The sequence below is a fragment of the Kitasatospora sp. NPDC058243 genome, from assembly GCF_042882025.1.
Classification (GTDB): Bacteria; Actinomycetota; Actinomycetes; order Streptomycetales; family Streptomycetaceae; genus Kitasatospora.
On sequence record NZ_JBHVWW010000032.1, the window covers coordinates 3,219 to 50,849 of the forward strand.

At 74.6% G+C, this 47,631-nt stretch carries 34 protein-coding genes; 14 read left to right on the forward strand and 20 right to left on the reverse strand.

All coding sequences use genetic code 11. From position 1 onward, the window contains the following. Positions 1–390: 390 nt before the first annotated feature. The 8 genes from ACFVX9_RS21425 to ACFVX9_RS21460 all read right to left on the reverse strand — a co-directional run bounded on the left by ACFVX9_RS21425 (position 391) and on the right by ACFVX9_RS21460 (position 10,262). The gene (locus tag ACFVX9_RS21425) at positions 391–549 is read right to left on the reverse strand and encodes a DUF6760 family protein (RefSeq protein ID WP_347878560.1); all 159 of its coding nucleotides are present in this window, start codon (positions 547–549) and stop codon (positions 391–393) included. Next, on the reverse strand, positions 546–1,040 hold the full coding sequence (locus tag ACFVX9_RS21430; RefSeq protein ID WP_063346011.1) for a hypothetical protein: 495 nt from the start codon (positions 1,038–1,040) through the stop codon (positions 546–548). Before ACFVX9_RS21430 ends, ACFVX9_RS21425 begins: the two co-directional genes overlap by 4 nt. After that, positions 1,037–1,477 carry a phage tail protein gene (locus tag ACFVX9_RS21435; RefSeq protein ID WP_063346012.1) on the reverse strand — a complete coding sequence of 147 codons (441 nt, stop codon included), beginning with the start codon at positions 1,475–1,477 and terminating at the stop codon, positions 1,037–1,039. Before ACFVX9_RS21435 ends, ACFVX9_RS21430 begins: the two co-directional genes overlap by 4 nt. Before the next feature lie 38 nt (positions 1,478–1,515). Then, positions 1,516–3,063 carry a phage tail sheath family protein gene (locus tag ACFVX9_RS21440; protein WP_380483805.1) on the reverse strand — a complete coding sequence of 516 codons (1,548 nt, stop codon included), beginning with the start codon at positions 3,061–3,063 and terminating at the stop codon, positions 1,516–1,518. A 185-nt stretch (positions 3,064–3,248) separates the two neighbouring features. Beyond that, positions 3,249–5,384 (reverse strand): AAA family ATPase, encoded by a 2,136-nt coding sequence (locus tag ACFVX9_RS21445; protein ID WP_380483809.1) that lies wholly within the window; start codon positions 5,382–5,384, stop codon positions 3,249–3,251. Then, positions 5,381–6,133, reverse strand: a complete 753-nt coding sequence (locus tag ACFVX9_RS21450) for a DUF4255 domain-containing protein (RefSeq protein WP_380483811.1) — start codon at positions 6,131–6,133, stop codon at positions 5,381–5,383. The genes ACFVX9_RS21445 and ACFVX9_RS21450 overlap by 4 nt, the downstream gene beginning before the upstream one ends. Further along, entirely contained in the window at positions 6,130–9,333 is a 3,204-nt protein-coding gene (locus ACFVX9_RS21455) for a hypothetical protein (protein ID WP_380483834.1), read from the reverse strand. Before ACFVX9_RS21455 ends, ACFVX9_RS21450 begins: the two co-directional genes overlap by 4 nt. Positions 9,334–9,536: 203 nt before the next feature. After that, entirely contained in the window at positions 9,537–10,262 is a 726-nt protein-coding gene (locus tag ACFVX9_RS21460; RefSeq protein WP_380371178.1) for a LuxR C-terminal-related transcriptional regulator, read from the reverse strand. Between the two features lie 239 nt (positions 10,263–10,501). Here ACFVX9_RS21460 and ACFVX9_RS21465 point away from each other — a divergent pair, with 239 nt between their 5' ends. Continuing rightward, positions 10,502–11,818: a hydrolytic protein gene (locus ACFVX9_RS21465; RefSeq protein ID WP_380483813.1), complete on the forward strand. Its 1,317-nt coding sequence runs from the start codon at positions 10,502–10,504 to the stop codon at positions 11,816–11,818. A 531-nt stretch (positions 11,819–12,349) separates the two neighbouring features. Here the strand turns inward: ACFVX9_RS21465 and ACFVX9_RS21470 are convergent. The 4 genes from ACFVX9_RS21470 to ACFVX9_RS21485 all read right to left on the reverse strand — a co-directional run bounded on the left by ACFVX9_RS21470 (position 12,350) and on the right by ACFVX9_RS21485 (position 16,569). Continuing rightward, complete coding sequence (locus tag ACFVX9_RS21470; RefSeq protein ID WP_380483814.1) at positions 12,350–13,777, reverse strand: RtcB family protein; 1,428 nt, start codon at positions 13,775–13,777, stop codon at positions 12,350–12,352. 121 nt (positions 13,778–13,898) lie between these two features. Next, a complete protein-coding gene (locus tag ACFVX9_RS21475; RefSeq protein ID WP_380371048.1) occupies positions 13,899–14,354 on the reverse strand; it encodes an archease in 456 nt (151 codons plus the stop codon). A gap of 81 nt (positions 14,355–14,435) precedes the next feature. Next, positions 14,436–15,740, reverse strand: coding sequence for a styrene monooxygenase/indole monooxygenase family protein (locus ACFVX9_RS21480; RefSeq protein WP_380494094.1), 1,305 nt, complete (start codon positions 15,738–15,740; stop codon positions 14,436–14,438). A 76-nt stretch (positions 15,741–15,816) separates the two neighbouring features. Next, positions 15,817–16,569: a thioesterase II family protein gene (locus ACFVX9_RS21485; RefSeq protein ID WP_063346019.1), complete on the reverse strand. Its 753-nt coding sequence runs from the start codon at positions 16,567–16,569 to the stop codon at positions 15,817–15,819. 229 nt (positions 16,570–16,798) lie between these two features. Here ACFVX9_RS21485 and ACFVX9_RS21490 point away from each other — a divergent pair, with 229 nt between their 5' ends. Next, positions 16,799–17,749, forward strand: coding sequence for an SDR family NAD(P)-dependent oxidoreductase (locus ACFVX9_RS21490; protein ID WP_387983028.1), 951 nt, complete (start codon positions 16,799–16,801; stop codon positions 17,747–17,749). A gap of 94 nt (positions 17,750–17,843) precedes the next feature. Here the strand turns inward: ACFVX9_RS21490 and ACFVX9_RS21495 are convergent, their stop codons facing one another. Next, positions 17,844–18,536, reverse strand: a complete 693-nt coding sequence (locus ACFVX9_RS21495; RefSeq protein WP_380562755.1) for an AAA family ATPase — start codon at positions 18,534–18,536, stop codon at positions 17,844–17,846. A gap of 175 nt (positions 18,537–18,711) precedes the next feature. On the opposite strand from ACFVX9_RS21495, the gene ACFVX9_RS21500 reads away from it, so the two are divergent. Both ACFVX9_RS21500 and ACFVX9_RS21505 read left to right on the forward strand, forming a co-directional pair. Then, positions 18,712–20,253: an AMP-binding protein gene (locus tag ACFVX9_RS21500; protein WP_380371059.1), complete on the forward strand. Its 1,542-nt coding sequence runs from the start codon at positions 18,712–18,714 to the stop codon at positions 20,251–20,253. Between the two features lie 151 nt (positions 20,254–20,404). Beyond that, on the forward strand, positions 20,405–20,584 hold the full coding sequence (locus ACFVX9_RS21505) for a hypothetical protein (RefSeq protein WP_363373094.1): 180 nt from the start codon (positions 20,405–20,407) through the stop codon (positions 20,582–20,584). A 31-nt stretch (positions 20,585–20,615) separates the two neighbouring features. Here ACFVX9_RS21505 and ACFVX9_RS21510 read toward each other — a convergent pair whose 3' ends face one another. From ACFVX9_RS21510 to ACFVX9_RS21520, 3 genes are all read right to left on the reverse strand, one after another. Beyond that, complete coding sequence (locus ACFVX9_RS21510; protein ID WP_208869032.1) at positions 20,616–21,605, reverse strand: ABC transporter ATP-binding protein; 990 nt, start codon at positions 21,603–21,605, stop codon at positions 20,616–20,618. A gap of 151 nt (positions 21,606–21,756) precedes the next feature. Beyond that, entirely contained in the window at positions 21,757–24,567 is a 2,811-nt protein-coding gene (locus ACFVX9_RS21515) for a hypothetical protein (protein WP_387983030.1), read from the reverse strand. Beyond that, positions 24,564–27,929 carry an FtsX-like permease family protein gene (locus ACFVX9_RS21520; RefSeq protein WP_387983032.1) on the reverse strand — a complete coding sequence of 1,122 codons (3,366 nt, stop codon included), beginning with the start codon at positions 27,927–27,929 and terminating at the stop codon, positions 24,564–24,566. Before ACFVX9_RS21520 ends, ACFVX9_RS21515 begins: the two co-directional genes overlap by 4 nt. 394 nt (positions 27,930–28,323) lie before the next feature. Between ACFVX9_RS21520 and ACFVX9_RS21525 the strand changes: the two genes are divergently transcribed. Beyond that, the gene (locus ACFVX9_RS21525) at positions 28,324–29,049 is read left to right on the forward strand and encodes an ABC transporter ATP-binding protein (protein WP_363373087.1); all 726 of its coding nucleotides are present in this window, start codon (positions 28,324–28,326) and stop codon (positions 29,047–29,049) included. A gap of 101 nt (positions 29,050–29,150) precedes the next feature. Here the strand turns inward: ACFVX9_RS21525 and ACFVX9_RS21530 are convergent, their stop codons facing one another. The 3 genes from ACFVX9_RS21530 to ACFVX9_RS21540 all read right to left on the reverse strand — a co-directional run bounded on the left by ACFVX9_RS21530 (position 29,151) and on the right by ACFVX9_RS21540 (position 33,224). Next, positions 29,151–29,426 carry a hypothetical protein gene (locus ACFVX9_RS21530; RefSeq protein ID WP_380483823.1) on the reverse strand — a complete coding sequence of 92 codons (276 nt, stop codon included), beginning with the start codon at positions 29,424–29,426 and terminating at the stop codon, positions 29,151–29,153. Positions 29,427–29,483: 57 nt separating this feature from the next. Continuing rightward, positions 29,484–31,106: an FAD-binding protein gene (locus tag ACFVX9_RS21535; protein ID WP_079135336.1), complete on the reverse strand. Its 1,623-nt coding sequence runs from the start codon at positions 31,104–31,106 to the stop codon at positions 29,484–29,486. Positions 31,107–31,604: 498 nt separating this feature from the next. Further along, a complete protein-coding gene (locus tag ACFVX9_RS21540; RefSeq protein ID WP_387983034.1) occupies positions 31,605–33,224 on the reverse strand; it encodes an alpha/beta hydrolase in 1,620 nt (539 codons plus the stop codon). Between the two features lie 377 nt (positions 33,225–33,601). Between ACFVX9_RS21540 and ACFVX9_RS21545 the strand changes: the two genes are divergently transcribed. The 8 genes from ACFVX9_RS21545 to ACFVX9_RS21580 all read left to right on the forward strand — a co-directional run bounded on the left by ACFVX9_RS21545 (position 33,602) and on the right by ACFVX9_RS21580 (position 44,975). Next, positions 33,602–34,123 (forward strand): MarR family winged helix-turn-helix transcriptional regulator, encoded by a 522-nt coding sequence (locus ACFVX9_RS21545; protein ID WP_380371075.1) that lies wholly within the window; start codon positions 33,602–33,604, stop codon positions 34,121–34,123. Positions 34,124–34,248: 125 nt separating this feature from the next. Beyond that, entirely contained in the window at positions 34,249–34,731 is a 483-nt protein-coding gene (locus tag ACFVX9_RS21550) for a hypothetical protein (RefSeq protein ID WP_363373078.1), read from the forward strand. Next, positions 34,728–35,594, forward strand: coding sequence for an NmrA family NAD(P)-binding protein (locus ACFVX9_RS21555; RefSeq protein ID WP_387983036.1), 867 nt, complete (start codon positions 34,728–34,730; stop codon positions 35,592–35,594). The genes ACFVX9_RS21550 and ACFVX9_RS21555 overlap by 4 nt, the downstream gene beginning before the upstream one ends. Positions 35,595–36,042: 448 nt before the next feature. Beyond that, positions 36,043–39,993 carry a Pls/PosA family non-ribosomal peptide synthetase gene (locus ACFVX9_RS21560; protein ID WP_387983038.1) on the forward strand — a complete coding sequence of 1,317 codons (3,951 nt, stop codon included), beginning with the start codon at positions 36,043–36,045 and terminating at the stop codon, positions 39,991–39,993. Beyond that, positions 39,990–41,354, forward strand: coding sequence for a M1 family metallopeptidase (locus ACFVX9_RS21565; RefSeq protein WP_380371087.1), 1,365 nt, complete (start codon positions 39,990–39,992; stop codon positions 41,352–41,354). Before ACFVX9_RS21560 ends, ACFVX9_RS21565 begins: the two co-directional genes overlap by 4 nt. Positions 41,355–41,599: 245 nt before the next feature. After that, positions 41,600–42,979 (forward strand): serine hydrolase domain-containing protein, encoded by a 1,380-nt coding sequence (locus ACFVX9_RS21570; protein ID WP_380487450.1) that lies wholly within the window; start codon positions 41,600–41,602, stop codon positions 42,977–42,979. Positions 42,980–43,329: 350 nt separating this feature from the next. After that, a complete protein-coding gene (locus ACFVX9_RS21575; protein ID WP_380371091.1) occupies positions 43,330–44,166 on the forward strand; it encodes a GNAT family N-acetyltransferase in 837 nt (278 codons plus the stop codon). Beyond that, positions 44,163–44,975, forward strand: a complete 813-nt coding sequence (locus tag ACFVX9_RS21580; RefSeq protein WP_063346036.1) for a 1-acyl-sn-glycerol-3-phosphate acyltransferase — start codon at positions 44,163–44,165, stop codon at positions 44,973–44,975. Before ACFVX9_RS21575 ends, ACFVX9_RS21580 begins: the two co-directional genes overlap by 4 nt. 68 nt (positions 44,976–45,043) lie before the next feature. Here ACFVX9_RS21580 and ACFVX9_RS21585 read toward each other — a convergent pair whose 3' ends face one another. Continuing rightward, positions 45,044–46,693, reverse strand: coding sequence for an MFS transporter (locus tag ACFVX9_RS21585; RefSeq protein WP_380371094.1), 1,650 nt, complete (start codon positions 46,691–46,693; stop codon positions 45,044–45,046). Between the two features lie 181 nt (positions 46,694–46,874). Between ACFVX9_RS21585 and ACFVX9_RS21590 the strand changes: the two genes are divergently transcribed. Continuing rightward, a complete protein-coding gene (locus ACFVX9_RS21590; protein WP_063346037.1) occupies positions 46,875–47,552 on the forward strand; it encodes a TetR/AcrR family transcriptional regulator C-terminal domain-containing protein in 678 nt (225 codons plus the stop codon). Positions 47,553–47,631 lie beyond the last annotated feature (79 nt).

The window sequence follows — 47,631 nt, forward strand, 5'->3', positions numbered from 1 at the left end:
GGTGTGGTGTAGGGCAGCGTGTTCCTTTCCTCCCTGGGGGGTCCTGTTGGGTGGGGGGGCTGTCCCACCGCCCGGGGGGTGCCCGCGGGGGCGGACGGCAGGACCGCGTGTCCGAGTGCGCCGGTCAGCGAGGGGTTCTGCCAGGAGGCGAGCCGGGACCGGAACCGCAGGCCGTCGCTGACCCCGCCCGCCGCCCCCGCGAGGGTCGGGGTCAGGGGCGCGACCGCGCGCCAACCACCGTCCGGGGCGGGCGCGTCGGCCCGGGGCGCGGGAGCCGCGTCACCCGCGCCGCCCGCAGCACCCGAGGTACCCGGGGCACCCGAAACGCCCGCCTCGCCCGGACCGCCGGCCTTCCGGCGCCCGAGCCGGTCCCGAATCCCCATCCCGCGCTCACCCGCCTTCGTTGACGCGGGTGTTGATCCGCGCGATCTCCCGCACCCACGCGCGGCGTTCCTGGTGGGACAGGTCGAGGATGTCCTCCCGCTGCCAGTGGAAGTGGTAGGCGATGTACGCGACCTCCTCGTACAGCCGGGTGGTCGCGTACGTCACCATTCCCCCAGGCGCCCACCAGCGAGGTCGACTTCGAAGGCGCCGTCGCAGTGCGGGCAGGTCACCGCGGCGCGGGTGTGGCCCTCGCTGTTGATCCGCTGGTAGAAGTCCTGGAGGAACGCGACGTCGGTGGCGTACATCTGCTCGACAACGCCGGCGTGCACGTCGGTGACGGTGCCGAGCCGGGTGATCACGTGGCTGAGCAGCACGACGCTCAGGTACGCCGGGTTCTCCTTGACCCGCAGGTCGATCTGGGGCATGAGTTCGTCCCGCGCGGTGGCCAGGCGCATGGCGCCGTGCCGGTGCAGGGTGCCCTCGTCGTCCAGGTATCCGCGCGGGAGCTCGAACTCGAACTCCGTGTGCAGTCCGTGCCCCTGGGGGCCCCGCCCCCGCTGCGGCGCGGCGGCCTGCGGGGCCGGGGCCGCGGCGGGAGCGGGGGCGGCTGCCGGAGCCTGCTCCAGGAGTTCGTCGAGGCTGATCCGTCGTCTCATTCGACGGTGATCTCCTCGAACACGATGGTCACCGTCTCGGTCGCGGCGCTGGACTCACCGGCGGTGAGGGTGGGGCCCTCCCACCGGCTGGCCCAGGCGTTCATCAGCTGGATCCGCCGGAGCGTGGCGCCGGTGGTGTCCTTGACCTCGATGGTGAGGTTCTGGCGCGCGGTGTTGATCGCGCCGTTGTTGAGGGTCTCGTTGATCCACTTGGTGAACGCCCCGCTCTTGTCGAGCCCGCGGGTGATCGTCACCTCGCCCGGGAGCCGCGCGCCGGGCTGTTTGCGGACGATCAGCTTGCCCTGCTGGGTCACCTGCTTGTACTCGACGACGTCCTGGTCGACGGTCAGGTTGCTGATCTCCTTGACCGACTCGACGTTGTAGCCGCCGAGTTGGACGCCGAATATGTGTGTGGAGAGCGGATCGCCTTCAGCCATGACTTCCTGTCACCTTCCGGTCTGTGCTGGCCTGCTGGTCACTCGTTGACGAGGCTCGTGCTGTCCGAGAACTGGGACAGCCGGAACACCACGAACTCGGCGGGCTTCACCGGAGCGACCCCGATCTCGCACACCACCTGCCCGAGGTCGATGGACTCCTGCGGGTTGTTCTCACGGTCGCACTTGACGTAGAAGGCCTCCGCGGCCGTCGCACCGAACAGGGCGCCGCGCCGCCACTCCTCGGTCAGGAACGCCGTGATGTTGCGGCGGATGCTCGACCACAGCCGGTCGTCGTTGGGCTCGAACACCACCCACTGGGTCCCCAGGAGGATGGACTCCTCCAGGTAGTTGAAGAGCCGCCGCACGTTGAGGTAGCGCCACGCCGGGTCCGAGGAGAGGGTCCGGGCGCCCCAGATCCGGATGCCGCGCCCGGGGAAGGCCCGCACGCAGTTGACGCCGATCGGGTTCAGCAGGTCCTGCTCGCCCTTGCTGAGGCGGATCTCCAGGTCCACCGCGCCGCGGATGACCTCGTTGGCCGGCGCCTTGTGCACGCCGCGCTCGGCGTCGCTGCGCGCCCACACGCCGGCGGCGTGCCCGCTCGGGGGGACCATCGTGTTGCGGCCGGTCGCCGGGTCGAACACCTTGATCCACGGGTAGTACAGGGCCGCGTAGCGGGAGTCGAAGCCCGCCTCGTTGTTGCGCCAGTTGCGCACCTGCTGGGCGCTCAGCCCGGGCGGGGAGTCCAGGACGGCGATCCGGTCGCCCATCTGCTCGCAGTGCGACATCACCGCGAGCTGGACGGTCCGCACGCCCTCGGCGTCGATGTCGCCGCGCTGGTAGGCGCTCATCAGGTCGGGCACCGCGACCATGGTGATCTCGTCGATCGCCTCCAGGCCGGAGAACCCGGTGCGGGCCGAGGCGTCGCCGATGTACTCGGCGGGGCTGAGCCGGGTCGTGGCGGCGGGGGCGACCGGCCCGGGCGCGGGGGCGGCCGCGAGGGCGAGCGTCTGGCGCTCCGGGCGGCTCGGCGCGGTGCCCGGCTGCTCGCTGACCGCGACGAGCTTGGACTCGCGCAGCTGGGTGACGACGTAGCCCTTGGTGTTCTTGCGGGTCGAGACGTCGTACGTCTCGGCGACCTCGGTGCCCTTGCGGACCACCAGCCGGAACCGGTCGTCGGGGACGTTCTCGCCCTCGACGTCGGCGATCTCGACGGTCAGGTCGGCGCCCGCACCGGGCAGGGCCGTGAACAGGAAGCCGGCGTGGGCGGTGGGCGCGGGCGCCGATCGGGCGACCGGCGGCCAGCCGCCGGCCGTCTCGCCGGCGGGCTCGCCGATCCGCACGACGTAGACGGCGCCGCCGCCGTTGGCGAAGAAGCCGTAGACGGCGTGGGGCAGGTAGGTGCCTTCGGAGAAGCCGCCGAACTGCTGGACGTACTGGTCCCAGTTGGTCACCAGGGTGGGCTCGTGGAAGGGGCCGGTCTGGGCGAAGCCGACGAGGGCGGCGACGGCAGTGCCGACACCCTCGATCGGCCGGGCACCGGACTGGACCTCCTCCACGTACACGCCCGGGGTGAGGTACGACGGCATGCTCGCTCCTTCGGGGGTGGCCGATCAATCGCCACCGAGTCTGCTGCCGGACCGCCACCCGCGACATGTCCCCAGGTCCCGGACCAGGGGCAGAGCCGCTGCCCCGGCGGGCACCCCGGCAGGGCCTCACCGGTCGTCAGTCGGTCGCCGGCCGACCGCCGCCCGGTGCCCGCCCGGCCGCGCGCTCAGGCCCGCCCGGTGCCCCCGGAGGCACGCGACCACGGCCCGAACTCGCTCTCCAGGACCAGCCGGCCGAGCTTGCGGTACTCCCGCTCGACCGCGAACACCAGCTCCGCCATGCCCAGCGGGCGGCCCGTCTCGGCGGCCAGGTAGGCCGCGGTCACCGCGCAGGCCCGGATGGAGCCGCCGGCGAGCTCGAAGTGCCGTGCGCAGAACGCCAGGTCGAGGTCGTCGCCGCGGGGGATCCGCGGGCCCAGGCAGCGCTCCCACAGGGCGTGCCGCTGTTCCTCGTCCGGCACCGGGAACTCCGCGATGACGTCCAGCCGCCGGGTGAACGCCTCGTCGAGGTTGGCGCGCAGGTTGGTCGTCAGCACGGCGATCCCGTCGAAGGACTCCATCCGCTGCAACAGGTACGCCGACTCCACGTTGGCGTGGCGGTCGTGGGCGTCCTTGACCTGCGACCGCTTGCCGAAGATCGCGTCGGCCTCGTCGAACAACAGGACGGCGTTCACGTGCGAGGCCTCGGTGAAGATCCGCTCCAGGTTCTTCTCCGTCTCGCCGATGTACTTGTCCACGACGGTGGACAGGTCCACGACGTACAGCTCCATGCCGAGTTCGGCGGCGACCACCTCGGCCGACATGGTCTTGCCGGTGCCGGACTCCCCCGCGAACAGTGCGATCACCCCGCGTCCGCGCCCTCCGCCCGGCCGCATCCGCCACTGGCCGAGCACCTGGTCGCGGTGCCTGGCGCGCAGCGCGAGTTCGTGCAGCTGGCGCGCGGTGGGCTCGGGCAGCACCAGGTCGTCCCACCCGACGGCGGGCTCGATCCGGCGGGCGAGGCGGGCGAGCCCCGCCCCGTTCTGCGCCCGTACGGCGGCCCGCAGGTCGTCGGCGGTCACCGGGCGGTGTTCGGCGGCGGCCGTCCTGGTGGCGACCCCGGCGGCCCTGGCCACCTGGTCCTCGTCCAGCTGGTACGGGGCGACGGCCTCGGCCAGCTCGGGGCCGAGCACACCCTCGTACAGCCCTTCCGGTTCACCCGAAGGCTCACCCGCAGGCACACCCGAAGCCCCGCCCAGCGCGTGCGCCCAGCGTTCGGCGCGCTGCGCCGGGTCCAGCGGCGGGGCCACGAGCACCACCGGGCTCTCCTGCGCCCACGTCGGGTCCCACGGGCGCGACCCGTGCACGAGCAGTGGCACCTCGGCGAGTTCCGCGCACAGCTCGCGCAACAGCCCGGCCCGCTCCGGGCGTTCGGGTTCGAGCCGCTCCAGCGGGCCCAGCACCACACCGCTGCCGCTCAGCCGCGCCTCCCGGGCGAGCGCCCGGACCACGGCCTCAGGGGGGCGGGCGGCGAGCGCGGTGACGTCGACGACCAGGGCCCGGCGGCCGAGGCCCGCGAGGGCGTCGACCGCGAGCCGCCCGGCGTTGCCGCCCCGGTCCAGCAGGTGCACCAGTCCGCCGCCGTTGGCCACGGTGGCGCGCAGCCGGCGCGCGGCCTGCGGCGGGGTACCGGCGCCGGACCGGCCGACGTGGACCAGCCCGCGCAGCGCGCCGTCGGGTTCGTCCGAGCCGAGCAGATGGGCCGTCACCCGGTCGGGCAGGCGCAGGCCCCGGGAGAGCAGCGGGCGCTCCGGTTCGGTGATCTCCAGCAGGCCGCCGGCGATCAGCGGGGCCTGGGCGGTGAAGCGGAACCGGCCGGCGCCCGCCCCGGACCGCCCGCACAGTTCGAGCGCGAGCCCGATGGTCGGCCGGCGCAGGGTCAGGTCGTCGTTGAGGTACCCGTAGAGCCGTTCGAAGCGGGTGTCGAGGTCGGGGGCGAGTGCCACCAGCAGGAGTTCGAGGTCCAGCGGGAGCAGTCCGAAGCCGTCGACGAGCCGTTCGGTCCTCGATCCGGGCGGTGGCGGGGGCGGTTCCCCGAGGTCGGTGCCGGCCCGGCCCGTCGCGGCGGGCGCCGCGAGGATCCGTTCCGCCGCCTCCGGGGTGAGGTACTGGCCCCGGTACGGGTCGTCCGGGTCCGGGTCGTCGGCCCTGCGCTCGCGGACGGCGGCCCGGATCCGCTGTTCGAGGCGGCTCAGCCGCTCCCACAGGTCGTCCAGGTCGGCGGCGGGCCCGCTGGTGGCCGCCGGTTCCAGGTCGAGGGTCATCGCGGCGCACCGCCGCGCCGTCTGCGGCCCGGCGGCAGCCGGCGTTCCCGGGGCGCGGCGAAGCCGTCCGCGCCGGGGTCCGTGCCGCCCTCGTAGCGCAGCCGGCGGCCCGGGTCGGCCGGGTCGGCTGTGGCCTCCGGGGCGTCCTCGTCGCTCTCGCCGCCCTCGCCGTCCTTGCCGCTCTTGTCGACGGCGCGCAGCACGAGCCCGTCGGTGACCGGGGGCCCCGCCGGGGCACGCTGGCCGGACAGCGGGGCGAGCACCCTGAGGTCGATCGAGGGTTTCAGCTCGCCGCCGAGGGCCGACCACACGTCGGACACCGACGGCATGCCCTCGCCGCGCCCGGCGGTCTCCAGCCCGACGGTGAGCCCGAGTTCGGCGAGCGTGCCGGTGAGCAGGCGGGCGGGCAGCGCGTCGGTGGCCGTCAGGCAGCGGAGCACCTCCGACAGCAGCCGGTGCTCGTCCTGGGCCCGGTTGGTCCACGCCGTCACCAGGTAGGCCAGTTCGAACCAGCGCGGCGCGCTGCGCCAGGCCACGACCACGCCGTCGGCATCGTGCTGCTCGGCGGCGCCGGCCTGGCGGCGGGACACGTCCTCGCGGATGCCGTAGAGGAAGACGCTGACGGTGGGGGCGTTGCGCCGGGCGGCCCAGTCCCGGGTCGGCGAGTCGAAGACCAGCTCGATCCCGCGTTCCTGGAGGCCGCTCTCGACGAGCAGGAGGCGCAGCGCCTCGTCGACTTCGTGGATCACCGCCGCTGCACCTCCCCCGGCGGGCCGACGCTGCCGACCACCACGAGGAAGGGGGTGGTCACCGGGGAGAAGCCGGGGCCGCTCGCGGTGATGGTCCGGGGGCCGGTCTCGTCCTTGGCGAGGATGAGCAGCTGGCCCGCGAAGGTGCCGTCGGCCTTGGGGACGGTGGGCGCCGCGGCGGCGGTGATGCCGGGCGTCCAGGTGAGGGTCACCGGGCTGCCGGGCGGGAAGTCCACGCCGCGGACGGAGGTCACGAAGCCGGGCTTGCCGATCGGCGGCACCGCGACGATGCGGGGCTGCAGGATGCGCAGCGGGGTCCGCGCGACGTGGTCGCCCGGGGTGGCGTCCGTGCCGGTGGTGGTCAGGACGGAGGTGATGGTGGTGTCCAGGGTCGCCTCGGGGGCGAGCACCACCTGGACGACGGCGCTGCCGCCCGGGGGCAGGTCGGCCACGTCGCAGACGCCGCCGGTGCAGCCGGGGGGCATCGGCCCGGTGGGGACGCCGGCGGGCAGGCCGAGCGAGACGCGCAGTCCGGTGGCGAGGGCCTGGCCGTCGTTGCGCACGGTGTAGGTGACGGTGACCTTGCCTCCGACGTATCCGGGGTTCGGCTGGGCGCCGACCGTCACGGCCGGTCCGGCCTTCGGCGCGGGCGGCGCCGGCTGCGGTGCGGGGGCGGGGGCAGGGGCGGGCGGCGGTGGCGGGGCCGGCGGTGAGGAGACGGGCGGTGTCAGGGTCGGAGTCGGGGTCGAGGTCTGGGTCGGGGTCGGCGAGGGCGAGGCGGTCGGGGTCGGAGACGGGCTCGGGGACGGCGACGCGGCCTGGACGGGTACCACCGTCTGCGCGATGTTGTCCTCGGGCTTCGGGTCGACCACCGCCCCGGTGACCCACCAGCCGAACCGCTGGTCGCCGGCCACCGTCCCGACGACGGTGGCGGTCACCTGGACGACCGCGCCCGGGGCCAGGGTGCCGAGTTCGCACCGGAGGGCGTCGGCGGCGCAGGTGCCGGCCGTGGCCTTGAGCCCGGTGAGCCGGGCGCCCGTCGGCACCGACGCGGTGAGCGCGGTGCCGGGCGAGGGCGCCGGGCCGTGGTTGGTGACGGTGATGGCCACCGTGGTGGAGTCCCCGATCTGCATCGGGATGGTGGCGGCCGGCGCGCTCAGCGACAGGTCGACGGACTGCTGGACGCTCGGCTCCTTCTGCCGCCCCGGCAGCCTGGAGTTGACGGAGGTGAGCCGACCGGTCGCGAAGTCGTAGCTCTGCAGCGCCTCCGGCGAGTTCGCCGGCAGGGCCCGGCGGGAGGTCAGCACCAGTTGCCCGCCGTCCGCCGTCCAGGCGACGTCGCGGGGCTGGAACGGGCCGGTGGCGGAGGTGTCCGGCAGCGGGCGGCGGCAGGCGTTCCGGTCCTGGCTCAGTCCGGCGGGCAGGATCACCGTGCAGCCGTCGCCGGTCGCCGAGCTGACGAGGACTCCGTTCTGCTGGTTGAGCCCGCCGTCGCCGGTCTTGCGGTTGAAGGCGACGCGCCGGCCGTCGGGCGAGAACGCGGGGCTGTCGTCGATGACGTCGCAGGCGCCCGGGCAGGCCCTGCGGCTGAGGTCGGTGGGCCGGTCGAGGGCGTTGGCGGGCACGGTCCACACGTGCTTGTTGCCGCCGTTGCCGTTGATGACCTCGGTCCTGGTGTAGATGATCAGTTTGCCGTCCGGGGACCAGGAGGGTTGGGCCAGGGAGGCGGCCGGCTGGTTGTCGGTCGGTTCGACGGTGCCGACGATCGCTCCGGTCGACACGTCCGCGATCAGCACCCGTCCGGGGCCGGCGGCCGTCCCGACGCCGCCGGGCGAGGTCCTGGTGAAGGCCATCAGGCGGCCGTCGGGCGAGAGCTCCGGGTCGGTGTCCCAGTCCTTCGGCCCGCGCCCGGCGAGGTTCATCGGCTTCGGGTCGGAGCCGTCGGCGCCGGTCTGCCAGATCCGTTCGATCCGGCCGGCGGGCGAGTCCTCGAAGCGGGTCAGCACGATCCGCCGGCCGTCCGGTGTGTAGGTCTGCCGTTCGAACCACGGGTCGTAGCCGGGGCGGGGGTTGAACAGGGGGTCGGCCGCGGGGTCGGTGTTGGTGTCGGCGGCCGGGTCCTCCCGGAGCACGCTGACGCCCAGGTCGCGCGGGTCCGCTCCGTCGGGGCGGATGTCCGACAGGTCGGCCACGTCGGGGGTATCGGCGCTGTTGCGGTCCACGACGGGCCCGCCGCCCTTCTGGGGGCCGAGCCAGACCGGTGTGCGGACGGCGCGGTCCTCGCTCGCCACCAGTTCGGCTCCGCCGCAGAAGCAGGTCAGGGCGCGGTACACGTTCTCGTACGGCGTCGGGTCGGCGTTGAGCCGGTTGGGGCTGAGGAAGAGCACGCCGCTGCCGTCGGGCAGCCAACCGGCGGACCTGGTCCGCCAGTCGCCGCCGATGCCGGGGAAGAACGCCCGGTCGTTGGTGCCCTCGGGCGAGATCACCCGCAGCTGCGGCCCGGTCTGGCCGGCCTGGTCCCAGGTGTAGACGATCTGGTCGCGGAGGTCGGGCGCGTCCACCGGGTTCCACGCCGGTTCGACGGCGTTGCCGGCGGTCACCGCGGTGATCCGCCGCGCCGCGCCGCCGGCCAGCGGCATGACGTAGACCTGGGTGTGCGCCGGGTCCACGTCGCAGGTGTACGCGACCCACTTGCCGTCGGGCGAGACCGTCGGGTGCGCCTCGGAGTCCGCGGTGTCGGTCAGCCTGCGCAGGCCGGTGCCGTCGGTGTTGACCACCCAGAGGTCCCGCTGGGTCTGCCCGTTGCGTCCGCCGGGCTCCACCGCGTCGAACACGACGGTCCTGCCGTCCGGGGCGAGCGTCGGCTCCGCGGTGTCCATGCCGGTGGTGAGCCGGCGCACCGCGCCCGACGCCTCGCGCAGGTAGACCTGGGGCAGCGGGCCGTCCCGCAGGCTGGTGAACACCAACTGGTCTCCGCGCGCGGAGGGTTCGGTGTCGAAGTGGACGGGGCCGGGCCCGAACAGCGACGCGCTCGACGTCGGCCCGGTCAGCCGCGCCAGGCTGCGGTGGCCGGTGCCGGCGTAGACGATCCGTCCGCTCTCCTCCGCGGCCCCGGCGGCCACCGGGGCGGCGCCTCTCCCGTCGCCGTCGGAGTTCGCGGTGCCCAGCGTCACCACGGCCACGGCCAGGGACAGCAACATCGCGACGGCGGCTCGCGCCGAGCGCCGCAGGGGGCGGGGAGTGCCGGTGGCGCCGATCACGCTCAACCTCACAGACCGAGAAGGCGGTACGTCCGGCAGTCTCCCCGGCCCGGGCGCGCGGGCGACAGGCCCCTGGCACCCGAGCCGGGGGTAGCGACCGGTGCCCCTGAGGGCAATCCGGCGCCGACGCTCCGGCGGCGTCCTCAGATGAGGCCGTGGCGCATCGCGTACCCGACGGCGTGGGCGCGGTTGCGCAGTCCCAGCCGGGTGGTGATCTCGTGCAGCACGTTCTTGACCGTGCGTTCGGAGTACGAGGTCTCGGCCGCTATCTCACTGGTGTCGAGGCCGTCGGCGACCAGCCGGAGCATCTCCGCCTCGCGCGCGGTCAGGGTCGACAGGGTCAGGCCGCGCGGGTCGAGCATGGTGCGCTGGAGGCTGCCGACCCGGTCGAGCAGCTTGCCGAGGAGGTCCCCGGGCATGACGCCCTCGCCGTTGGCCAGGGCGGTGATGAGGTGGACGAGCCGGTCCTGGTCGGCGTCCGAGCGGCGCAGCACGGCGCCGACGCCGCATTCGATGATGGTCTGCAGGCCGCCGGCCTCGAAGTGGCCCACGACCAGCCCGGTCCGGCTCTGCGTGTTGAGGCGGAGCCGGCGCAGCCGGTCGGTCACGGCGTCGTTCAGCCCGTCGACCACCATCAGGGAGACCTGGGCGCGCGCGACGTCGCCTTCGGCGAGCAGTTCCACCTCCGGCCGCTGCCTCAGCTGCTGGACGACGCCCGTGTGCAGGATGATGTCCTCCGCGTACACCGCCACCTGGACCCGGCCCGGCTTCACGTTCACGCGCACCGTGGCGGGTTCGGCCGATCCACGCGGTCGGGCCTGGACGGACCTGGTCGCCCCGACGGCCTCATGGGTGGTGGTTTCGATCATCGTCATCCAACTGTTCCGTTCTGCTTCGTCTGCGTCACCGGACGCATGGTGAGGACGGCCGGGCGCCATGTCATGGGGCCGGCCGCGGGTGTTGCCGGGGGGGCGGGGTGGGGAGCGTTGGCTGGGGGCGGGGCATCGGCCCCGGGCAGGGCCCGGTTGTTCCCGCGGGCAAGGGGTGTGCCCGCGGCTTGCCCGCGGGGCTCTCTCCTGGGGGTGTCCTCCGGTCCTACCGTCACGGCATGACCGCATCCGCCGAACTCGGCCTTCCCGCGCTGACGGTGTCGCCCGGAGACGTGGCCACGACGACCCTGACGGTACGCAACGACACCGATATCGTTGAGGCGTACTCGCTGGAGGTGGTCGGGGCCTGCGCTTCGTGGACGACGGTCGAGCCGGCCCGTCTCTCGCTCTTCCCGGGGACGTCCGAGACGGTGACGATTCGGCTCGCCCCGGCCCGCTCGCACGAGGTGCGGGCGGGTGAGTTCCCGCTCGGCATCCGGGTGTTGCCCGCCGAGCGCCCCGAACTGGTGACCGTGCCGGAGACGACCGTCACCGTGACGCCGTTCCGGGAGCTGCGCGCCGCGCTCGCTCCCCGGCGCCGCCGGGGCTGGCTCCGCGCCCGCTACCGGACGTCGGTGCGCAACCTCGGGAACACGGCGGCCGTCGTGACGTTCGCCCCGGCGCAGCCCGGCGAGGACGTGCGCTTCGGGTTCGCCCCGGAGCGGCTGCGACTCGCACCGGGCGAGTCCGCCGAGACCCGGCTGCGGGTGCGCGCGCGCAAGTTGATCTGGTTCGGCAAGCCGGCCACCTGGCCCTTCGAGGTCACCGTCGGCCAGGAGGGCGAGGCCGCCAAGCCGGACGGCCCGCAGCCGGCCGAGCGGCAGCACGTGCTGGAGGGCGAGTTCGTCCAGCACGCGCTGCTGCCCAAGTGGCTGCTCGCGCTCATCGCGGCGCTGATCGCGCTGGTGCTGGCCTGGCTCACGCTGGTCCGGCCGGCGGTGCGCAGTTCCGCGAAGCAGGCCGCCGACAAGGCCGTCGAGCAGAAGGCCGCCTCGTTCACCCCGGCCCCCGTCGCGGCCCCGCCGGCCCCGGTCCCCGGGGCGACGCCGAGCGGTCAGGGGCAGCAGGGCGGCGCTGCGGGCGGCGGCTCCGGCGGTGGTTCGGGCGGCGGCTCCGGCCGCTCGGTCCCGGGGACGGAGCAGCAGTTCTCCACGACGGTCGACGTGGCCACCAACACCGGCGGCTCCGCGGTGGGCGCCTACCGGGTGGACCACGGCAAGGTCTTCCGCATCACCGACATCGTCGCCGCCAACTTCCAGGGCGACCAGGGGCTGTTGACCATCAAGTTCGGCGAGCAGACGATCACGACCATCGCCTTGGAGACCTTCCGTAACCAGGACTATCACTGGGTGACTCCCATCGAGGTCCCCGAGGACCAGACGGTGACGGCGAGCGTGGTCTGCCAGCAGCCGGGTACACCCGCCTCGGGGAAGCAGGCCACCCAGTGCCACGAACTGCTGAACGTCAGTGGGCAGTTGAGCGATATCAAGCGCTGAAACCGCACCTCTCCCTCACTTCTCTTTCACACCATGCACCTGTCAATGGAGTGCGACATTACCGGCGGGTTCAGTAGTCGTTTCTAACACCAACCCGGCCTTGATGGGACAGAGAGTGACGTGAGTGACACCCGCCCGGAAGCCCGGCGGACGCCTTAGGGCCCGCCAGGACCGGGCATCCGCCCGAACGGGCAAGCGGAGCGGCCCGTTCGTACAGTGGATCCTGCCCTTTCGCCCATGCCTGACACCTCGTCAATCATGCTGCCCGAAAGCCGGATCGCCAACCGGTCGGTCGGTCAGAAACGGGCGAACAGCCCGTCCGGGTGCCGGTCGACGGCCGTCGGCCCAGCCGGGGGCACCGACTGGCTGTAGCGCTCGGTGAGCGACCGCAGTTCGATCACCGGCCGGTCGCCGTCCCGGTTCCGGTCCCGGCCCCGTCCGCCGGCATCGCCCACGTCCGGTGGGCCCGGGTCCGGTGGGCCCGGGTCCGGTGGGCCCGGGTCCGGTGGGCCCGGGTCCGGTGGGCCCGGGTCAGCCCTTGACCACGCCCAGCGGCACCAGGCGGGCGACCGGCCGGGCCAGCCCGGCGGCCTCGGTGGCCGCGGCCACCGCGTCGACGTCCTTGTACGCCTGGGGAGTCTCCTCCGCCAGCGCCCGCCAGGAGGCCGGCCGCACCGCGATGCCGCGCGCCTCCAGTTCGCCGCGCAACTGCTCGCCGCGCACCGTCCGCAGCGCCTGGTGGCGGCTCCACACCCGCCCGGCCCCGTGGCAGGCGGAGCCGAAGGCCTCGTTGCCGGGCAGCCCGACCATGACGTACGAGGCGGTGCCCATCGTCCCCGGCACCAGCACCGGCTGTCCGGCCTGCAGGAGGTCGGCGGGCAGGCCGGGGTCGCCGGGCGGCAGCGCCCTGGTGGCGCCCTTGCGGTGGACGCACAGCCGCCGCGGCACGCCGTCCACGTCGTGGGTCTCCAGCTTGGCGAGGTTGTGCGACACGTCGTACACCAGCTCCAGGCCGACCCCGAGGGCGGTGGCGAAGGCGCGGCGGGCCGCCTCGGAGAGCAGCTGCCGGTTGGCCCGCCCGTAGTTCGCCGCGGCGACCATGGCGCCCAGGTAGGCGCGGCCGCGCGGCGAGTCGACCGGGGTGCAGGCGAGCTGGCGGTCGGGGAGCTCGATCCGCTGGCGCTGCAGGTCGCGGTCCATGGCGTGGACGTGGTCGGTGCAGATCTGGTGGCCGAGGCCGCGCGAGCCGCAGTGGATCATGACGCACACCTGGCCGGGCCGAAGTCCGAACGCCGCCGCCGTCTCCGGGTCGTCCACCCGGTCGACGGCCTGGACCTCCAGGAAGTGGTTGGCCGAGCCGAGGCTGCCGACCTGCTGCAGGCCGCGCTCGACGGCCCGGGTGCTGACCTCGCCCGGGGCCGCGCCGCCCAGGACGCCGCCGTCCTCGCAGCGCTCCAGGTCGCGCGGCACCCCGTGGCCGTGCTCGACGGCGTAGCGGGCGCCGCCGAGCAGCAGGTCGTCCAGTTCCTCCGGTCCGGACAGCCGCCACAGGCCGCCCCGGCCGAGGCCGCGCGGCACGGTGCGGTCGAGCAGGTCCATCAGGCGGGTGATCCGCTCGGGGTCGAGTTCGTCGCGGTCGACGCCCGCGCCCAGCAGCCGGACCCCGCAGGAGATGTCGAAGCCGACTCCGCCGGGCGAGATCACCCCGCCCTGGTCGACGTCGGTCGCGGCCACCCCGCCGATCGGGAAGCCGTAGCCCCAGTGCACGTCGGGCATCGCGAAGGAGGCGCGGACGATGCCGGGCAGGGCCGCCACGTTGGCCACCTGCTCCAGCGCCTTGTCCCCGGCGGCCTGCGGCAGCAGCGCGCGGCTGGCGAAGACCACGCCCGGCACGCGCATCGGCGGGCGCGGTTCGATCCGCCAGCGGCAGCGGCCCGCCTCGACCAGTGCGATCTCCACTTCGCTCACCCCGTTCCGTGCCCGCTCCGTGCCCGCTCCGTGCCCGTTCCGCGTTCCGTGCCCGGTCCGGGCCCGACCCGCTCGGTGTCGCCCCCGGCCCGCCCAGACGTACCCGGCCCGCTCAGACGTCCACCGTCACCCGGCAGGTCCAGCCGTCCGGGCCGGCGCGCAGGTCCAGGCCGTGCAGCGAGACGGCCTTCGGCACGGCGCCGACCAGGGCCGCGGTGGCGGCGTCCGCCATCCGGAAGCGGACCTCGACCGTCCGGGCGCCGTCCAGACCGCGGATCGGGCCGAGCGCCAGCCCGGCGGGGAGTTCGCCGTCGGCGTCCATCCGGTAGACGACCTCCTCCAGGACGCCCGCGAGCAGGTCCGCGTCGCTCGCCGCGAGGACGGTGCAGCCGCGCTCGCCGACGATCCGCGCGCCGGAGAGGTCCGCGAAACCGCCCACGACGGCGTGCACCAGCTCGCCGATGCAGCCCTCGACCGTCGGCGCCCAGGCCTCCACCCGCAGGTCCGCCGTGTGCGGCACGGTCCGGTGGCCGCTGCCGGCACGCCCCGCGGGTCCGCGACCGTCCACGAACGACGCCTCCCGCCCCCGTTGACGTTTCCCCCTCCAGCCTCGTCCCGCGGGGCACCCGGAGGCAACCCGGGCCGGACCCTAATCGCGGACCGAGGCGAGGTAGGCGGCGGTCAGGTCGGGGGTGGCCAGCCAGGCGGCGTGGTCGCTCGGCTCCGCGTAGGTGTTGGCGAGCCGGCGGGCGACCGTCTCGTGCTCGGCGGCAGCCGCGAACACGCCCTGCACGTGGTCCGGCACGGTGAGCATCGCGGCGGTGAACTCGACCGCGTGCCGGGCGTGTTGCCGCCAGAAGCGCTCTGCGGTGCGGCACATCCAGTCCGCGGTGTAGGGGGCCTCGCCGTGCTCGACGATCGCCCGCAGGTACGCCTGTGCCGCCCGCGCGGCGCTGTTGGCGCCCTGGCCGGCGATCGGGTCGTTCACCACCACCGCGTCGCCGAGGCCGAGCACGTGGACGGCGTCGACGCCGGTGCCCAGCTCCGCCACCGGCCGCCGCACCACCGGGGTGACGGCGCCGGACAGTCCGGCCCCGGCATCCGTCGGCTCGGCGTCCGCCCACAGCTCCGCCTCCCACGGCAGGTACTCGCGCAACAGGGCGCGCATCCGGGCGAGTTGGGCGTCGGGCGCCGGGGCGTCGCGGAACGCGTCCAGCGGCCCGCCGGGCAGCGCCTCCCACAGCAGGATCGCGCACGGGCCGGAGAGGGTCAGGGCCGGTTGCAGGTACAGCTCGCCCAGACCGGGCAGCGCGTGCATCCGCGCCCGCGGCTCGGTGGCCGGATCCGGCGAGCCCACCCCGTGGACGTACAGGCAGGAGAGCGCCCGCTTCGGCCGGTCGAACGGCGAGCGGGCGGCGTCGCGTTCGAAGATCCCGGCCAGTTCGCCGCGCCCGGCCGCGACCACCGTCAGCTCGTGCCGGCGGGCGAGCTCGCGCAGGCCGTCCCGGTCCAGCGAGCGGTACTCGACCCGGCCGCCGCGCTCCTCCAGCAGTTCCAGCCAGCGCGCCAGTTTCAGCCGCTGGTCCACCGACTGGGCGGGCTCGTCGAGCGTCATGGTGAACTCCAGCGCCCGCACCCCGGGCGGCACGGCGAGCACCGACCGGACGGCGCGGACCGCCGGCGCCTCGCCCGCCCACAGGTCCAGCCCGGCCGCCGCCTCGGTCCGCAGCGCCGGTCCGAACATCGCCTGGGTGGACAGCACCCGCCCGCCGCACACCTGCTCGGGGGTGCGCTCGGCGACCAGCGTCACCCGGTAGCCGGCCGCCACCAGCCCCAGCGCGAGCTGCAGGCCGGCCTGGCCCGCTCCGACGACGGCGATCCGGCGCATGGCGGCCTCCAGGGTGGGTGGTCTCGGCTGACGGTGCCGCCGGCGGCTCGGCTGACGGCCCGTCACGCAGGCACAGTAGCCGAGCCGCCGGGGCACGTCACCGGGGCCTCACCGGCACCGGCCACGCCCCGGCGCGGCCGGCTCAGCCGCGCAGGTGCGCGGTGAGCACCTCGACCACGGCCGCGGTCTGGTCCGCCACGTAGAAGTGCCCGCCGGGGAAGACCCGCAGGTCGAAACCGCCGGTGGTGTGCCGGTCCCACTGGGCGGCCTGGTCGACGGTGGCGTTCTGGTCGGTCTCCCCCACCAGCGCGGTGATCGGCTGCGGCACGGTCGCCTCCGGCGCGCAGCGGTACGTCTCGATGGCGGTGTAGTCGGCCCGCAGCGCCGGCAGGATCAGCTCGCGCAGCGCCGGGATGGTGAGGATCCGCTCGTCCGTCCCGCCGAGGCGCACGATCGTGTCGAGCAGCCCGTCGTCCGGCAGCCGGTAGACGGCGGTCTCCCGGGGCAGCGAGGGCGCGCGGCCCGCCGAGACGAACAGCCGCTCGGGCCCCGGGAGACCGTCGCGGGCGAAGCATCGGGCGGTCTCGAAGGCGACGGCCGCGCCCATGCTGTGCCCGAAGAAGGTCAGCGGCCGGTCCGTCCAGTCGCGCAGCTCCCGGTAGAGCTGCTCGGCGAGCTCCAGCACCGAGTCGATCGCCGGTTCGGCGAAGCGGTTCTGACGACCCGGGTACTGGACGGTGAGCACGTCGGCGTAGGGCGCGAGCGCGTTGGCGTACTCCATGTAGTAGCTGGCGGAGCCGCCCGCGTGGGGGAAGATCACGATCCGGGCGGGGGCGGAGTCGGACGGACTGAAGCGGCGGAACCACGGGTTGTCGACGGCGGCACTGCTGGACATGCGGATGCTGACCTCTCTCCGTGACGAACTCTGCTGCGCCCAGTCTCGCAGGGCCCCGCCCGGCGCGGGTCCGAAACCCGGCGGTTCGACGATCTTGAGGCCCGACGGCGGTGACGGCGATCTGTCAGCGATCTGCCGGTCAGGCCTGTGATCGTGGGGCTGTCGGCGCGGCCACGGTCTCGAATCGCGGGTGGCCCGGCAGCCCCGAATACGCCAGGAGGCCATCAGCATGTCGTCCACAACCCGCAACCGGCCGTGGGACGTTCACCGGCCGCCGTCCGCCGCCGGGAGGAGCGTCCTGGTCACCGGGGGCAACGCCGGTATCGGCTACTTCGTCGCCGAGCAGCTCGCCGGGGCGGGCGCCGCGGTCGTGCTCGGCAGCCGGGACGCCGGTCGGGCCGGGGCCGCCATGGCGTCGATCCGCTCCCGAGTCCCCGGCGCCGTGGTGCGCCACCTCCCGCTGGACCTCGCCGACCTGCCCTCCCTGCGGGCCGCCGTGGACGGGCTCGCCCTCGACCACCTCGACGCGGTCGTCCACAACGCCGGGGTCGCGCTGGACGATCCGCCACGCCGGGAGACCGGCGCCGGGCACGAGCTGATGTTCGCGACCAACCACCTCGGGCACGTCGCGCTCACCCGCTGGCTGGCCCCCCTGCTCGCGGCCGCACCGGCGGGCCGCATCGTGACGGTCGGCAGCTTCGCGGCCCGCTCGGAGCGGCTGGACCTCGACGACCTCCAGTCGGCCGTGGACTACCGGCCCAAACGCGCCTACGGCCGCTCGAAACTGGCGCAGATGACCTTCGGCCTCGAACTCGACCGACGCCTCCGCGCCGCCGGCAGCACCGTGCTCAGCCTGCTGGCGCACCCCGGCGGCGCACTCGACTCGCTCACCCCGCCCCGCCCGCCGGTCCACACGCGGACCGTCGGCGAAGGACTGCGCGGCCTGCCGGCCGGGCTCCTCCTCCAGGGCAAGGACCACGGCGCGTGGCCGATCGTCCGGGCCGTCCTCGACCCGCAGGCGCAGGGGGGCCAGCTCTGGGGGCCCCGGGTCTTCGGCCTGCGCGGCGCACCCCGCCTCGAACCCGCCCAGCCCCACCTGACCGACCGCACCGTCGCCGGCCACCTCTGGGACGCCACCTGCCGACTCGCCGCCGTGGACCCCCACCTCGGCCTCCTCTGACCACCGTTTCGGCCAGGGGACTTCACCGTTCCCGGTGGCTCAGGCACTGCCCCCGGTCACCGCCTCCGCCGGGGGCCTCACCGGGCCGGGGGCCTCATCGGGCCGGGCCGAAGTGGACGGCTGTGGCGCGGGAGCGGGAGGCGGTGTCGAGGAGCAGGACGGACGCCGCTTCCGGGGCCGGGGTCGGCGCGCCGGAGCGCGTGTGGCGGGTGAAGGCGGCGAACAGCTGGTCCAGGCCCCGGCGGTGGCGGGCGAAGACCCGGGCGGAGGCGTGGCGGCCCCGGGCGCGCTGGCCGTCCAGCGCGGTGGCGGCACCGACGTCGAGCAGCACCAGGTGCAGTTGCCGGCCCTGCCGGGCGGCCTCGCGGGCGAGCCAGCGGCGCATCCAGGCGCGGCTGCCGCAGTCGTGCACCAGCAGTGGCCCGCCGCGCCGCACGGAGGAGCGCAGCAGCCGGACGTGCTCCAGCCGGGCCCAGGGCCGGTAGACCGCGTACGGCAGGCGCGCGGGCATGACCGCCTCGCAGGCCTCGTGCACGGCGCGCGGGTCGACGGTCGGCACCGCCCCCGCCCCGGACCAGCGCCGCAGCAGCGTGCTCTTGCCCGCGCCCGGCAGGCCCGACACGACCACGACGGCGTCGGGCGGGTAGCCCACGGTGAATGCCGCCCCCGCGACGCCCCGCAGGTCGAGGACGCCGTGCGGGCGCTCCTCGGCCCCCTGCCCGCCCGGCGCCTCGGCCGTGCCCGTGCCCGTGCTGGTGCTGGTACTGGTGCTGGTGCTGGTGCCCACGTGTCCCCCGTCCCTGTCCGACGGGGAACCCTAACAACTCCCGGCCGCGGGTACGGCACTCCGGTCCGGTCACGGCAGGACGCCCCGGCAGCGGCCCCTGCCCCCGGGATCCCCCGCACCGCTGCGCCACCGCACCCGCCCTAAGCTGACGTCCCATCAGACAGGAGGCCGCAGCATGGCGGAGTCGGGGCCGACGTACACCGGGCTGGTGTTGGCGGGGCTGGAGCGGGATCCGGGGCGGGTGGCGATCCGCTGGGGGGAGGAGGCGCTGACCGCCCGGGAGTGTCTGGACGGGGTGTACCGGACGGCGCGGGCGCTGGCGGGTGCCGGGCTCGGGCGCGGGGACGGGGTGACGGTGCTGGCCGGGAACCGGCCGGAGGCGGTGCTGGTGCGGTTGGCCGCGAACCTGCTGGGCTGCCGGGTCGCGATGCCGCATCCGGACGGCCCGGTCGGGGAGTCGGTGGCGCTGGCCGGGTTCGCCGGGACGTCGGCGCTGGTCTTCGATCCGGCCCGCTGCCGGGCCGCCGCCGAGGGGATCGCGCGGGCGCTGCCCTCGGCGGGCCTGTTCGCGCTGGGGCCGTCGGCGCTCGGGGTGGACCTGCCGGCGTCGGCCGCGTCCTGCTCGCCGGAGCCGCTGACCCCGCGGTTCCGCCCGCAGGACGTGATGGCGGTGCGGTTCACCGGCGGGACGACGGGCCGGCCGAAGGGGGTGCTGCGCCGGTTCGCCCGGCCGCCGCGGCCGGCGCTGCTGTCCGGTTCGACGTTCCTGCTCTGTACGGAGCTGTGCCACGGCGGCGGTACGACCGCGGATCTGGCGCTGGCGGCGGGCGGCACGGTGGTGTTGCAGGAGGCCTTCGCCGCCGAGGCGGTGCTGGCGGCGATCGAGCGGTTCCGCGTCTCCCGGGTGTACCTGCCGCCGCACCTGCTCTACCGCGTGCTGGACCATCCGCTGCTGCGCGCGGCCGACACCGGCAGCCTGCGCCGCGTCACGTACACCGGCTGTCCGCCGTCGCCGCGCCGGTTGGCGGAGGCGACGCGGCGGCTGGGCCGGGTGCTGCACCAGACGTACAGCCTGACGGAGTGCGGGCCGGTGACCAGGCTGGGCCCGGACGAGCACCTGGACCCGCGGCTGCTGGCGACGGCCGGGCGCCCGTTCCCGGACACCGAGGTGCGGATCGTGGACGAGGACGGGACGGTGCTGCCGGCGGGCCGGACCGGGGAGATCTGCGTCCGCACCCCGACGGCGATGGTCGGCTACTGGCGCGACCCCGAGCTGACCGCCCGGGTGCTGCGGGAGGGCTGGCTGCACACCGGCGATCTGGGCAGCCTGGACGCGGCCGGTTATCTGACGGTGGCCGGGCGCCGCCCGATGGCGATCGTGGACGGGCACAACGTCTTCCCCCGGGACGTCGAGGAGCCGCTGCGCGCGCACCCGGAGGTGCGGGAGGCGGTGATGTTCGCGACGGCCGGTCCGGACCGGCTGGAACGGGTGCACGCGGCCGTGGTCACCGGGCCGGGATCGCGGGCGACGGCGGAGGAACTGCGCCGCTGGGCCCGGGAGCGGGTCGGGCCGCGGTGCGCGCCGGACTCCGTCCTGGTGCTGCCGGGGATCCCGCTGACCGGGGCGGGGAAGCCGGACCTCGACGCGCTGCGGGCGTTGGCCACGCCCTCGGAGGGCCGGGCCGTCACCCCTACAGGGGCGCGCGAGGGAGTGTGACGCGCCCTACCGATGCTTCGAGCGCCCGCGCGGGCGACCTCTCGCGCGGCGGACGACGGGAAGAACCGCCTGTGGACACTCGACCGTGCGGACCGAACTGCCGATACAACCCCGGCGGCGTTCCTCCGCACCGTCCCCAGGAGGCACTTCCTTGACCTGGCTACGCGTCCTGACCGCACTCGGAATCCTCGCCGTCGCGGCCAGTGCAGTGCTCGTCTTCGCCCTCTGCACCGCCACCGCCCGGGGCGAGCGCGCCGGTGAGGACGCACCCGACCTGCGCACGGACGCCGAAGGCAGCGGGCTCTTCCAGCGGATGGGCGGCGACAGCTGACGGACCCGCCGGCCGCCGCCCCTCCCCCACGTCAGTGCCCGGCGATGTCGTCCGGACGGACCTCGATGTGGTCGGCCGCGAGGTCGACCGCCACCCGGTGCTCCATCCCGAGCGCCTCCAGGAACTTGACCGGCAGCTGCACCCGCCCGGTGCGGTCCAGCATCACGTACTCGCGCTCGTTGACCGACTCCTCGCCGTGCTCGTCCGTGACGGTGCGGCGCAGCACCTCGCTGCTGGTCCGGCCGTCCCGGATGGCGACCGTGCGGCGCACCTCGCCCGCGACCATCGGGTCGTGGGTGACGATGACGACGGTGGCGCCGAGTTCGCGGTTGACGGTGCGGAAGGACTCGAAGATCACCCCCGCGGTCTCGGAGTCCAGTTCGCCGGTGGGCTCGTCGGCGAGCAGCACCGGCGGGTTGTTGGCCATCGCCACCGCGATCGCGACCCGCTGCTGCTGGCCGCCGGAGAGCTCGTTGGGGCGGCGGTGGGCGAGGTCGCCGATCTCCAGCGCCTCCATCAGCTCGGCCACCCGGTCGGCCTGCTGCTTGGCCCGCCCGGCCCCGGCCCGGCGCCCGCGCAGCTGCATCGGCAGGGCGATGTTCTCGGCGGCGGTGAGGAAGGGCAGCAGGTTGCGGGCGGTCTGCTGCCAGATGAAGCCCACCACCTCCCGCCGGTAGCGCAGCCGCTCCCGGGCGGACATCTCCAGCAGGTCGCAGCCGGCGACGGTGGCGCTTCCGGCGGTCGGCACGTCGAGCCCGGCCAGGATGGTCAGCAGGGTGGACTTGCCGCTGCCGGAGGCACCGACCAGGGCGACCAGGTCGCCCTGCTGGATGGTCAGCTCCAAACCCTGCAACGCCTGGACCTCGACGCCCTCGGCGCTGAAGATCCGCACCAGCCGGTCGCAGACGATGGCCGCGCCCTCGCCGTACGCCTTGGGCGAGGCGGCGGCGAGGGCCCGCTGCCGGAGCTCCTGCAAGCTGGGGGCCTCGGCGACCGGCTGCTCCTGGGGAGTGGTCTTCACCGCTCGTCTCCTGTCTCGACTGTCCTAGAGGTCCTGACGGTCCTGAAGGTCCTGAAGGTCCTGACGGTCCTGAATATCTCGACGACCTTGACGGTCCCCACTGTTCCGGCGGCCGGCGCCGGTGTCACGGCCCGTACCGCTCCTCCCGCCCTCACCGCTGGTCCCCCGCCCGCAGTTCGGTGGCGATCTGGCGCCGGCCGGAGACGGCCGTCTCCAGGACCACCCCGAGGCAGACCACCAGCGCCAGGCCCGCCGTGGGCAGCAGCACCGGCAGCAGGACGGGGGTCAACGCGTCGCCGACGTTGGCGCCGACCAGCGCCGACAGGTCGAAGGCCGACCCGAGCAGTCCGACCGCCGCCAGCGCGACCAGCCCGCCGCCGACGGCCGCCACCAGGGTCTGCGGCAGCGTCTCGGCGATGATCAGCGCCAGCCCCTGCCGGGGCCGCAGGCCCATGGTGCGCAGTCGGGCCAGCAGGGCCGTGCGCTCGGGGGCGGCCCGCACCAGGGTCAGCAGGACGGCGAGCAGGGCGAACCCGGCGCCGGCGGCGCCCGAGTACCAGAACAGGCGTTCCGCGGAGCGCTGCAGCGGGTCGGCGGCGAGCGTGGCGGCCACCTCGTGGCTGCTGCGGACCGTGTACCCGGGGGGCAGCCCGTAGCTGCCCTTGCCGGCGGCCACGGCCTCGTCCCGGATCAGCTTGGCGAGGCCCGTGGCGGTGGTCAGGCCCTGGTCCAGCAGCAGGTTCCTGACCTGGCCGGCGTCGACGTCGCCGACGGAGAGCCACTTGTTGGTCCGCTTGAGCTCCGGAAGGCGCTCGGAGGCGGGCCCGACGGGCACGACCATGAACGGCTTGCCCGGGTCGGGCAGGGCGGGGGTGCCGGTGACGATCCCGGCGACGGTGGCGCGCAGTTCGCCCCCGTTGGGGGTGCGCAGCCGGGCCGGGCCATCGGTCAGCTGCTTGGACAGACCGCTGCTGAACAGCGCCGGCACCGGGCTGTCCGGGCCGCCCGGGGTCCCGGCGAGCGCTGCCGGGTCGAACTCGCCCACCCCGAAGGTCCGGGCGATCTCGGCGTAGGCCTTCGGCTCGGCCACCACGAGGATGGCCGCGGTGCGGTCGCCGCCCGTGCCGATGAAGGAGGCCCCGGGCTCGACCCAGACCCCGGTCGCGGCCCGCACGCCGGGCAGTTCGGCGGCCGCCGTGGTGAACGCCTCCGGCAGGGTGGCGTAGACCGGGAGGGAGACGGAGGCGTCGCCGCCGGTGGTGATCCGGGCGGCGCGCAGCCGGACGCTGTCCACGGTGTCGAGCACGGTGGCGCCGAAGCCGGTCGTGGTGACGGCGATCACCAGGGCGAGCAGCGGCAGCGCGGAGGGCCGGCGGCGGCCCGAGCTGTCGCGGGCGGCACGGGCCAGGCCGAGGAAGCCGATCAGGCCGCGGCCGCGCCCGGCGAGGGCGGCCAGCCAGCCGACCACCAGCGGCTGGATCCGGGCCAGCAGCAGGCCGCCGGTGAGGGCGAGCATCAGCGGGGCGGCCACCAGCAACGGATCCAGGCTGTTGCCGGGGGCGACGCCGCGGCGGCGGACCTCGGCCACGGCCGCGGCGGTGACGGCCAGGACGGCGAGTTCGCCGACGAGTCGGCGCCAGCCGGCCACGGCCTTCGGCGGGGACAGCAGTACGGCGGCGCGCGCCGGGAAGGCCAGCACGGCGATCAGGGCGACGGCCAGGGCGGTGAGCAGGGCGTTGCCCCACCGGGGGGTGGGCAGCAGCACCAGGGCGAGGGCCGTTCCGAGCAGGGCGGAGGGCAGCACGGTCGCCGCGCCCTCGCCGAGCAGGCGCAGCAGGATGCCGCCGCGCGAGCCGCCGCGGGCCTGGAGCAGCCGGAGTTCGGCGGTGCGCCGGTCGGCGGTGAGGGCCGCGGCGAGGCACAGCACCACGACGGCCACCCCGGCCACTCCGGCCGGTCCGATCGCGGCCAGCGGGGCCGCGGCGTCGTAGCGGGCGGTGGCCCGGGTGAAGATGTCGGGCAGGAGCGAGGTGACGTGCAGGTCCGGGCGCTTGGTCACGTCGGCGAGGGTGGTGGCGCCGCGCCCGACCAGGAAGGAGCCGACGGTGGCGCGGGTCTCGGCCAGCTGGTCGGCGCGCAGGGCGGCGGAGTCGACGGGCAGCCGCCAGAAGTTCACGCCGCCGTTGCCCCAGAGGATCAGCTGGTGCAGGCCGCTGTCGGTGACGAAACCGGTGGTCGCCCAGTGGAGCTCCGCGCCCTGGCCCTCCAGGCAGGCGCGGGCGGGACAGCCCACGTCGTCCCAGGTCGGGTCGGTGGGGTTGTTGACGCGGTAGAAGCCGACCACGGTGGACCGGGTCCGGCCGGTCAGGTCGCTGCCGTTGTCGACGACGTCACCGAGCTTGACGCCGATGGTCTCGGCGGCCTTCTGGCTGATGATCATCGGCAGGGGTGCGCCCTCGGCCGCGGGGCCCGGCCAGACGCCGTCGGTGAGGGTCACGAGCTCCTTGAGCCCGTGCAGGTACAGCAGGCCGAGCACCGGCGGATGGTCGGAGACACGGGCGTAGCCCTCGTTGAACATCTTGCGCGGGGACTTGGCCCGGCTGCCGTAGAGCTGGCTGGTCTCGGTGAGCGGCAGGTTCCGGCCGATCTCCGCGGTCAGCTTCTGCTGCACGTCGTCGAGGGCCGAGGCCGGGTCGCTCAGGTTCGGCTCGGAGGTGGCCTGCAGGCTGGTCGCGTTGACGCCCTTCTGGTGCACGAAGTCCCGCAGGGCGCTGTCCGCGCCCCGGTCGACGACGCGGGGGAAGGCCGCCGCCATGAACACGGTGACGAAGGCGAGCGCCGCCATGAGCAGGGTGGCCAGCGGCGTCGCGCGCAGCCGGGTGCGGACCCAGGGCGCGGGGCCGTGGGCGGGCGCGGGCTCGGGCGACGGGGTGGGCACGGTGGTGCCGGCCTTGGTGGTCACATCTCCTCCACGTGGCGCAGCCGGGCGGCCACGTCTCGACGGCGGCGTCCGATCAGGAAGGCCGAGAGCAGGGGAACGACGGCGATCGCGGCCGTGAGCAGCAGGGCCTGGCCGAACGGCAGCTCGATCAGCGCCCCGGGCGTCGGGCGGCGGGCGGCCGGCGTCAGCACGACGAACGGCACGATCAGGTGGACGAGCAGCGTTCCGAGGCCCAGCCCGACGGCCCCGCCGAGGGCGACCAGGAGGGCCTGTTCGGCGGCCATGGTGCGGGTCACCTGCTTGCGGCGGGCGCCCAGGGCGAGCAGCAGGGCGGAGTCCCGGGAGCGTTCGCGGGCGGAGGCGGCCACGGCGGCGCCGAAGCCGATCGCGGCGAGCACCCCGGTGACGACCGCGATGACCATGAGCGCGCTCTGCGGGGCGGCGCCGACCGGGTCGCCGAGGAGGGCCTCGGCGGCCTCCTCGTAGAGCTGGACGTCCTGGGTGCCGGGGGCGGCGCGCAGGGCGGCGGCGGCCTCCGCGGGGGTCCGGTCGCCGGGGCCGGTGGCGGGCAGCCACCACTCGGCGCGGTTGGGCAGTTCGCCGCCCTGTGCGGCCAGCAGCCGGGCCGTGGTGGAGAGGTCGACCAGGAGCGCGTTGGGGCCGGCCGCCGGCAGGGCGTCGACCACGGCGGTGATCTTGACCGGCAGGACGATCCCGGAGAACGGCACCTTGATGGTGTCGCCGACGGAGCCGCCGACGACCTTCAGGTAGTCGCGGGTGGCGATGCCGGACACGGTGTCCGGCACGCTCGTCCCGGTCGGCTGGAGCACGGCGCGGACCATGTCGCCGAGGCCGTTGGCGAAGCGGTAGCGGATGGTGAACAGGCGGTCGGCGCCGGTCGGTTCGGATCCGAGGACGGCGGCCGGCCCGGGCACCACGTCGCCGACGGCCCGGACGGGGGGCGCCGTCGCCGTCCAGCCGAAGCCGGCCGGCACCTGGACGGCGGTCGCGGGGCCGTCGGCGCTGTCGGAGACGGACAGCCGGTGGACGGTCAGCTCGCCGTTGGACCGGTCGCCGAAGGCGACGATCACGCCGACCACGGTCAACGGCGCGGCGGCCGAGCCGAGCGGGGCGTCGACCAGCGTGGTCAGCGAGGCCGAGACCTTGGCGTCGCCGGTCAGCGGGAGCGTGCCCAGCGAGACCTTGTGGATCATGCCGAAGCGGTCGCGCAGCAGCAACCTGGCCTCCGGGTGAAGCGACGGACGGGTACTGCCGCCGGGCGTCCCGGCCTGCTGCTCCGGCTGCTGGACGGTGACCTCCGCGTCGATCCGCAGCGGGTGGCCGGGCAGTTCCAGGCCGGCCGGCGGCCCGGTGGGGGCGGGCTGGGCGAGCGACCCGAACAGGTCCTCGCGGGTGCGCCCGCCGAGCAGGTCGGCGCGGACCGGGACGCGCTCGGCGAAGGCGGAGGTGTCCACGGCGAGCAGTTGGCCCTTGTCGTTGGGCAGGGACTGGTCCTCGCGCACCACCGGGACGATCCGGTCACCGCCGGGCAGCGCGCCGTAGCGGCCGCCCTGGCCCATCAGGGCGTTGTGCGAGGCGGAGATCCGCAGGCCGCCGCCCGTGTTGAAGGCGGCCTGGTCACGCTGGGAGGCGGTCCAGGTGGCGTGCTGGCCGAGCGCCAGCACGCCGGTGGCCACGGCCATCACGAGCAGCAGCACGGGGCCGGTGGCGCGGGCGGGCCGACGGGCCAGCTGCCAGCCCACCAGGGCCGGGCCGAGGCCGCGGCCGCGGGCGGCCACCCGGGCGCCGAGCCGGGCGGCGAGCGGCAGCAGGCGCAGCACCACCAGGGTGCCGGCGCAGAGCGCCAGGGTCGGGGTGGCCACCAGCAGCAGGTCCACGCCGAGCCGGCCGGAGGAGTCGGTGGACAGCCCACCGCCGTACTGGCTGAGCTGCTGGTAGGCGAGCACGGCCAGGGCGAGCACGACGAGGTCGCCGCCGTTGCGCGCGACGCCGGAGACCAGGGCCTGACGGCGGCCGGAGCGACTGCGCAGGGCGGCTCCGGCGCCGCGCAGCAGGCTGGGCAGGCTGGCCAGCAGGACGCAGGCGAAGGCGCAGAGCACGGCGATCGGCCAGAGCGACCAGCTGATGCCGGTGTCCAGGGGCACCTGGTGGTCGCTCCCGAAGCCGGCCAGGGCGCGGACCAGGAACGGAGTCAGCAGGGGGGCCAGCAGCGCGGCGGGCAGGGCGAGCAGCAGCGACTCCGTCGCGGTGAAGAAGCCGAGCCGGGCGCCGGAGGCGCCGCGGGCGGCGAGCAGCTCGTTCTCGGCCGTCTGCCGGGTCGCGATCAGGTTGACGACCAGCAGCAGCGCTGCGACGGCGAGCACGGCCAGCTGGAGGGCGCCGATCAGCAGGGTGGTCCGGGCGACCATCATGCTGGAGGACAACTCGCGCAGGATGTCGGGCAGTTCGGTCCTTGAACCGATGCTGGCGCGGGACTGCAGGTCATCGGCGAGGCCCTGGGCGCGGTCGCCCATGGCCTCCGCCGAGGACTGGCCGATGCCCGTGAAGTCGGCGTCGAGCAGCCAGCTGCGGCTGCTCTGCACCAATCCGGCGGTGGTGAAGGCGCTCTGGTCGACCAGCATCGGGCCGTAGGTGGTGAAGCCGCTGACCTCCACCTCGTGACCGCGGACCGGGTCGATGCGCCAGTACGCGTCGGCCGGGTCGACGGCCCGGTAGACGCCGGTGACGCGGACGGTCAGCGGCTTGCCGTCGAGGCGGTCCGCCAGCTGCACATCCGCGGGCAGGGCCTGGTCGGTGAGGCCGAGCCGGGCCAGCATGGTCTGCGGGACGGCGACCTGCGGGGCGGCGGTCTGGACCGGGCCGGAGGCCGCGGCGGGCCACGCGCCGGCGAGCAGGTGGGTCCGGTCTCGGTCGAGGTCGGCGAGGACCGTCAGGTCGGGCTGGGCCCCGGCTCCGGGGACCGCGGACCCGGGGGCGCCGCTGGTCCCGGTAGTGCCGCTGGTGCCGGCAGTGCCGCCGGTCCTGGTAGTGCCGGTGGCGCCGGCGCCGTCCGGCAAGCCGTAGGAGCGGCTGCGCAGCAGGCTGTCGGTGCGCACGGACAGGTCTCCGAAGAGCCTGCCGCGGTAGGCGGCGAGCTCCGCCTCGTCCTTCGCACGCTGGTCGAGCCCGTGTTCGGCGGTCACCACGACCGTGGTCCGGGCGTGGCCTGTCCCCTGGAGCGCCTGCCGCAGACCGGCCTCGCCGACACTGCGGTTGAACGCCACCAGCGCGGTCAGCACGGCCGTGGTGATCAGCACTGCGAGCAGCACGGCGGCAGCCAGCGGCAGTCGCCCACGCAGTCGGCGCACGACGAAGCCGAGCATCAAGTTCCTCCCCGGTCTTTACGTCCCCAGGTTGCGTCCCAGCCCGGTCCATCGATCCGATTTGGTCACAACTCGGCTACGAATAGACACACTTAGGGCACATCGACGCAATGATCACCGGCATTTGATCACCGGATAGCGGACGACTCTGTCAGATTCGATCCAGGAACGGAAGGGACTTGCGCTAACAAGTAAGTAATGAGCAAATTCCTTGCATTGGCAGCTCCCCCACTTCGGGCGCCCGCCAGAATGCCATGAACATTTCATAACTAAGGCTCCACAGCACGCCTTTGGGAACGCCGACCCGCACCCCGGAAATCGCCGCCCGAAACCGTGAACCCGTGGCGCCGCCCGTCCGTAGACACTGGGTAGACACACACAGGGGGAAGCCTCAATGACGCAGCCTCAGGCCACCGCCACCACCAACACCCCGATGGTGGCCGTGACCGACCTCCGACGCAGCTTCGGCACCGGCGAGCGGACCGTGCACGCGCTGCGCGGCGTCTCCTTCACCGTCGGCCGCGGCGAACTCGCCGCGCTCAAGGGCCGGTCCGGCTCCGGCAAGACCACCCTGCTCAACCTCGTCGGCGGCCTGGACGCCCCGACCGCCGGCAGCATCGCCCTGGACGGCACCGACCTCGCCGCGCTGAACGAGGACGGCCGGCTCGCCCTGCGGCGGGAGCGGATCGGCTTCGTCTTCCAGTCCTTCGGGCTGATCCCGATGCTCACCGCCGCCGAGAACGTCGGCGTGCCGATGCGGCTGCGCAAGGTCTCGGCCGCCGAACGCGAGGAGCGCGCGCACACCCTGCTGGCCCTGGTCGGCCTCGCCGACCAGGCCAACCAGCGGCCCGGCGAGCTCTCCGGCGGCCAGCAGCAGCGCGTCGCCATCGCCCGCGCGCTGGCCAACGAGCCCGGCCTGATCATCGCCGACGAGCCGACCGGCCAGCTGGACTCGGAGACCGGCCGCTCGATCATGCAGCTGCTGCGCGCCGTCGTCCGCAGCGAGGGCGTCACCGTGGTGGTCGCCACCCACGACCCGACGCTGATGGAGCTCGCCGACCGGGTGATCGAGCTGCGTGACGGGCGGATCGTCGAAGAGGCGGCGAAGCCGGCCGCGTAAGGGTGGCCCGGGGTGGACCGGCCCGTCCGGCCCGTCCATCCGGGCGGGCCGTCCGGTCGGGCGCGGCCGGTGGTGAATCCGGACGCGCTCCGCGAGCCCGTTCAGGGCACCTTGAGCACCGCCTCGCAGGCTCGGCACCGCCGGGTGCGCTGGGACGGCGGGTACCAGGGCTCGCCGGGCCCGGCCGGGCGGTAGGGCTCCCGTTCGAGGTCCGCCGTGTCGAGGCCGCAGAAGGTCACCGGCCCCGGATCCTCCGGCACATCCGGATCCGGCGGCGCCGCGTGCACCCAGCGAATCCGCGCGCCCACGTCGACCTCGCCCGCGTCCAGCACCTCCGTGGACGACTCCAGCTCGACCAGCACGACCACTCCGCTCATACCTCGACCCTGCGCCCCTGCGGCGGCTCGCGCATCCGGTGGCGGGCCCCCTCCCGGTCAGGCCCCGGGGAGGGTGATCGACTGAGCGTGGTGGAACACCCCCGCGCCGTCCCAGTACGCCTTGGTGCGCTGCAACCGCGGGTAGTTCCCCTTGTAGTAGAGCCGTTGGTAGGCCGGGTCCGGCTGGTCGGCCGTGCCCAGGTCGACGTCCGGGTAGTTGACGTAGGCGCCGTCCGTCGCGGTGTCGATCTCCGGGACACCACCGGTCTCCCGGTAGACGTCCCGGTAGAGCCCGGCGAGGTACGCCAGGTGGTCGGCGTCCTGGGCCTCGTCGGTCCAGTACGTCTGGTACTGGAGCTTCATGATCGAGTCGCGCTGGGGGACGGCGGTCTCCCCGGGCCCGCGGGTGTTGATCCGGCAGCCGTAGGAGTCGATCTGCACCAGCGTCTTCGTGAGGTCCACGCCCTCGACGTCCCGGACCAGCCAGTCCCAGAAGGTGGCGATCTGCGCCCGACTGAACGGCTCGCGGTGGTAGGCCGACTTGTACTTGCCGCGCTGGTTGTCACCCGACGGGTTGAGCGTCATGGTGGCCTGGAACCAGGGCAGTTGGCGACGCTTCTCCGGGTAGGACAGGAACAGCCCGCCGGCGCTGTGGGTCTGGACCACCGAACGCGTCGCCATCCCGCGCTCGACGGCCGCCAGGAACGCGTCGAGCGGCGCCGGGTCGTCACCGTCCCACTGGCTCACCAGGACGACGTTCCCGTTGGAACGGTGGGTGAGCTTGAGGATCGCGAACAGGCCCTGGTAGGTCGGCTCCTGCGGGCCGCTGTGCTCGGCCATGAAGGCACCGAAGTTGCGCACCAGGGTCTCGAAGTCGCCGGGCCGCTTCACCAGTTCGCCCCAGGGCCAGGCGACGCTGCTGAGCCAGACCCGGGGCGGCGGCTTCGGCACGCCGACCGCGAAGTGGTAGCGCAGCACCACCCCGAAGTTCCCGCCGCCGCCTCCGGTGTGGGCCCAGAAGAGGTCCGCCTCCGGGGAGCCCTCGCCGTCGTCGCGGTGCGCCCTGGTCACCACGGCGGTACCGCCCCGCACGGTGACCACGTCGACCTGGACCAGGTGGTCCACGGTGAGCCCGTGCCGCCGCGAGAGCAGGCCGAACCCGCCGCCGCAGATGTGCCCGCCCGCGCCGACCGAGTAGCAGGATCCGGCCGGCAGCGTCACCGCGTACGCGCGGAAGAGCGTGGTGTAGACGTCCCAGTTGGTGGCCCCGCCCTCCACGCAGTACGTCGGGTGGCCGAACTTGTCCCTGGCGGCGGCGACACCCCGCATCATGCCGAGGTCGAGGATGACGCCCCCGTCGTTGTCGACGAAGCCCTCGTAGCAGTGCCCGCCGCCGCGGACGGTCGGCCGCAGCCCGTGGTCCAGCGCCCGGTTCAACTCGCCCACGGCGTCCGCCTCGTCGACCACCAGGCGGATGTAGGCGGGGCTGCTGCGCCAGCGCTGGTTGAAGCCCTGGCCGAGCGTCCGGTAGCGGGGATCGCCCGGCCGGACCGACCGCCCCTCCGGCGGCTCCCGGCGCGCACCGGCCGCGGCCGCCGTGCCCGTCGAGCCGGCGGACACCCCGGCCGCCGCCGCACCGGCGGTGCCCAGGAATCCCCGTCGGGAGAATGCGCCCTCCATGGCCCGACCTCACTTTCTCGGCGATGAGAGAAGCTGGCGGCGGCACGCTAACACAGGTATTCGAGGGTGGGAATCCTTTAACGAACTAGTGTGACAGTACGTCATTTTCGGCGAATCAGCGCAGGTCCCGGACCGGTGCGGGCCCGGCGGCCGATTGTCAGTGGTATCGGCTACGGTCCCCGACATCCGAGAAGAATCCGAGAAGAAATCGTTTCCGAGGAGGGCCGGATGGCGATCCACCGTCGCATTCACGCCGCATTTCCCGTTCACGCCGTCATCCGCGCTCACGCCGTCGTCCGCGTTCGCACGGCCATCCGTGTTCACGCCGTCCTCCGGGGGCTCGGCCGGAAAGCACGGATGTGGTGGCCGGCGCCGCCGACCACCACATCCGTTCACGTGTACCTCAGGCCCCCTGGGGCCGCCCGGCCAGTCCTGCCGGGCGGGCCCGGCGGGACGTGCAGGCCTTGCGGGCCGGCACCGGCCGGCTGCTCAGCCCTGTCAGGCCGCCGGGAAGATCGCCGCGTCCGGCTTCAGCAGTTGGCCCGGCTTCGGCGCGGTGCCGTCCACCAGGTAGCGGGTGACCAGCGCGTTCAGCGCCTGGCTGCGGCCGACGGCGCAGTGCTCGATCGAGTCCACGCTGACCAGCACGGCGTTGCCCAGCTGCTGCTGCATCCGCTGGGCGAACTTGTACTGGGTGGCCGGGTCGTAGAGGTTGCCGATCACCATGACGGTGTTCGAGGTCTTCTTGTTCCACGGGCCGCTGAAGCGCTCTGCGTCCCGGGCCGGGGCCGGCCAGCTCGCGCAGGCGGGCGCGTCGAAGGCCTGGTAGCGGCCGAAGGTCGGCGACTCCTTCTCCCAGGCCTTGGCGACGTTCGGGAAGACCCGGTCGTTCGACGGGTACGGCTTGTCCTGGCAGTTGACGCCCATGTAGGAGTCGTCGGCGGTGTACTCGGAGTCGACCGGGGCCTCGCGCAGCGCCCGCGGGGCGTTCACCGCGAGGATGTTGGCGTCGTCGTCCGAGACGGTCGCCTTCGGCGCCATCAGGGTGTTCGCGGCCGGCTTCTGGACCAGCTGGTACGTCGCCTGCAGCGACTTGGCCAGCGGCGCCAGCTTGGCCTGCGAGTACAGCGCGCTGGCCACCTCGCTGGTGAAGGTGCTCAGCGTCACCTGGGAGCCGTTCGGCAGGGTGACCGGGCTGGTCCGCAGGTGGTCGCGGAGCTGGTCGAACTTGGCCCGGGTGTCGCCCTCGCCGAAGGCGCAGCGCGGGGCGCCGGCGGCCTGGCAGCGCTTCAGGAACTCGTCCAGGGCCAGCTCGAAGCCGCCCGCCCGCTGACGGTCGTACTCCAGGCCGTCGTGCAGGCGCAGGTTCGGGTCGACGTTGCCGTCGACGATGATCGTGCGCACCTTGTTCGGGTACATCCCGGCATAGGTCGCGCCGATCAGGGTGCCGTAGGAGAACCCGGCGAAGTTGAGCTGGGAGTCGCCGACGGCGCGGCGCATCCGGTCGAGGTCACGGACCACGTTGATGGTCGACATGTGCTCGATCAGCGGGCCGGCGTTCTTGCTGCACGCGTCGGTGTAGTCCTGGTCCGCGTCCAGCGTCTCGTTGATCTCGGCCTTGGTGACCGGCACGCCGACCATGCGGCCGTTGACCGCGTCGGCGTCCTCCTGGGTCTTGAAGCACTTGAGCGGGTTGCTCCGGGCCACGCCGCGGGGGTCGAAGCCGACCAGGTCGAAGCGCGACTGCACCTCGGTACCGAATCGGGTGGTGGTCGCCCACAGGTAGCCGCTACCACCCGGGCCGCCCGGGTTGAGGAACAGCGAGCCGATCCGCTTGGACGGGTCGCTCGCCCGCCGGCGCATCATGGCGATGCCGATCTTCTCACCCGACGGGTTGTCATAGTCCAGCGGCACCGGGTACACGGCACAGTCGTAGATGCCTGGGTCCGGCTTGCTCGGGTCGGGGTTACACGGGGTCCAGTTGACAGCGGCGACCTTCGCCTCGGCCGCCGCACCCGGCGCCAGGTCTATCGGCGCCGCCGACGCCGCGACAGCACTACCGGTGACGAGGGCGAGGGTGCAGGTGACCGCTCCGGCCAGCGTGGATATACGGGACAAGGAACCTCCTCAGTACTGAAAGGGCGGCCCCAGCCTGTCAGTCTGAGATCTCCATGTGAAGACCTGGAAGCAGCGTAAATGTTTCGATGGCTTCCATTTTGCGACCGGATTATTCTGTGAATGAACCAACTTGACGGTTGATTGACCTGATGGTTCGTCACCATGGAACCCGGACCTCCGGACCTCCGGACCTCCGGACACCCGGCCCCCCGGACACCCGGAGCGCCGGACACCCGGAGCGCCGCTCGACAGCCGGCGGAGCACCCGCCCACACACCCGCCCGCCGCCGGCGCCCGGCCGCCCCGCGCAGCGCGGCCGCCACCGAACGCCGGACGGTCGACTTGACTGGGAAACTGATGAGGCGCCATATTACTTTCATGACGCAACGCCCCGACGCCGACAGCGGCGCCCCCACCCTCGACCAGGCACGCCGCCAGATCGCCCGCTACGGCCTCACGGCCGACCCGCAGGCGATCCTGGTCGCGGCCCGGCTGATGGCGGCGGGCGCCCGGATCGGCCAGGCCGGGGAGGTGCACTTCGCCCGGTTCGGGCTCTCCACCGGCCGCTACCGACTGCTGGCCGATCTGGAGGACCACGGCGGCGAGAAGTCGCCCTCCCAGCTCGCGGCCGGCCTCGGCGTCTCGCGGGCGACCGTGACCGGCCTGGTGGACGGCCTGGAGCGGGAGGGCCTCGTGGTCCGCCGCCCGTCCGTCGAGGACGGCCGCGCCAACGTGGTGGTCCTCACCGCACGCGGCGCGCAGCGGCTGCGCGATCTGGCGCCCGAGCACTTCGCCCGGATGCAGGCGCTGGTCGGCGGGCTCTCGGTCGAGGAGCGCGCCACCTTCCTCGACCTCCTGGCCAGGGTGGTCGAGGGCGCCGACGCACTGACCGCGGACTGACCCGGTCGAGAACGGCGGGCCGCGCAAGGCGGCCCGCCGACTTCACGACCCAATAGTTAGGCACCTAAGCACAAATAGTTAGCTACCTAATCACCTTCACCCCAGCACCTCCGCAGGAGAGGCCCATGAGCAAGAAAGCACCCGGCGCACCACCCCCCTTCACCCTGTGGCGGGAGGTCCTCGTCGCCTACGCGATGCCCGCCGTGATGGCCGGCATCGGCGGGGCCGTCACGCACCAGCCGCAGCTGATGATCGCCGCGGCCACCACGATCGGCGGCACCTCGGCCGTCGTCGCCACCCTGGTCGGCTCCGCCCTGCGACGCCGGTCCAACCGCTCCCCGGACGGCCGGGCACCGCGCGCACTGCTGGCCCCCGCACTCGGCCTGGCCGCCGCGGCCGTCGCACTCGCCGTCGGCCTCGCGGCCGCGCACTGGCTGCCGCAGATCCACGGGCTCGCCACCAGCCCCTGGCCCGGCCGCCTTCCGATCGACCTGCCGGTCTCGTCGGCGATCGCGGCCACCGTGATCACCTGGCGCTGGCGCGGCAGCCGCCGACCCCGATCCCCGCAGCACCGACTCTCCACCCGACCGGAAGGACAGACCTCATGATCGTCGTCATGGGCGCCGGAGGCGCCACCGGCGGTGCCACCCTGCGCAGCCTCGCCGCCCTCGGTGCACCGAGCCGCTCACTCAGCCGCGACCCCGCCCGCCTCGCGGCCGGACTCGACGACCGGACCCTCGCACTGACCGAGACGCTCCCGGCCGACGCCGCCGACCCGGACTCGCTGCGCGCTGCCTTCCGCGGCGCGCACCAGCTCTTCCTCACCATGGCCAACGGCCCGCACCAGGTCGAGCACGAGCTGGCCGCGATCGACGCGGCGGTCGAGAGCGGCGTGGAGCACATCGTCAAGATCTCCGCACCCGCAGCCGAACCGGACTCCCCCGTGGCCGTCTCGCGCGGCCACCACCTGATCGAGGAGCGCCTGCGCGCGTCCGGCGTCACCGCGACGGTGCTGCGGCCGTACGCATTCATGCAGAAGCTGTTGCTGCTGGCACCCGGCATCGCCGCCGCCGGGGTGGTGCACGGCGCCCTGGGCCAGGCCCGCTGCAACTACGTCGACGCCCGGGACATCGGCGACGCCGCGGCCGGGGTGCTCACCCGCCCGGAGCTCGCCGGCGGAACGTATCCGCTCACCGGCGGCCGGGCGCACAGCTACCCGGAGCTCACCGGGCTGCTCGGCGAGTTGCTCGGCCGCCCGGTCCGCTACCTCGACCTGCCCCCGGCCGGGCTGCACGCCCATCTGGTCGAGCGGGCCGGGATGCCGCCCTGGCTGGCCTCCCACGTGGTGGAGATCCAGCAGCTCGCGGTGGTCCGCCGGGAGGCGCCCGACGACACCCTCACCCACCTCACCGGGCACGCCCCGCGCACCCTGGAGGCGTTCCTCCAGGAGCACCTGCACTGCTTCCGCTGACCGGTCGGGCGCCCCCGGGCACCACCCGGGCGTCATTCGGGCGCCTCTCGGACACCGCTCCGACAGCGCTCCGACACCATGGCGGGCCCGGCGGCCGGGCCGGAACCGGGCCGGGAAGCCGGGCCCGCCACCCGAAGGGAGCAGCATTCCCTGTGGCGTGGATCACGATCGAGAATTCGTCCTGACGATCCGTCAATTCGACTGACATCCAGTCACATGACTTCCACGCCTATCCAGTTGTTGACTGACACAACGTCAGCTCAGGCCATTTCCGGCCTAGTTGGGCCAGGTGTCGGGCCGTACGGCGCCTCGCACCCGGGGCTACCATCAGTCGGGTTGTCCGCTCCGGCCCCGGAGTGGGGTCACCCCGTCAGGCGAGTGCTCCCACCGCCCCGAAGGGCCGGGCATCAGTCGGAACGGGGCGAGGACGAGGAGCGTACGGGCTGCCATGACAGCTGAACCGAGCACGGAGCAGTCCGCCACACCGCCCCACGCCACACCTCCCCGAGCCACGCCACCCCACGCTGCACCGCCGCAGGCCCCACCGCCGCAGGCCCTCTTCCCGGGCCGTCCGGCCGCCGCACCGCGCACCCTGGTCGACGTCCTGGACGCCACCGTCCGCGCCCATCCCGACGAACCGGCCCTGGACGACGGGCGCACCGTGCTCGGCTACCGCGCCCTGGCCTCCGAGGTCGAGCAGCTGCGCCGCCGGCTGGCCGCCGCCGGGATCGGCCCGGGCGACCGGGTGGGCGTGCGGGTGCCCTCGGGCACCAACGACCTGTACGTCTCGATCCTCGCCGTGCTCGCCGCCGGCGCCGCCTACGTGCCGGTCGACGCCGAGGACCCGGACGAGCGTGCCCAGCTGGTCTTCGGGGAGGCCGGCGTCGCCGCGGTGCTCGGCGCCGACCGCGCGCTGACCGTCCACCGCGAACGCCCGGCGCCCCACCCCGGCGAGGCGGCCGCGGACCCCCGCCCCACCCCGACCGACGACGCCTGGATCATCTTCACCTCCGGCTCCACCGGCCGCCCCAAGGGCGTGGCCGTCACCCACCGCAACGCCGCCGCCTTCGTCGACGCCGAGGCTGCGCTCTTCCTCCAGGACGAGCCGATCGGCCCCGGCGACCGGGTGATGGCCGGTCTGTCGGTGGCCTTCGACGCCTCCTGCGAGGAGATGTGGCTGGCCTGGCGCCACGGCGCCTGCCTGGTGCCCGTCCCCCGCTCCCAGGTGCGCAGCGGCGCCGACCTCGGCCCCTGGCTGGCGGAGCAGGAGATCACCGTGGTCTCCACCGTCCCGACGCTGGCCGCGCTCTGGCCGGCCGAGGCGCTCAACGAGGTGCGGCTGCTGATCTTCGGCGGCGAGGCCTGCCCGCCGGAGCTGGTGCAGCGGCTGGTCACCGAGGGCCGCGAGGTCTGGAACACCTACGGCCCCACCGAGGCCACCGTGGTCGCCTGCGCCGCGCTGCTGACCGGCGACGGCCCAGTCCGGATCGGCCTGCCGCTGGACGGCTGGGACCTCGCCGTGGTCGACGAGGCCGGCGAGCCGGTCGCGGCCGGCGGCACCGGCCAGCTGGTGATCGGCGGGGTCGGCCTGGCCCGCTACCTGGACCCGGAGAAGGACGCCGAGAAGTACGCGCCGCTGGCCTCGCTCGGCTGGGAGCGCGCGTACCGCAGCGGCGACCTGGTCCAGGCCGACCCGGCCGGCCTGCTGTTCCTCGGCCGCACCGACGAGCAGATCAAGCTCGGCGGCCGCCGGATCGAACTCGGCGAGGTCGACGCGGCGCTCCAGGCCCTGCCCGGCGTGGCGGGCGCGGCCGCCGCCGTCCGCACCGCGCGCGGCGGCAACCAGCTGCTGGTCGGCTACCTGGTCGTCCAGGACGGCTTCGACCGCGAGCAGTCCGTCGAGCGGCTGCGCGCCGAGTTGCCGGCCGCCCTGGTGCCGCTGCTCGCGCCGGTCGACACCCTGCCCACCCGCACCTCCGGCAAGGTCGACCGGGCCGCGCTGCCCTGGCCGCTGCCCGAGCTGGAGAACGCCGGGCCGAGCGAGCAGCTGTACGGCACCGAGGCCTGGCTGGCCGAGCAGTGGGCCGAGATCCTCGGTGTGGCGGTGAGCGGCCCGCGCGACGACTTCTTCGGCATCGGCGGCGGCAGCCTGGCCGCCGCCCGGCTCACCACGCTGCTGCGCACCCGCTACCCGAACGCCGCCGTGCTGGACGTCTACCAGCACCCGACGCTGCGCAAGCTCGCCCGGCACCTGGAGCGCACCGCCGCCCAGGGCGGCCAGGCCCGCACCGTCGCCCTGGTGCCGACCAGGGCCAAGCTGCTCCAACTGCTCCTGCTGATCCCGCTGTTCACCGTGGTCGGCCTGCGCTGGACGGTCGCCCTGCTGGCCGCCGGCAACCTGCTCTCCCACCTCGGCGACTACCCGTGGGCGCCCACCGCCTCGTGGTGGGCGGTCGGCGCGGGCGCCCTGGCGCTGTACACCCCGGCGGGCCGGCTGGCGATCGCGGCCGGCGGCGCCCGGCTGCTGCTGCGCGGCCTGCGCCCGGGCAGCCATCCGCGCGGCGGCGCCATCCACCTGCGGCTCTGGACCGCCGAGCGGCTCGCCGAGCTCAGCGGCGCCACCGCGCTGTCCGGTGCCTGGCTGGTCCGCTACGCGCGGGCGCTGGGTGCCAAGGTCGGGCCCGAGGTGGACCTGCACTCGCTGCCGCCGGTCACCGGGATGCTGAAGCTGGGCCGGGGCTGCGCCGTCGAGGCCGAGGTGGACCTGTGCGGCTACTGGCTGGACGGCGACCGGCTGGAGGTCGGCCAGGTCAAGGTCGGCTCCGGCGCCGTGGTCGGCACCCGCTCGACCCTGCTGCCCGGTGCCCGGGTCGGCAAGCGCGCTCAGGTGCTGCCCGGCTCCAGCGTCACCGGGCAGGTGCCGACCGGCCAGCGCTGGGGCGGTGCGCCCGCCGTCAAGCTGGGCCGCGTCGAGCGGGCGTGGCCCAAGGAGCGCCCGCCGCACCGGGCGTTCTGGGCCGCGCTCTACGGCGCCAGCGGCACGGCGCTCGGCCTGCTCCCGGTGGCGCCCGCGCTGGCCGCGCTCGCGGTCCTCGCCGGTTTCGTCCACCAGGGCGACGACCTCGGCGCGGCGTTCGGCGGCGCGCTGCTCGGCCTGCTGCCCGCCACCCTGGCGTACGGCGCGGTGTACGCGGCGCAGCTGGTGGCCGCCGTCCGGTTGCTGAGCCGCGGTCTGGTCCCCGGGGTGCACCCGCTGCACGGCCGGGTCGGCTGGCAGGCGTGGACCGTCACCCAGCTGATGGACCGGGCCCGGGAGGTGCTGTTCCCGCTGTACGCGGGGCTGGTCACGCCGCTGTGGCTGCGGGCGCTCGGGATGAGGGTCGGCCGGGGCGCGGAGGTGTCCACGGTGCTGGCGCTGCCCAGCCTGACCACCGTCGGCGACGGCGCGTTCCTGGCGGACGACACCCTGATCGCGCCGTACGAGCTGGGCGGCGGCTGGGTGCGGCTCGGCGAGGCGAAGGTCGGCGAGCGGGCGTTCCTCGGGAACTCGGGAATGACCGCACCGGGGCGGGCGGTGCCCAAACGGGGCCTGGTGGGCGTGCTGTCGGCGACGCCGGAGAAGGCCAAGAAGGGCGGCTCGTACCTGGGCATGCCGCCGATGCGGCTGCCGCGCGCGGCGGACGAGGCCGACCAGAGCCTGACCTACGAGCCGCCGGCCCGGCTGCTCTGGGCGCGCGGACTGGTCGAGCTGGCCCGGCTGCTGCCGGTGCTCGCCTCGGGGGCGCTCGGCATGCTGACCGTCGCGGTGCTGTCCCGGCTGTCCGTCTCCTGGCCGGCGGGCGTGGCCGCGCTGCTCTCGGGCCTGGTGCTGCTGGGCGCCGGCACGGTGGCCTGCCTGGTCGCGGTGGCGGCGAAGTGGCTGCTGGTCGGCCGGTTCCGGGCGGTGGAGCACCCGCTGTGGAGCAGCTTCGTGTGGCGCAACGAGCTCGCGGACACCTTCGTCGAGGTGCTGGCGGTGCCGTGGCTGGTCGGCGCGGTGCCGGGCACGCCGGTGCTGAACCTCTGGCTGCGGGCGCTCGGCGCGCGGGTCGGCCGCGGCGTCTGGTGCGAGAGCTACTGGCTGCCGGAGGCGGACCTGGTCACCCTCGGGGACGGCGTCACCGTCAACCGGGGCTGCGTGGTGCAGACGCACCTCTTCCACGACCGGATCATGCGGATGGATACTGTGGTCCTCCGCGAGGGCGCCACCCTGGGCCCGGGCGGCATCGTGCTGCCCGGCAGCACGGTGGGCGCGCGCAGCACGCTGGGCCCGGCCTCGCTGGTGATGCGCGCCGAGTCCGTCCCCGCCGACACGCGGTGGCTGGGCAACCCCATCGAGGCGTGGCAGCCCACGTCATGACCACCCGTCCCGGCCCGCAGGAAGTGCCCGCCCCCGTGAACCCCAAGCACGTCCCGGCGGCCGCCGGCGCCCCCGACCCGTACTTCCCGGCCAGCGGCGACCACCGCTACCGGGTCCACCGCTACGAGCTCGCGCTGGACTACCGGCCCGGGCCGAACCGGCTGGCGGCCTCGGCCCGGCTGAGCGCCGTGGCGGACGCGGCGCTGGCCGAGTTCGCGCTGGACCTGGCCGAGTTCCGGATCGGGCGGGTGCTGGTCGACGGCAAGGCCGCCCGCTACACCCACCGCGCCGGCAAGCTGCGGATCCGCCCGGCCAGGGCGCTGGCGGCGGGGGCGGCGTTCACCGTCGAGGTGCACTACACCGGCAACCCCCGCCCGGTGCGCAGCCCGTGGGGCGGCCTGGGCTGGGAGGAGCTGACCGACGGCTCGCTGGTCGCCAGCCAGCCGATCGGCGCGCCGTCCTGGTTCCCGTGCAACGACCGGCCCGCCGACAAGGCGACCTACCAGATCGCGATCACCACGCCGTCCCCGTTCACCGTGCTGGCGAGCGGCCGGCTGCTGACCCGCACCACCCGGGCGTCCAGCACCACCTGGGTGTACGAGCAGAGCGCGCCGACCTCGCCGTACCTGGTGACGGTGTCGATCGGCCACTACCGGCCGGTGCCGCTGGCGGCCCGCCCGGCCGTGCCGCAGACCGGCTACGTGCCGGAGCGGCTGGTCCCCGCGTTCACCCGGGACTTCGGCCGGCAGCCGGAGATGATGGCGTACTTCGGCGAGGTGTTCGGGCCGTACCCGTTCGGCGAATACGCGGTGGTCGTCGCGGACGAGGAACTGGACGTCCCGGTGGAGGCGCAGGGCGTCGCCACCTTCGGGACGAACCACCTCGGCGGCGGCTGGCAGCGCGAGCGGCTGATCGCCCACGAGCTGGCGCACCAGTGGTTCGGCAACAGCGTGACGATCGCCGACTGGCGGCACATCTGGCTCAACGAGGGCTTCGCCAAGTACGCCGAGTGGTTGTGGTCCGAGCACGCCGGCGGCCCGGCCGCGGCCACCCACGCCGCCGCCGCGCACGGCCTGCTGGCCGGGCTCCCGCAGGACCTCAGGCTCGCCGACCCGGGCCGCAGGCTGATGTTCGACGACCGGCTGTACCAGCGCGGCGGCCTGGCCGTGCACGCGCTGCGGCGGGCGCTGGGCGAGGACGCCTTCTTCGCGATGCTGCGGGACTGGACGAGCGTCCACCGGCACGGCGTCGTCGGCACCGCCGACCTGCTCGCGCACGCCTCCCGGTACACGACCGCCCCGCTGGCCCCGGTCTTCGAGGACTGGCTGCAGCGGCCCGAACTCCCGCCGCTGCCGGGCTGACCGGACCGGCGGCGACATCGCGGGGCGTTCACGGGGCATTCGCGGCGCGATCGCGGGGCGTTTGCGGAGATAACGGGTGGATCCTTCGGAGCGGCCTGGCTAGGTTGGGTTCGTCTGTCGCCCGTCCGTGTCGACCGGCGGCCCCCGCCTGCGGACCTCGCCGACGGTCTCGCCGGCGGACCTCGTGGCAGACCACGCCGACGGGCCTCCCCCGCCGGACCGCGCCGAAGGATTCAGAGGATCAGATGACCGATCAGTCCGACGAACTGCTGCCGACCACCCGCCGCGCCCTACTGCACCGGATCGCCGTCGCCCAGGCCGAAGGGCGCACGCCCTCCCTGGCCGCCGGAGTGGTCCGGGACGGCCGGCTGGTCTGGAGCGGCGCCCGCAGCATGATCGACGGACACGCGCCGACCCCCGACGTCCAGTACCGGATCGGCTCGCTCACCAAGACCTTCGTCGCCGTGCTGGTGCTGCGGCTGCGCGACGAGGGCCTGCTCGACCTCGCCGACCCACTCGCCCGCCACCTGCCCGGCACCCCGGCCGACGGCGCGACCATCGCGCAACTGCTCGCCCACACCGCCGGACTCGCCGCCGAGACGCCCGGGCCCTGGTGGGAGCGGACCGACGGCGCCCTGCGGCCCGGACTGGACGACCTGCTGGAGCCCGGCGCCGCGATCAAGCACCCGGCCGGGCGCCTCCACCACTACTCCAACCCCGGCTACGCGCTGCTCGGCGCGCTGGTCGAGCAGCTGCGCGGCGAGCCCTGGGGCGAGGTGCTGCGGCGCGAGGTGCTGGCCCCGCTCGGCATGGACCGCACCACCCTGCTGCCCGAGCACCCGCACGCCGGAGGCTTCGCCGTCCACCCGTGGGCCGACGTCATGCTGCCGGAACCGCTCACCGACACCGGCCTGATGGGCCCGGCCGGCCAGCTCTGGTCCACCGTCGCCGACCTGGCCCGCTGGGCGGCCTTCCTCGCCGCCGGGGACGACAAGGTGCTCGCCGCCGACTCGCTCGCCGAGATGCGCCGGCCCGCCACCGGCCCCGACAACACGACCTGGACCACCGGATACGGCCTCGGCCTGCAACTGCGCCGCCACGAAGGCCGGGTGCTGTACGGCCACACCGGCTCGATGCCCGGCTTCACCGCCGCACTGTGGGTCAGCGACGAGGACGGCCTGGCCGCGATCGCCCTGTCCAACGCCACCACCGGCGCCGGCACCACCCTGGTGGCCACCCAGTTGATCACGCTGACCGCCGAACACGAGCCCCGGCTGCCCGAGCCCTGGCGCCCGCTGCCCGAGGTCGACGAAGAGCTGCTGGCCCTCACCGGCCCCTGGTACTGGGGCACTTCGGCGCAGGCCCTGCGGCTGCGGGCCGACCGCGGCCTCGAACTGACCTCGCTCACCGGCGGAGCCCGCAGCTCCCGCTTCCGCGCCGAGCCGGACGGCACCTGGACGGGACTGGACGACTACTACACGGGCGAGACCCTGCGGGTGGTCCGGGCGGCCGACGGCACGGTCAGCCACCTGGACCTCGGCTCCTTCATCCTCACCCGCGAACCCTACGGCCCCGCACCCGTCATCCCGGGCGACGTCGACCCGAAGGGCTGGCAGGCCTTCTAGGGCGTGTCGGGGCGCGCGCTTCTCGGAGCACGCCGGCCGCGCGCAACATCACACCCGTCCGCGGGAGTTCCAGGGGAATCCCCGGAGAGAGTGGCCGGCCCGGGCGCACAGGCGCCCGGGCTGTCCACCCCCGGCGGGCGAGCGCCCGGTGCCCGGCAGATGACCGGGAGGCGACGGGTGGTCCCATTCAGCAGTTGCACATCTGCGCTCCGCCGCGCCGCAACATGGATGCCAACCGGCTCGGAGAGATATACGGGGACCGGTTCGCGTGCAGGCCCAACGCCTGCGGGCCGGGCCGGTGCCCTGGCGATCCAGGGCGCCGCCGATCGTGCTGCCCTGGAGGGTCCGCCATGACCACCGTCCCCACGTACACTCCGACCGCAGTAGCCCCCACCCAGGACGCCCCCGCCGTCCCCGCCCCCCGCCGGCCGCAGGCCCCGGCCGCCTACACCGTCTCCCTCGCCCGCGACGCCGACGACGTGCGCGCCGCCCAGCGGCTGCGCCACCAGGTGTTCGCCGCCGAGCTCGGCGCCGTCCTGCACAGCCCGGTCGCCGGCCTGGACGTCGACCCCTTCGACGAGTACTGCGACCACCTCCTGGTCCGCGAGGGCGAGCACGGCGCCGTCGTCGGCACCTACCGGCTGCTGCGCCCCGAGGCCGCCCGGCGGGCCGGACGGCTCTACTCCGACGGCGAGTTCGAGCTCTCCGCCCTGGCGCCGGTCCGCCCGGGCCTGGTGGAACTCGGCCGCTCCTGCATCCACCCCGACCACCGGGGCAACGGCGCCGTCATCAACCTGATGTGGGGCGGCATCGCCCGGTACCTCTCCGACACCGGCAACACCTGGGTCGGCGGCTGCTGCTCGATCCCCCTGGACGACGGCGGCGCCACCGCGGCCCGGGTCTGGGACACCGTCAGCGCCAAGTACCTGGCCCCCGAGCAGTACCGGGTCACCCCGCGCCGCCGCTGGGACGCCACCGGCGTGCCGCGCGCCGAGCGCGGCGCACTGCCCGCCCTGCTCCGCGGCTACCTGCGGCTCGGCGCCTGGGTCTGCGGCGAGCCCGCGTACGACCCGGACTTCGACTGCGTCGACCTGTACGTGCTGCTGTCCCTGGAGCGCACCGACCCGCGCTACCTGCGGCACTTCCTGTCCGGACTGCCCGCCCGGCCCCTCGGCGCCTCATCATGAGCGTCTGGCTGCCGACGGCCCCCTGCCGGCCCGAGACCTGCCTGGCCGACCCGGCGCCCGCCGTCTCGCACCCCCGGCGGGCGCTGCGGCTGGCGGCCTGCCTGGCGGCGGTGCTGGCGGGCGTGCTGCTCAGCCTGCCCCTGCGCCTCCTCCCGTACGGGACCCGGGAGCGGCTGATCCGGCTCTGGGCGCGCGTCCTGTTGCACACCCTCGGGGTCACCGTCCACCTCGGGACGCCGGGCGGCACGCTCGGCGGCGGGACGCTCGTGGTGGCCAACCACGTGTCCTGGCTGGACATCCCGCTGATCGCGGCGGGCCGCCCGGGCCGCTCACTGGCCAAGACCGAGGTCCGCCGGTGGCCGGTGCTCGGGCCGCTGATCGCCTGGGGCGGCACGGTGTTCCTGGACCGCGACCGGCTGCGCGCGCTGCCCGACACCGTGGCGGCGGTGGCCGAGGTGCTGCGCGCCGGCCAGCCGGTGATCGTCTTCCCGGAGGGGTCCACCTGGTGCGGGCGGGAGAGCGGCCGCTTCCGGCCCGCACTGTTCCAGGCGGCGGTGGAGGCGGGCGCCTTCGTCCAGCCGGTGACGATCCGCTACCGGCTGGCGGACGGACGGCCGACCAGCGTGCCCGCCTTCATCGGCGACGACGGACTGCTCACCTCGCTCGCCCGGGTGGTCGCGGTGCGCGGGCTGGTCGCCGACGTGACGTTCCTGCCGCCGATTCCGCCGCCCGCGCCGCAGGCCACCCGGGCGGGGGCGCGCCGGGAGCTGGCCCGCACGGCGCAGGCGGCGGTCGAGGGCATCCGCTGACGTGGCGTCGGCACGCGGACCGGTCAGGTCGGTCAGGTCGGTCAGGTCGGTCTGACCGGTCAGACCGGTCAGACCGGCCGGGCCTCGGCCAGCGGCTCCGGACCGGGGCTCGGGTCGAGGTCGGGGTCGGGGCCGGGGCTCGGGCCGGGGTCGGAGCCCGGGTCCGACGCGGAGTCGGGGGCCGATTCCGGGAGGCCGGTGCCGCCCGGGGCGAGCGGGCGGGCCCGGCCCAGCAGGACGGCGACCAGGACGGCGGTGACGGCGAGCGCGGCCGCACCGCAGCGCGCCGCGAGGTGGAGGCCCTCGATGAAGGCGCCGTCCACCGCGTCCTGGACCGGGCCGGGCAGCACGGCGGCCGCGCCGCCACCGCCGCGCCCCGCCCCGGCGGGCGCGTCCGCGATCGGGCCGACGGCGTCCGGCGGCACGCCGAGCCGGTGCAGGGCGGCGGTCAGGCTGCCGGTCATCCGGTTGGTCAGCACGGCGCCGAGCACCGCGATCCCGAGGACGCCGCCCAGCTCGCGCAGGGTGTTGATGCTCGCCGAGGCCATCCCGGTCTGCGCCGGGGCGACCCGTTGGAGCACCGCGATCGACACCGGGGTGAAGGTCATCCCCATCCCGAGGCCCATCGCGAACAGGGTCCACAGGTACTCGACGTAGTGGGCGTGCTCGCCGTAGAGGGACAGCCCGCCGAGGCCCGCCGCGCACAGCGCGAGACCGAGCACCAGCGGCAGTCGGGGCCCGTACCGCGAGGTCAGCCCGCCGGAGAGGGGGGCTGCGACGACGATCATCGCGGTCATCGGCAGCCCGGCGTAGCCGGCGTCGGACGGGGACCAGCCGAGCGGGCCCTGCATCAGCAGCGGCAGGAAGAAGAGCGCGCCGAAGATCCCGAAGCTGACCATGAAGCCGCTGAGCAGCGCACCGCCGAGGGCGCCGTCGCGGAACAGCCGCAGCTCCAGCATCGGTTCGGCGAGCCGCAGTTCGAGCACCAGGAAGGCGGCCAGCAGCACGAGCGCCGCGGCTCCGCAGAGGAGCACCCGGGTGTCCGTCCAGCCGCGGGTCGGCCCCTCGATCAGCGCGTAGACCAGCAGGCCGAGGCCCGCGGCGGAGAGGACGAGGCCGCCGAGGTCGATCCGCCGGGCACGCGGGGGGATGTCCGGGAGCACGCGGGCGGCGAGCACCAGTGCGGCCACGCCGATCGGCACGTTGATCCAGAACACGCTGGCCCACCCGAGGTGCTCGACCATCGGCCCGCCGACCACAGGGCCGATCGACAGGCCCAGCGCGGAGACCCCGGACCAGAGGCCGATGGCCTTGGCGCGCTCGCGCTCGTCGGTGAAGACGTGGCGCAGCAGGGCGAGGCTGCCCGGGGTGAGCAGCGCGGCCCCGACGCCTTGCAGCATCCGGGCGCCGACCAGCAGGCCGATCGTTCCGGCGAGCGCGGCGAGCGCGGAGCCGACCGTGAACAGCGCGAGGCCGAGCCGGAACATCCGGGTGCGGCCGTACCGGTCGCCGAGCGCGCCGCCGGTCAGCACGAACCCGGCGTAGACGAGGCTGTATCCCTCGACGACCCATTGCAGGCCGCTGATCCCGGCATCCAGGTCCTGGCCGATGCGGGGCAGGGCGTTGTTGACGATGACGTTGTCCAGCATCGACATGAACATGGTGACGCAGAGCGTCAGTAGCGCGAGCCGTTTGCGCCGGGCGCTCGACTCCTGCATGGGAACCCTCCCGATTCCTAGTCCCTAACATCGTTAGGGAGTGGTGCGGCACGCACAGAGTGCCCCTAACGGTGTTAGATTGCAAGCGGGATCTCGCGCACGGGCGCTCGCCACGGACAGTCGCCGCGAGACTCGCGACCGGAGAAGACCGGATGAGACCGCTGGAGGCGTCCGCACAGCCATGCCGGAGAACGACGACACGACACCGCCGCTGACCAGGGACGCGCTGACCCAGGCCGCGCTGCGGGTACTGGAACGGGACGGCCTCGACGGGCTGTCGATGCGCAAGGTCGCCGCCGAGGTCGGCGTCAAGGCGGCCTCGCTGTACTGGCACGTCCGCAACAAGCAGGAACTGCTCGACCTGCTCACCGACGCGGTGATGGCCTCGGCCGAACCCCCGCCGCGCGAGGGCGGGTGGCGCGAGCAGTTCCACGCCTACTGCTGGCGCTACCGCCGGCTGCTGCTCGACAAGCGCGACGCCGCCAAGGTCGTCTCGGGCCGCCTCTCCCCCGGGCCCCACCTGCTCGGCCTGATGGAGGACCAGCTCGACCGGCTCCGCGCGGCCGGCTTCTCCGACGCCGACGCCGCCATGGCCACCTACCTGCTGGGCGCCTTCGTCCAGGGGTTCGTCCTCCAGGAACAGTCCCCGATCTCGGCCGCCGAAGTCCTCGGCACCAGCCGCCGGGACATCGCCGACGCCGCCGGCGACCGCTTCCGCGCCCTGCCCGCCGACACCTTCCCCAACCTCGTCGCCCTGGCCGACGACCTCACCGAACCCGACATGGACACCCGCTTCGAGTTCTGCGTGCAACGCGTCCTCGACGGGCTCGCGACCCTGCTGCCCGCCGAACAGCGCTGACCCCACCACGGCGGGGCCCGGCCGGCCGGGCCCCGCCCCGGGCCCGACCAAAATCCGCGGCCCGGCCTGCGGGCTCCCG

Coding starts and splice junctions, on each gene's coding strand:
- ACFVX9_RS21430 (WP_063346011.1), bottom strand. CDS start 1,040: ATGAGACGACGGATCAGCCTCGACGAACTCCTGGAGCAGGCTCCGGCA.
- ACFVX9_RS21435 (WP_063346012.1), bottom strand. CDS start 1,477: ATGGCTGAAGGCGATCCGCTCTCCACACACATATTCGGCGTCCAACTC.
- ACFVX9_RS21440 (WP_380483805.1), bottom strand. CDS start 3,063: ATGCCGTCGTACCTCACCCCGGGCGTGTACGTGGAGGAGGTCCAGTCC.
- ACFVX9_RS21445 (WP_380483809.1), bottom strand. CDS start 5,384: ATGACCCTCGACCTGGAACCGGCGGCCACCAGCGGGCCCGCCGCCGAC.
- ACFVX9_RS21455 (WP_380483834.1), bottom strand. CDS start 9,333: ATGTTGCTGTCCCTGGCCGTGGCCGTGGTGACGCTGGGCACCGCGAAC.
- ACFVX9_RS21460 (WP_380371178.1), bottom strand. CDS start 10,262: ATGATCGAAACCACCACCCATGAGGCCGTCGGGGCGACCAGGTCCGTC.
- ACFVX9_RS21465 (WP_380483813.1), top strand. CDS start 10,502: ATGACCGCATCCGCCGAACTCGGCCTTCCCGCGCTGACGGTGTCGCCC.
- ACFVX9_RS21485 (WP_063346019.1), bottom strand. CDS start 16,569: ATGTCCAGCAGTGCCGCCGTCGACAACCCGTGGTTCCGCCGCTTCAGT.
- ACFVX9_RS21490 (WP_387983028.1), top strand. CDS start 16,799: ATGTCGTCCACAACCCGCAACCGGCCGTGGGACGTTCACCGGCCGCCG.
- ACFVX9_RS21500 (WP_380371059.1), top strand. CDS start 18,712: ATGGCGGAGTCGGGGCCGACGTACACCGGGCTGGTGTTGGCGGGGCTG.
- ACFVX9_RS21520 (WP_387983032.1), bottom strand. CDS start 27,929: ATGCTCGGCTTCGTCGTGCGCCGACTGCGTGGGCGACTGCCGCTGGCT.
- ACFVX9_RS21525 (WP_363373087.1), top strand. CDS start 28,324: ATGACGCAGCCTCAGGCCACCGCCACCACCAACACCCCGATGGTGGCC.
- ACFVX9_RS21530 (WP_380483823.1), bottom strand. CDS start 29,426: ATGAGCGGAGTGGTCGTGCTGGTCGAGCTGGAGTCGTCCACGGAGGTG.
- ACFVX9_RS21535 (WP_079135336.1), bottom strand. CDS start 31,106: ATGGAGGGCGCATTCTCCCGACGGGGATTCCTGGGCACCGCCGGTGCG.
- ACFVX9_RS21545 (WP_380371075.1), top strand. CDS start 33,602: ATGACGCAACGCCCCGACGCCGACAGCGGCGCCCCCACCCTCGACCAG.
- ACFVX9_RS21550 (WP_363373078.1), top strand. CDS start 34,249: ATGAGCAAGAAAGCACCCGGCGCACCACCCCCCTTCACCCTGTGGCGG.
- ACFVX9_RS21555 (WP_387983036.1), top strand. CDS start 34,728: ATGATCGTCGTCATGGGCGCCGGAGGCGCCACCGGCGGTGCCACCCTG.
- ACFVX9_RS21560 (WP_387983038.1), top strand. CDS start 36,043: ATGACAGCTGAACCGAGCACGGAGCAGTCCGCCACACCGCCCCACGCC.
- ACFVX9_RS21565 (WP_380371087.1), top strand. CDS start 39,990: ATGACCACCCGTCCCGGCCCGCAGGAAGTGCCCGCCCCCGTGAACCCC.
- ACFVX9_RS21570 (WP_380487450.1), top strand. CDS start 41,600: ATGACCGATCAGTCCGACGAACTGCTGCCGACCACCCGCCGCGCCCTA.
- ACFVX9_RS21575 (WP_380371091.1), top strand. CDS start 43,330: ATGACCACCGTCCCCACGTACACTCCGACCGCAGTAGCCCCCACCCAG.
- ACFVX9_RS21580 (WP_063346036.1), top strand. CDS start 44,163: ATGAGCGTCTGGCTGCCGACGGCCCCCTGCCGGCCCGAGACCTGCCTG.
- ACFVX9_RS21585 (WP_380371094.1), bottom strand. CDS start 46,693: ATGCAGGAGTCGAGCGCCCGGCGCAAACGGCTCGCGCTACTGACGCTC.
- ACFVX9_RS21590 (WP_063346037.1), top strand. CDS start 46,875: ATGCCGGAGAACGACGACACGACACCGCCGCTGACCAGGGACGCGCTG.